At 74.3% G+C, this 57,671-nt stretch carries 26 protein-coding genes (1 of these 26 running past the window's edge); 8 read left to right on the top strand and 18 right to left on the bottom strand.

What is annotated here, in order from left to right; translation table 11 throughout:
- Window positions 1–34 precede the first annotated feature (34 nt).
- The 8 genes from ACFWAR_RS11315 to ACFWAR_RS11280 all read right to left on the bottom strand — a co-directional run bounded on the left by ACFWAR_RS11315 (window position 35) and on the right by ACFWAR_RS11280 (window position 41,305).
- Window positions 35–1,168, bottom strand: coding sequence for an OzmP (locus tag ACFWAR_RS11315; protein ID WP_385775535.1), 1,134 nt, complete (start codon window positions 1,166–1,168; stop codon window positions 35–37).
- Window positions 1,169–1,224: 56 nt separating this feature from the next.
- Window positions 1,225–4,710, bottom strand: a complete 3,486-nt coding sequence (locus ACFWAR_RS11310) for an amino acid adenylation domain-containing protein (protein ID WP_385775533.1) — start codon at window positions 4,708–4,710, stop codon at window positions 1,225–1,227.
- Window positions 4,707–19,736 carry an SDR family NAD(P)-dependent oxidoreductase gene (locus tag ACFWAR_RS11305; protein WP_385775530.1) on the bottom strand — a complete coding sequence of 5,010 codons (15,030 nt, stop codon included), beginning with the start codon at window positions 19,734–19,736 and terminating at the stop codon, window positions 4,707–4,709. The genes ACFWAR_RS11310 and ACFWAR_RS11305 overlap by 4 nt, the downstream gene beginning before the upstream one ends.
- Before the next feature lie 572 nt (window positions 19,737–20,308).
- Window positions 20,309–29,545 carry an amino acid adenylation domain-containing protein gene (locus ACFWAR_RS11300; protein ID WP_385775528.1) on the bottom strand — a complete coding sequence of 3,079 codons (9,237 nt, stop codon included), beginning with the start codon at window positions 29,543–29,545 and terminating at the stop codon, window positions 20,309–20,311.
- Window positions 29,546–29,560: 15 nt separating this feature from the next.
- Window positions 29,561–38,488, bottom strand: a complete 8,928-nt coding sequence (locus ACFWAR_RS11295) for an SDR family NAD(P)-dependent oxidoreductase (RefSeq protein WP_385775526.1) — start codon at window positions 38,486–38,488, stop codon at window positions 29,561–29,563.
- Between the two features lie 362 nt (window positions 38,489–38,850).
- Window positions 38,851–39,603, bottom strand: a complete 753-nt coding sequence (locus ACFWAR_RS11290) for a 4'-phosphopantetheinyl transferase (RefSeq protein WP_385775524.1) — start codon at window positions 39,601–39,603, stop codon at window positions 38,851–38,853.
- A 52-nt stretch (window positions 39,604–39,655) separates the two neighbouring features.
- Window positions 39,656–39,847 (bottom strand): hypothetical protein, encoded by a 192-nt coding sequence (locus ACFWAR_RS11285; RefSeq protein WP_385775521.1) that lies wholly within the window; start codon window positions 39,845–39,847, stop codon window positions 39,656–39,658.
- 462 nt (window positions 39,848–40,309) lie between these two features.
- Complete coding sequence (locus ACFWAR_RS11280; protein WP_385775519.1) at window positions 40,310–41,305, bottom strand: LuxR C-terminal-related transcriptional regulator; 996 nt, start codon at window positions 41,303–41,305, stop codon at window positions 40,310–40,312.
- 155 nt (window positions 41,306–41,460) lie between these two features.
- On the opposite strand from ACFWAR_RS11280, the gene ACFWAR_RS11275 reads away from it, so the two are divergent.
- The 3 genes from ACFWAR_RS11275 to ACFWAR_RS11265 all read left to right on the top strand — a co-directional run bounded on the left by ACFWAR_RS11275 (window position 41,461) and on the right by ACFWAR_RS11265 (window position 44,261).
- Complete coding sequence (locus tag ACFWAR_RS11275) at window positions 41,461–42,075, top strand: helix-turn-helix domain-containing protein (protein ID WP_385775517.1); 615 nt, start codon at window positions 41,461–41,463, stop codon at window positions 42,073–42,075.
- A 54-nt stretch (window positions 42,076–42,129) separates the two neighbouring features.
- Window positions 42,130–42,981 (top strand): aminoglycoside N(3)-acetyltransferase, encoded by an 852-nt coding sequence (locus ACFWAR_RS11270; protein WP_385775515.1) that lies wholly within the window; start codon window positions 42,130–42,132, stop codon window positions 42,979–42,981.
- Window positions 42,982–43,427: 446 nt separating this feature from the next.
- Window positions 43,428–44,261, top strand: coding sequence for an alpha/beta fold hydrolase (locus ACFWAR_RS11265; protein WP_385775513.1), 834 nt, complete (start codon window positions 43,428–43,430; stop codon window positions 44,259–44,261).
- A 25-nt stretch (window positions 44,262–44,286) separates the two neighbouring features.
- Here the strand turns inward: ACFWAR_RS11265 and ACFWAR_RS11260 are convergent, their stop codons facing one another.
- Window positions 44,287–44,904: a TetR/AcrR family transcriptional regulator gene (locus ACFWAR_RS11260; protein ID WP_385775511.1), complete on the bottom strand. Its 618-nt coding sequence runs from the start codon at window positions 44,902–44,904 to the stop codon at window positions 44,287–44,289.
- A gap of 193 nt (window positions 44,905–45,097) precedes the next feature.
- Between ACFWAR_RS11260 and ACFWAR_RS11255 the strand changes: the two genes are divergently transcribed.
- The 3 genes from ACFWAR_RS11255 to ACFWAR_RS11245 all read left to right on the top strand — a co-directional run bounded on the left by ACFWAR_RS11255 (window position 45,098) and on the right by ACFWAR_RS11245 (window position 47,383).
- On the top strand, window positions 45,098–46,561 hold the full coding sequence (locus ACFWAR_RS11255) for an MFS transporter (protein ID WP_385775509.1): 1,464 nt from the start codon (window positions 45,098–45,100) through the stop codon (window positions 46,559–46,561).
- Between the two features lie 92 nt (window positions 46,562–46,653).
- Window positions 46,654–46,938 (top strand): pyrimidine/purine nucleoside phosphorylase, encoded by a 285-nt coding sequence (locus ACFWAR_RS11250; RefSeq protein ID WP_385775507.1) that lies wholly within the window; start codon window positions 46,654–46,656, stop codon window positions 46,936–46,938.
- 178 nt (window positions 46,939–47,116) lie between these two features.
- The gene (locus tag ACFWAR_RS11245) at window positions 47,117–47,383 is read left to right on the top strand and encodes a protealysin inhibitor emfourin (protein WP_385775505.1); all 267 of its coding nucleotides are present in this window, start codon (window positions 47,117–47,119) and stop codon (window positions 47,381–47,383) included.
- 84 nt (window positions 47,384–47,467) lie between these two features.
- Here the strand turns inward: ACFWAR_RS11245 and ACFWAR_RS11240 are convergent, their stop codons facing one another.
- Window positions 47,468–48,580 (bottom strand): NlpC/P60 family protein, encoded by a 1,113-nt coding sequence (locus ACFWAR_RS11240; protein ID WP_385775503.1) that lies wholly within the window; start codon window positions 48,578–48,580, stop codon window positions 47,468–47,470.
- An 83-nt stretch (window positions 48,581–48,663) separates the two neighbouring features.
- Window positions 48,664–49,020 (bottom strand): rhodanese-like domain-containing protein, encoded by a 357-nt coding sequence (locus ACFWAR_RS11235; RefSeq protein ID WP_385775501.1) that lies wholly within the window; start codon window positions 49,018–49,020, stop codon window positions 48,664–48,666.
- A 98-nt stretch (window positions 49,021–49,118) separates the two neighbouring features.
- Between ACFWAR_RS11235 and ACFWAR_RS11230 the strand changes: the two genes are divergently transcribed.
- Complete coding sequence (locus ACFWAR_RS11230; protein ID WP_385775499.1) at window positions 49,119–49,733, top strand: TetR/AcrR family transcriptional regulator; 615 nt, start codon at window positions 49,119–49,121, stop codon at window positions 49,731–49,733.
- A gap of 415 nt (window positions 49,734–50,148) precedes the next feature.
- Here the strand turns inward: ACFWAR_RS11230 and ACFWAR_RS11225 are convergent, their stop codons facing one another.
- The 5 genes from ACFWAR_RS11225 to ACFWAR_RS11205 form a co-directional block, all read right to left on the bottom strand.
- On the bottom strand, window positions 50,149–51,318 hold the full coding sequence (locus tag ACFWAR_RS11225) for an XRE family transcriptional regulator (protein WP_385775497.1): 1,170 nt from the start codon (window positions 51,316–51,318) through the stop codon (window positions 50,149–50,151).
- Window positions 51,319–51,397: 79 nt separating this feature from the next.
- Entirely contained in the window at window positions 51,398–51,619 is a 222-nt protein-coding gene (locus tag ACFWAR_RS11220; RefSeq protein ID WP_385775495.1) for a hypothetical protein, read from the bottom strand.
- A gap of 108 nt (window positions 51,620–51,727) precedes the next feature.
- Complete coding sequence (locus ACFWAR_RS11215) at window positions 51,728–52,096, bottom strand: zinc ribbon domain-containing protein YjdM (protein ID WP_385775493.1); 369 nt, start codon at window positions 52,094–52,096, stop codon at window positions 51,728–51,730.
- Window positions 52,097–52,206: 110 nt separating this feature from the next.
- Window positions 52,207–53,163, bottom strand: coding sequence for an arylamine N-acetyltransferase (locus tag ACFWAR_RS11210; protein WP_385775491.1), 957 nt, complete (start codon window positions 53,161–53,163; stop codon window positions 52,207–52,209).
- A gap of 33 nt (window positions 53,164–53,196) precedes the next feature.
- Entirely contained in the window at window positions 53,197–53,448 is a 252-nt protein-coding gene (locus ACFWAR_RS11205; protein WP_385775489.1) for a hypothetical protein, read from the bottom strand.
- Window positions 53,449–53,653: 205 nt separating this feature from the next.
- Here ACFWAR_RS11205 and ACFWAR_RS11200 point away from each other — a divergent pair, with 205 nt between their 5' ends.
- A complete protein-coding gene (locus ACFWAR_RS11200) occupies window positions 53,654–54,643 on the top strand; it encodes an SDR family NAD(P)-dependent oxidoreductase (RefSeq protein ID WP_385775487.1) in 990 nt (329 codons plus the stop codon).
- Between the two features lie 148 nt (window positions 54,644–54,791).
- Here ACFWAR_RS11200 and ACFWAR_RS11195 read toward each other — a convergent pair whose 3' ends face one another.
- Window positions 54,792–56,738 carry a protease pro-enzyme activation domain-containing protein gene (locus tag ACFWAR_RS11195; RefSeq protein WP_385775485.1) on the bottom strand — a complete coding sequence of 649 codons (1,947 nt, stop codon included), beginning with the start codon at window positions 56,736–56,738 and terminating at the stop codon, window positions 54,792–54,794.
- Between the two features lie 284 nt (window positions 56,739–57,022).
- Window positions 57,023–57,671, bottom strand: the 3' end of a protein-coding gene (locus ACFWAR_RS11190; protein ID WP_385775483.1) for an IPT/TIG domain-containing protein. Its footprint extends 1,040 nt past the window's final position; 649 of the gene's 1,689 nt are visible here — the last part of the coding sequence; its start codon lies beyond the right edge, outside the window; it ends in the stop codon at window positions 57,023–57,025.

Here is a 57,671-nt window from a genome sequence, read left to right as displayed (position 1 = left end):
GGAGCTGGGTGGGGGTCGGTCGGGGCCGCGGGCGTCAGCCCAGCGGGATGCCGAGATCGGCGGCGACCGCGCGCATGTCCAGGAAGCTGGCCGCCACGAAGCGGGCGGCGTCCTCGGTGGCGTCCATGCGCTGGAACAGGTCCACCAGCTCCGCTTCGTGGTCCTCGCGGGTGCCTTCGCCGGCGGCGAGCGCGAGGACCACCTTGCCGAGCCGTTCCTCCACCACGGGCAGGTCGAGGGAGCGGGGGAACTTGATGCTGAAGGTGTTGCGGTCGTAGTCGGCGTTGCGCTGCACCGACCGCACGTGACTGGCCGCGTTCAACTTGTAGAACATGCAGTCGAAATTCTTGAACGAGTAGTAGTTCAGCAGCGGGAAGAGCGTGCAGTGGGTCTCCAGCGGCGAGGACTGGTAGAGGCCCTTCGCGCGGAGCTCCTCGACGATCCGGTCGGGGTCGTACTCGTGCCGGGTCGCGATGAACGGGAAGACGATCTTCGGGAGGTTCTCGTCCTCGTCGAACAGGAGCGCCTCCAGCTCCCCGCCGAACAGGGTGTCGGCCAGCCGCTCGCCGAAGGTCTTGTAGAAGCCGCGGACGACCTCGCGGACGTTGGACTCCATGGTCAGGATCTGCTGCGGGTCGGCGCACAGCGCGATGTACGGGATCTTCTGCCGGTAGGCCATCAGGATGGCCCGCAGCACGAAGAAGGTGCGGCAGGAGACGCAGGGCAGCTTCTCGTCGAGGTACTTGCCGGGCTTCTTGGGCGCCTTGCGGGTGAACACCTCGCGCATCATCAGCTTGATGTTGTCGTCGTCGGCGTCGAGCACGAAGGTCGCCGGGATCTTCTCCTTCGCCAGCGCGATGTTCTGCGCCGCGTGCACGCTCTCGAACGGCACGTCGAAGGTGAAGGCCAGGACCCGCTTGCCGTACTCGTTGACGAACTTGTCCAGCATGTACGTGCTGTCCTTGCCGCCGCTGTACATGAAGAGGCAGTCGTACTCCCCGGTGGCCGGCGGGGCCTGCTGGAACTCGGTGAACACCTTGCTGGTGTAGCGGTAGTTCTCCAGCAGGTCCTCGGCGAAGTCCATCGTGCACAGGTTGCAGACCCCCTTGTCGTCGAGGACGACTCCGGGATGGTCGGCCTTGAGCGAGCAGACGGTGCACACGGACATGGATCCCCCTGGGGTACCTGACTGGATGGTGGATGCGTGATGGGCGGAGCTACCGGTCATGCCCGGCCTCCGCGTCGGTTGCGGCGCCCGGCGAGGGCGGCGGTGTCGCGCCCGCGCCGCGCCGTCGGGGCGGGCCCCGTCGCGGCGTCGGCGGCGACGAGGTGGGCGGCCATCGCCCGGACGGTCGGGTGCCCGAACATGTCCAGGCGCGAGACCGGTCGGTCCAGGGCCTCGCGGAGCAGGGCCACCACGCGGGTGAGGCCCAGCGAATCGCCGCCCAGATCGAAGAAGTTGTCCTCGGCGCCGACCCGGTCCAGGCGCAGCACCGCGCACCAGACCTCGGCGATCCGTCCCTCCGTGCCGCTGCGGACGGCCGCGCCGCCGCCGGCGATCCGGCCGGGGCTCGTCGGGGCGGGCAGCGCCTTGCGGTCGATCTTGCCGTTCGGGGTGAGCGGGAGGGCGTCCAGCACCACGACCGCGGCCGGGACCATGTAGGCGGGCAGGGCGCCGTCCCGCAGGGCCGCGCGCAGCGCGTCCGGCCCGGGCAGGCCGCGGCCGGTGGCGTAGCCCACGATCCGGCGCTCCCCCGGCCGGTCCTCGCGGACCAGTGCCACGGCCGCGGTGACCCCGTCGATCCGGCGCAGGGCCGACTCGACCTCGCCGAGCTCGATCCGGTAGCCGTTGAGCTTGATCTGCCCGTCGATGCGCTCCAGGTACTCCAGCCGCCCGTCGGGCAGGTGGCGCACCAGGTCGCCGGTGCGGTAGGCGCGGCCCTCGCCGAAGGGGGCGGCCACGAAGCGCTCGGCGGTCAGTTCGGGGCGCCCCAGGTACCCGTCGGCGACGCCGTCGCCGGACAGGTACAGCTCCCCGGGGATGCCGGGCGGTACGGGGACGCCCCGCTCGTCGAGCACGTGGCAGCGCGTGTTGCCGATGGGGCGGCCGATGGTGACGGCGCCGCCCGCCGGTACCCGGTCGACGGTGGACCAGATGGTGGTCTCGGTGGGGCCGTACATGTTGTACAGGGCGCCCACGCGGCCGACGAGTACGGCGGCCAGCTCGCCCGGCAGCGGTTCGCCGCCGCACAGCGCCCGCAGGTCCGGGTCGCCGGGCCAACCGGCGGCGAGGAGCATCTGCCATGTGGTGGGCGTGGCCTGGAGCACGGTGGGCGCGGCGGCCTCGATCCGCTCGCGCAGCGCGAAGCCGTCGGCGGCGACCTCGGCGGGCAGCACCTCCACGGTGCCGCCGCGCACGAGGGGCAGGTACAGCTCCAGGGCGGCGATGTCGAAGCAGACCGTGGTGAGCGCGAGCAGCGAGTCGGCGGAGCCGAAGCCGGGCCGCCGGGCCATCGTCCAGAGGAAGTTGACCAGTGCCCGGTGGCCCACCTGGACGCCCTTGGGCAGCCCGGTGGATCCGGAGGTGTAGATGACGTAGGCGGGCGCGTCCGGGTCCGAGCGGTCCAGCGGCGCGGCGGCGGGCGCCGCCGGGTCCGGCCGGGTGTCCTGCTCGGTGACCAGGACCGGGGTGACCGGGAAGCCGGACAGGGTGTCGGCGAGGGCGTCGTCGGTCAGGACCAGCCGGGCCCCGCAGTCGCCGAGCATGTGGCCGATCCGGGCCGGGGGGTAGATCGGGTCGATGGGTACGTACGCCGCGCCGGTCTTGAGCACGGCCAGCAGGCAGACCAGCAGCCGCTCGCCGCGCTCCAGGTAGACGCCCACCCGGTCGCCCGGTCCCGCGCCCAGCTCGGCCAGGCGTCGGGCCAGCCCGTCGGTGGCGGCCTCCAGCTCGCCGTAGCCGAGCTCCCGGCCCCGGTCCCGTACGGCGGGCGCGTCCGGCGCGGCGCATGCGATGTCGGTGACGAGCCGGGTGAGGGTGCGCTCGCGCGGGTACTCCTCGGCGGTGTCGTTCCACCGGTCGAGGACGAGGTCGCGCTCCTCGGGGCCGAGCAGCGTCAGGGCGGCCAGCGGGAGCCGCGGGCTCTCGGCCGCGGCGGCCAGGAAGAGCGCGAAGTGCTCGGCGAGCCAGCCCTCGTGCCCCTCGGTGAGCCCGGCGCCGCGGTGGAAGGAGACCGCGCCGTCGGCCTCGATGCGTACGGTCAGCGCGCGCTCGGCGGGCGCCGGAGCGTCCGGGGCCGCGCCCGGGAGCAGGACCGCGACGGGTAAGCCGCCGTGGGACGCGGCCGTGGCCGGGTGGCGCAGCGGCAGGTCGCGCCGGTACGGGGAACGGGCGGCCAGCGCGGCCGCCTCGGCGCCCACGAGCTCGGCGAGTTCGGGCAGCGTCCGCTCCAGCAGCCCCTCGGGGGCGCGCAGCGGGACCTCGGCCACCAGCAGCGCGGCGGGGGCCGCCACGGGCAGGGCCACGTCGCGCTCGCCGCCGCGGGCCAGCCGGGCGAGGAAGCCCAGCACCGCGGCGAGGGCGAGCCGCTCCGGGGCCGGGGCGGCGCCGGTGACCAGGGCCGGGGGCAGGGCGACGGGCCCCGCGGACCGGGGGCGCTCGGGCAGCGGGCCGAACCGCGGCGCGAGCAGCGGTTCGAGCGCGGCCAGGGTGCGCAGCCAGCGGCCCTCCTGGCGGTGCGCGGCGCGCAGGGCCGTCGCCAGTTCGGCGGTCCGCTCCCCGGTCAGGAGCGGCAGCCTGCTCCCGTGGTCGCGGGCCGCCGCGTCGGCGAGCGCCGCGGGGTCCACGGGCTCCCCGTCGAGCGTGGTCAGGGCGGTCAGGCGCACGTCGTGGTCGGCGGTGGCCACGGTGAGCCCGTCGGGGCCGCAGTCGACGACGGTGCCGGGTGCGGCGGTGGAGGGGCGCCCGGTGGGCTCCAGGGTGCGGACGGCGGCGAAGGCGTCGTCGCCCAGCGCCAGCAGCGCGGTGCCGAAGCCGTTGGGGCGGCGGCCGAAGTCGGTGGCGCGCACCAGTGCGTCGAGCTCGGCGGCGGGGCGCCGCCAGTCGAGGACACCGGCGCCCGGGGGGCCGTCGTACTTGCCGTGGTAGGTGCGCAGGGCGAGGTCCTGCGGCGTGCGGGTGGCGGTGCCCGCGGCGAGCTCGTCGACCAGCTCGGTGAAGGACTCGATGCCGGCGTCGTAGCAGGCCACGTCGAGGTCGTGCGCGGTCGCCCGCGAACCGACCTTGACGGCGCGCGCCTTGAGCAGGTCGCCGGTGTCGGCCTCGCGGGTCATCACGTGCCAGGCGACGCCGTGGTCGGTGTCCCCCTCCAGGACGGCCCAGCTGGTGGCGAAGAGACCGGCGTGCCGGGGCAGCGGCCCGTCGTGGAAGTTGACGGGCAGTCGGGCGGGCAGCTCCAGTACCTCGTCCGGCAGCATCCGCAGGTTGGCGATGCTGAACAGGTAGTCGAAGCGGAGCGGTGCGAGGCGCTCGACGAGGTCCGGGCCGAACGGCACGGCGGTCAGGTCGGCGCCCTCGGCCCAGGCGCGCAGCGGCTGCGACGGGCTGACCACGGCCACCACCGTGTGGCCGCGGGCGAGCAGCACCTTGGTGCACTCGACGAGGAGCGCCTCCTCGCCGACCACCACACAGCTGAAGGGCACGGCGGTCATCGGTTTCCTCCTTCGGAGCCGCCGTCGCGGCCCAGCAGTTCGGCCAGCAGTTCTTCGACGGCCGTGTCGGACAGGCCCGCGACGAGCGTCTCGGCGCCGTCGGCCGGGCCCTGCGGGGCGGGGGTGGGAGCGGGTGCGGGTGCGGCGGCCGGGGTCGCCCGTACCGGCCCGGGCTCGGGGTCGGCCGCGGGCGCGGCGTCGCGCGAGAAGTGCTCAGCGAGCTGCCGGATGGTGATCCGCTCGAAGAGCAGGGTCGCCGGCTGCGGCCCGTGGACGGCCTCCAGGGCCCGGGTCAGGTCCAGCACCACCAGGGAGTCCACTCCGTAGTTCTCGAAGGTGAGGTCGGGGTCGAGTTGTTCGGGGGCCATCTCCAGCACCCGGGCGAACACCGCCGTGACCGTCTCCATCGCGTCGTCCGGACGGACCGGCGCGGGGGCGGGGGCGGGGGCGTTGGGGTGCACCACGGCCGTGGCGGGGGCCTGCGCGGGCGCCGCCGCGGCCGGGCGGGCGACCGGGCGGGCCGCCGCGACCAGGCCGTCGCTCACCGCCGCGATCACGCTCTGGAAGGCCGTACCCGCACTGGTCGTCGGCGAGCCGGTGCTGATGCCGTGGAATCCACCGGCCCCGAGCACGTCGCGCCACTGCCGCTCGGCGGCCAGCGGCGAGCCGGGCATCCGCTGCTCCGCGTCGGTGAAGAGCCACCAGCCCGAGGTCAGGCCGAAGATCAGCGCCAACTGGTGCTGGGGCCGGGTGCCTTCGACGAGCAGCAGCACGCCGCCGCCGCGCAGCAGCCGCTTGGTCTGCGCGAGGGTGTGGGCGAGGTCGCGGGTGGCGTGGAAGACGTTGGTGCCGAAGACCACGTCGTAGGCGCCGTCCTCGATGCCCGCTCCGGTCGGGCCCGCCCCGGGACCGGCCTCGATGTCCAGCACCTCGAAGCGGGCGAAGGGGTGCGCCGCGCCGAAGCGGCCGCGGCCCTTGCGGACGAAGGCCGGGGAGACGTCGGTGAAGACGTACTCGACCTCGTCGGCGTAGGGGGCCAGCGCGGCCAGCACCGCGGCGCTGGTGCCGCCGGTGCCGGAGCCCACCTCCAGGACCTTGACCGGGGTGCCGGGCGCGGCCGCGCGCCGGGCCTCGACCTGGGCCACGACGAGCCGGGCCACCTCCGCGTTGCACCGGTCGGTGACCGGGTCGCCGCGGTAGACGGCGGCCACCCGCTCCGCTGATCCGTCGGGGAAGAGCACCTCCATCGCGCCGAGCCGGCCGGTGAGCACCTCGGGCAGCGCGCCGAGGCAGTCCCGCAGCAGGGAGGCGACGGGGGCGATGCCGGGGTGCCGGGCGATGAGCGCGTCCAGTTCCCGGACCACGCCGGACTCGAGCTCCACCGGGCGGGTCCCGGGGAGCAGGCCGTCGGCGCCGTCACCGGTGGCGGACAGGAATCCGGTCGCGGCGAGGATGTCGAGCTGGACCCGGAACAGGTCGGCGTGCTCGGGCACCACGCCCAGCAGCTCGGCGAGTTCGGTGCGCCCGTGGGCCCGTACGGGACGGCCCTCCAGGAGCTTGAACAGTCCGGCCCGGTCCAGGGCCGCGGCGAGCAGGCGGTGCGCGAGCTCCTCCGCCTCGGCCACCGCGACCTGGTAGGAGCGCAGTTCACCGTCGCGCGCGGGGTCGGCGGCGAAGCGGACCTCGGGCGCCGCGGCCGGAGCGGGGCCCGCGGGGCGCACGGTCAGCGTGCGGTCCGCGACCACGCCCAGGTTGTCCAGGATGTGCTGGTCGGCGTCGAGGGCGAGCAGCTGGGGCAGTGCGGCGCCCAGGGTCCGCTCGACCACGGCCATGCCGCGCTCCGCGGTGAAGGGCCGGATCCCGGCGGCCTCGAAGCGCCGCAGCACTCGCTCGCGCTCCGCGTCCCCGCCCGCGTTCCAGTAGCCCAGGTTGAGCACCCGGACCGGGAAGGGCAGGGTGCGGGCGGCGTGCAGGGCGTAGGCGTCGGCGAAGGTGCAGCCGGCCGCGTAGCCCGCCTGTCCGTGGTTGCCCTCGAAGGCGACCCCGGAGGAGTAGAAGAGCACGAAGTCCAGGGCCTCCCCGCGGACCGCGTCCAGCAGGCTGACGGTGGTGTCGGTCTTGGAGGTCAGGGCCGCGCGCAGCTCGGCCTCGGGCAGTTCCCGTACGACCTGGTTGACCAGCACCATCGCCGCGTTGACGACGCCGTGCAGGGCGCCGAACTCGCGCTTGGCCAGGGCGACCGCCTCGGTGAGCGCCCCCGGGTCGGTGGCGTCGAGCGGCAGGTAGCGCACCTCGGCCCCGGCCGCTTCCAGGTCGGCGAGGACCTCCTGGCGCGCCGCGTCGAGCGGGGAGCGGCCGACGACGACGAGCTTGGCCCGGTAGGTCGTGGCCAGGTAGCGGCAGGTGTCCCGGCCGACGGCGCCCAGGCCGCCGATGACGAGGTACACGCCGCCGGTGCGGAACCGGCCGGTGGACGCCGGGAGTTCGACCTGCTCCAGCACGCGGACCCGGCGTACGCCGGCCCGCAGGGAGACGGCGGTGGTGCGCGCCGGGAAGGGTTCGGCGGCCACGAGGGCGGCCGCGTCGGCGGCCTCGGCGGCGCGGACGTCGACGAGGGCGACCTTCAGGGCCGGGTACTCCTTGGCGACCACGGTCGCCAGACCGGCCAGTCCGGCCGACCAGGGGGCGGAGTCGTCCCCGGGCTCCAGCGGGTGGACGTCGTGGGTGACGACCTTCAGCCGGAGCTCCGCTTCGAGCAGACCGTGCCGGTCCAATGCGCGGACCAGGCGGTACAGCGAGATCGGTCCGCGCTCGTTGGCGGCGCGCAGCGCGGCGGCGCCGACGGGGGCGCCCGGCGCGGTGTCCGGGCCCGTACCCGTGCCGAGGAAGTAGACGAGGTCGGGTGCGCCCGGGCCGGTCAGGGCCCGGTCCAGCTCCGCCTCCACCAGGCCGCCGGGGCCGATCTCCAGGCGGGTCAGCTCGGCGCCCCGGTGGGCGCGGGCGATCCCGGCCGCCGGTTCGGCGTCGAGGGCGCCGGCGACCAGCAGCACGCGGCGGGCGGGCGCGGCGCCCTCCTCGGCCGCGCGGGGGATCCAGACGGGTCGGTGGGCGACGACGGTCGGCGCCTTCGCCTGGCGGTAGGTCAGGCCGGTGAAGCGGACCCGGACCTCGCCCGCCGCGTCCAGGACCCACACGTCGCAGCGGTCGGTGCCGGTTTCCCGCACGTACGACCAGCCGTGGTCCGGCACCGGACCGAAGACGTCGACGCGGTCGGCCGCGAAGGGCAGCATCGGCCGGGCCTGCGCCCCGCGGCGCCGCGCCAGCAGGGCGGCGTAGGTGTGCAGGGCGGCGTCCAGGACGCCCGGGTGCAGCGCGTGGGCGCCGTCGTCGGCGCTGCGGCCGAGCCGTCCGAGGACCTCGTCCCCGCCCGTCCACACCTGCTCCACGCGGCGGTAGAACGGGCCGTAGGGCAGGCCCTGGCCCCGCAGCAGGGCGTAGAACGCCTCCTGGCCGGGGCCGCTCTCCATGCGGGCCCGCAGCTCTTCGGTGTCCAGGGGGGCCGGGGCGGGTGCGGCGTCGGTGAGCCGGCCGCGCGAGCGCGGGGCGTCGTCGCCGCCGAGCACCTGGTAGCCCTCGGCGTCGAAGCGGACGGCGGCCCGCTCCTCGCCGCCGGTCACGGCGAGCGGGGCGATCCAGCGGACGTCCGTGAAGGCCCGTCCGATCACGGCGCCACCGGCGCCGCCCGCGGCCTCGGCGACCAGGTCGAGGTGGCCGACGCCCGGCAGGACCGGGCGGCCGTCGACGACGTGGTCGCGGAGCACCGGTGCGTCCGGCGTCAGGGTCCGGCGCCACAGCGGCCCGGCGGCCGCCGGAGCGGCGGCGGAGGCGGTCGGGGCGGTGATCGCGGCGGCCGCGGTGGCGGAGCCGGTGAGGTCGATCCAGTGGCGCACCCGCTCGAAGGGGTACGTGGGCAGGGACACCGTGCGCCGGGTCGCGGGCCGGATCCGGTGGACCAGGTTCCAGTCCACGGTGATGCCGGACACCCACAGTCGGGCGATCATGTCGTCCTGGCCCGCGCGGACCTGGGCGGACAGGAAGTCCTCGCCGCCGGTCCGGGCCGCCAGCAGGTGCTCCAGCATCGGGTGCGGGCGGACCTGCCCCCGGTGCAACCACTGGCCCTGTTCGCCGCGTCCGACGGCGGTGAGCCGCGCGGCCGCGTCGGCGAGGTCGGCGGCGACGAACGCCAGGCGCTCGGCCATCGGTTCGCGGCCGACCCGCAGGGTGTAGGCGACGTCGGCGAGCCGGACGGGGGCGCCGTCGGTGCGGGCGGCCCGCGCGGTCAGGGCGCGGCCCAGCTCGGCCGCGTAGGCGGTCAGGCGCCCCGCGTCGCGGGCGGACAGGACGATCAGTTCGGGCGTCTCGGCGGCCTGCGGGGCGGGCTCGGGCGCCAGGTACTCCTCGACGATGACGTGGGCGTTGGTGCCGCCCGCGCCGAAGGAGCTGACGGCGGCCCGTCGGGGCAGCGGGCTGCCGTCCTCGGCCAGCGGCTGCGGCCAGGGGGCGCGCTCGCGCTGGACGGTGAAGGGGGAGCCGGTGAAGTCGATGACCGGGTTGGTCTCCTCGGCGTGCAGCGTGGGCAACAGGGTGGCGTTGCGCAGCTGGAGGACCGCCTTGGTGAGACCGGCGATGCCCGCCGCGCCCTCCAGGTGGCCGATGGACGACTTCACCGAGCCCAGCGCGCAGAACCCGGTGTCGGCGGTGTGCTTGCCGTAGGCCTGGGCCAGCGCGGTGTGCTCGATCGGGTCGCCGAGCGCGGTGCCGGTGCCGTGCGCCTCCAGCACGCCGATGGTGCGGGCGTCGACGTCGGCCGCGGCGAGCGCCTGCTCGACGAGGGCCTGCTGGGCGTGCGGGTTGGGGACGGTGTAGCCGCTGGTGCGGCCGCCGTGGTTGACGGCGGTCGAGCGGATCACGGCGTGGACCGTGTCGCCGTCGCGGACCGCGTCGGACAGCCGCTTGAGCACGACCGCTCCGACGCCCTCGCCCGGCACGTATCCGCTGCCCCCGGCGCCGAAGGCGCGGCAGCGGCCGTCGGCGGCGAGCATCGTCTTGCGGCTGAGGTGGACGTACTTGTCCGGGTGGACGGCGACGTTGACGCCGCCCGCGACGGCGTAGCCGCACTCGCCCCGGCGGATGCTCTCGCACGCCTGGTGCACGGCGACCAGGGAGGCCGAGCAGGCGGTGTCCACGACCACGCTCGGGCCCCGGAAGTCCCCGAAGTAGGAGACCTGGTTGGCGATCGAGGAGCGGTTGGCCAGCACCACCTGGTGGTTGCCGCGCGCCGACTCGGCGGCCGCGAGGACCGCGTAGTCGTTCCACATCACGCCGACGAACACGCCGACGTCGTGGCCCTGGCCGCCGAAGCGGGGGGCGGGCAGGCGCGCGGGCGGGTAGCCCGCGTCCTCCAGCGCCGACCAGGCGGTCTCCAGGAAGAGCCGCTCCTGCGGGTCCATGGAGCGGGCCTGCATCGGCGAGATCTGGAAGAACAGCGAGTCGAAGGAGGCGACGTCGGACAGGAAGCCGCCCCACCGGCTGTAACTGCGGCCCGGGGCGGCCGGGTCCGCGTCGAAGAGGGCGTCGGCGTCCCAGCGGTCGGCGGGGACCTCGCCCACGCAGTCCCGGCCGTCGGCCAGGTTCTGCCAGAACTCGTCCAGGTCGCGGGCCTGCGGGTAGCGCCCGCTGATGCCGATGACGGCGATGGGCTCGTCCCCTGCCGGGGCCGGGGCCGCAGCCGCGGCGGAGCGCACGGGGGCGGGGGCCGGAGCGGGCGCGGTGACGGGGGCGGGGGCCTGCGCCGGGGCGGAGACGGGTGCGGCGGCGGGTGCGGGGGCGGGGAACAGGCGTGCCACCGCGTCCGCGTGCTCGGCAAGGACGTGCGCCGCCAGCTCCTCGACCGTGCGGCACTCGAAGAACACCGTGCCGCGCAGGCCCGGGAAGTCCTTGCCGAGCAGCCTGTTCGACTCCATCACCAGGACCGAGTCCAGCCCGTAGTCGTCCAGCGGGACGCGGCTGTCGAGCCGCCCCGCGCGCAGCCCCAACACCTCGGACAGGACCTCGCCCAGGTGCTCCACGAGCCGGGCGCGCACGTCGGCGGCCGCGGCGACGGGCGGCTGGGCGGTGTGCGGTGCGGTGTCCGGTGCGGGCCGGTGGGCGGTACCGGTCGCGCCGTCCGGTTCCACCAGCGCCGCGTCCAGGGCCGCGGGCTCGCCCCAGGCCGGGACCAGCCACGGCGCCGGGACGGCGAAGGAGCCGGTGAACGCCGCCAGGCCCTGCTCGGCCGTGAGCGCCCGCATCCCGCTGCGCCGCGTGTACGCGGTCAGTTCGGCCGGGTTGACCAGATCGTCGACCCCGCCGACCGACCACAGCGGCCAGCCCAGGGACAGGCTCCGGCCGTGGCGCGCGCCCCGGGCGGCCCAGGAGTCGCGGAGCACGGTGTACAGGTCGGCGAAACGATTCGCGGTGGCGTAGCTGGCCGCGCCGAAGTCGCCGACCAGGGAGGAGACGGAGGAGAAGACCACGAACAGGTCGAGGGCGTCGTCCCGGGTCAGCCGGTCCAGGTGGACCAGGCCGCGGGTCTTGGCGGCCAGCACCCGGGCGAAGCGCTCGCGGTCGCCGTCGGTGGCCCGGCCGTCGTCCGCGACGCCCGCGAGGTGGAACACCCCGTGCGGGGCGCCGAAGCGCTCCCGGGCCGTCGCGAGGGCGGCGGCGAGGGCGGCGGCGTCGGCCACGTCGGCGCTCAGCGCCAGGACCTCGGCGCCGAGGTCGGTGAGGGCGCGCTGCCAGGCGAGGGCGTCGGCGTCGGGCTCGGAGCGGCCGACGAGCACGAGCTTCGCCCGGTGGGTACGGGCGAGGTGCTCGGCCAGCAGCCGGCCGATCGCGCCGTTGCCGCCGGTGATCACGTAGACGCCGTGTTCGCGCAGGGGCGTCCCGGTGCTCTGCCCGGTGGCGGTCGCGGCGGCGGCCTGCCGCAGGGCGCGCACCTCGCGCCCGCCGGTGGTGGTGCGGCGCGCCTCCAGACCGGCGGCGCGCGGGGCGGCGCGCAGCTCGACGGCGACGGCGGCGGCCCGACCGGCCGCGTCCAGGTCGTGCGGCAGGCCCAGGGTGAGCAGTTCGAAGCGGGCGGTGATCGGGCCGGTGGACCGGGCGAAGCCGGCCAGTGCGGCCTGCTCGGGGCGGTCCGCCCCGGCGTCCTGCGGGTGGACCAGCAGGCACCGGACGCGGCCGGGCAGCGTGCCCTCGGCGGTCGCGGTCAGCAGGCCGAGCACCTCGAAGCAGAGCGCTTCCAGCTCTTCGGGGCCCGCGCCCGGGCCGTCCTCGGCGTCCGGGGCGGACGCGGGGCGCAGGGCCGGGTCCCGCACCAGGGCGAGGTCGAGGCCGTGCTCGTCGGCGAGGTCGGCGAGCCGGTCCGTGCGGGCCTGCCCGAGCTCGGGTACCGCGACCACCCGGCGCCAGGCACCGGTCGCGGCCAGGGCGTCCACCAGGGCCGCGTCCTCGCCCAGCACGGCGAGGGTGCCGGGCAGCGCGGCGGCGTCCGCCGCCGCGGGTGCGGCGGCGGGGCGCCAGTACGGCTCGTAGAACCGGGCCTCGCCCGTGGCGGTGGCGTCGTCGGCGGCGGGAGCCGCCGCCACCGCCGCGGTGGCGGCCGAGGTGGCCGCCGCCGTCGGGGTGCGGCCCGCGAAGTCCCGTACGCGGGCCAGTACGCGGCCCTGCTCGTCGTGGACGTCGACCTCGAAGCGGCGGATGCCGGCGCTCTCGCCGATCAGGCGGGCGTGGGCGAAGCACACGGCGGGCAGCGGGGCGTGGGCCTCCAGCGCGCCGAGGCTGAAGGGGACCTCCAGTGCGCCGGGGCGCGGGGACTCGGTGCGACCGGCCCAGTGGCAGGCCCGCAGGGCTCCGTCGAGCAGGGCCGGGGGCAGGTCGGTGCCGAGCGCGGCGGGGTCGGTGCTCAGCCGGAGCAGTGCCTCCCCCGGTCCGGTGCGGATCTCGTCGATCACCTGGAAGGACGGGCCGTAGTGGAATCCCGCGGCCGTGTAGTCGGCGTAGGCGGCCTGCCGGTCGCGCACCGGGGCCAGTCGGCCGCGCAGGGCGTCGAGGTCGGCGGCGCCGGGCTCGACGGGGGCCGCGGGGACGGCGATGCCCTGGACGTGGGTGGTGCGGGCGTCCCCGGTGCGGGAGAAGACCTCGAAGGCCAGCCGGTCCCCGTCGGCCCGGAAGGCGGCGTACAGCGCCAGTTCGGCGGCGTCCGCGGGCAGTTCGACGGCCCGGCCCCACACGACCTCGCGCAGGGCGTGCCGCACGCCCGGTTCGGCGAGCGCGGCGGCGGTCCGTACGAACTCCAGCGTCGCGGCGCCCGCGAGGAGCGGGCGTCCCTCGATCACGTGGTCGCGCAGCAGGGCGTCGTCGGCGCGCAGGGTCTTGCGGAACCTGGCCTCGGCCACGGTGGACTCGTTGGCGTCGACCAGCGGGTGCAGAACGGTCGCGCCCGTCTCCGGGTGCGGGTCAAGGTCGAGCGGGATCCAGTAGCGCTCGTCGGCGAAGGGGTAGAGCGGGGCGCCGGTGCGGCGCGGGGCCGCGCCGGGGCGTCCCGCGTGCTCGGCGGCCCAGTCCACCTCGGCGCCGGTGAGCCAGCGCAGGGCCGCCGCGGCGAGCGGACCGTCCTGCTCGGACCCGGTGGCGCCGGTGGTCCCGGGCAACGGGCCGCCCTCGGCGTAGCGGCGCAGGGCGGCGACGATGTCGGCGCCGTCGGTGGCGAGCACCGCGAGCCGGACCGCCATGGCCTCGCGGCCGACCTGGGTGGTGAAGCAGAGGTCGGCGAGCGGGACCCGCTCGGCTTCGAGGAACCGCGCGGCGGTGTCGGCGTAGGCGCGCAGCCGCTCCTCGTCGCGGGCGGAGAGCAGGAAGAGCACGGGCTCCTCGACGCTCTGCTCGGCCGCGGGCGCGGCGGCGACCGGGGCGGGCTCGGGGGCCTCGCGCAGCACGAGGTGCGCGTTGGCGCCGCCCGCGCCGAAGGAGCTGAGGCCGGCCAGGCGGGGGCGGTCCCCGGCGGGCCAGGCTTCGGCGGTGCGCTGGACCCGGAACGGGGAGCGGTCGAAGTCGATGTTCGGGTTGAGTTCGGCGGCGTGCAGCGAGGGGACCCGCGTGCCGTGGGCGAACTGGAGCAGCACCTTGGTGAGTCCGGCCATGCCGGCGGCGGACTCCAGGTGGCCGACGTTGGTCTTGACCGAGCCGATCGGCCAGTGGCCGGGGGCGGTTTCGGACCCGTCGGCCGCGCGGTAGGCGGCGGTGAGGCCGGTCAGCTCGATGGGGTCGCCGAGGGCGGTTCCGGTGCCGTGGGCCTCGACGTAGCCGATCTCCCGCGGGTCCACCCCGGCCTGGGTCAGGGCGGCGGTGACGACGCGCTGCTGGGCGCGGGGGTTGGGCACGGTGTAGCCGTTGGTCCTGCCGCCGTGGTTGACGGCGCTGCCGAGGATGACGCCGTGGATGCGGTCGCCGTCGGCCAGGGCCCGGCGGTAGGGCTTGAGCAGGACGGCGCCGACGCCCTCGCCGGGCACGTAGCCGTCGCCGCCCGCCCCGAAGGCGCGGCAGCGGCCGTCGGAGGAGGGGAACCGGCCCTGGCTGAGGAAGGCGTACTTGTAGGGGTGGACCGAGACGTTGACGCCACCGGCGATCGCCAGCTCGCTCTCGCCGCGGCGCAGGCTCTCGCAGGCCAGGTGGATGGCGGTGAGCGAGGAGGAGCACATGGTGTCGAGCGCCAGGCTCGGGCCGGAGAGCCCGAGGGCGTAGCTGACCCGGTTGGCGATGGTCGCGAAGGAGGAACCGGTGAGCGGGCGGCCGCCGCGCAGCACGTCCACGGCGCCGTGGAACTGGTACTCGCCGTACATCACGCCGACGTAGACGCCGACGGGGGCGCCGGAGAGGTCGGCGCGGCGGTAGCCGGCGTCCTCCAGGACGTGCCAGGAGTTCTGGAGGAAGAGCCGCTCCTGGGGGTCCATCAGCTCCGCCTGGCGAGGGGAGATGCCGAAGAACAGCGGGTCGAAGCGGTCCACGTCGCGCAGGAACCCACCCCAACGGGTGTGCGCGGTACCGGGGTTGGCCGGGTCCGGGTGGTACCAGCGGTCGCGGTCCCAGCGGTCCTCGGGGATCTCGGTGATGCAGTCCCGGCCGTCGAGCAGGTTGGTCCAGAACTCGTCCAGGCCGTCCGCCATCGGGTAGCGGCCGGCCAGGCCGATGACGGCGATGGCCTCGTCGTCCCCGTCGACCGCGTCGGCCGCCGCGGCGGCGGGGGTCGCGGCCGCGCGGGCGGTGCGGGAGGTGCGGCCCGGGCGGGTGCGGGCGGGCGCGGCGGTGGCGGCCGGGCGGGGGGCGGGGGCCGCCGCGGAGGCCGACCGACCGGCGTGCGCGGCGAGCAGTTCGGCGGCGTGGTGCTCGGCGAAGTGGTCGGCGAGCTCGCCGAGGGTGGCGTACTCGAAGAACAGGGTCTTGGACAGTCCCTGGATGCGGCGGTCCAGTTCGCGGTTGAGCTTGGTGATCATCAGGGAGTCGATGCCGTAGCGGTCGAACGGGGCGTCCTCGGCGACCTCGGTCGCCACCAGCCCGGTCTCGGCCGCGATCAGCTCGCGCAGCATTGCCAGGGCGGCCTCGCGCGGGGCGGGGCCCTCGCCGCGCTCGGCGCCGTCGGCCGCCGCGTCCGCGGCCGCGGGGGCGGGAGCGGCGACCGGAGCGCCGAGCACGGTGGTGATCCGCGCGGTGTCCCCGTAACCGGCGACCACCGCGCCCGTGGTGGCGAGGGCCCGCCGCAGCAGGTCCAGGCCCGCCTCGGTGGGCAGGACCGCGAAGCCGGTGGTGGTGGCGATGTCGGCCGCCGCCTCGGCGCTCTGGCGCATGCCGCCCTCGGCCCACATGGGCCAGGCGACCGCGGTCGTGCGGCCGTCGCGCTCGGCGTGGGCCTCCATGTAGGCGTTGGCGTAGGCGTAGTCGCTCTGTCCGGCGGAGCCGATGTGCGCGGCGATCGAGGAGAAGGCGACGAAGAAGTCGAGCGGGTCCTCGGCCGTGGCGGCCTCCAGGGCGCGCAGCCCGGCCACCTTGGGGGCCAGTACCGCTTCCAGGTCCTCGGCGGACTTGGTGAGGGCGAAGCCGTCGCGCAGGACTCCGGCGGCGTGCACGACGCCGTGGAAGGGGCCGTGGAGCGTACGGGCCCGCGCCAGCGCGGCGGTGAGTTCCTCGGGGTCGGACACGTCGGCGCGGAGGTAGCTCACGCGCTCGTCGGCGGGTGCGGCGGCGGGCTCCTCGCTGCGGCCCAGGAGGACCACGCGGCAGTCGGCGTCGGCGGTCAGCCAGTCGGCGACGATCCGGCCGAGGCCGCCCGCGCCGCCGGTGACCAGGTAGTGGCCGCCGTCGCGGACGGGGACCGGCTCGGTGGCCGGGGCGGGTCGGTACGCGGGGAGGCGGCGGGCAGCGGCGGTGTGCAGCACCTCGGCGTCGCGGCCGGGGCCGGCGAGTTCGGCGGTGAGCGCCGCGGGTTCGTCCGCGTCCGCGGTCAGGCCCACGGCCTGCACGGCGAGCAGCGGGTTCTCGGCCCGCACGGTGCGGGCGAAGGCGGCCAGCGCGGCGCGCTCGGGGCGGGCCCCGGCCGCCTCGTGGCGGTGCACCAGCAGGATCCGCACCGGGGTCGCGGGGCGGCTGCGGAGCAGCTCGCGGACCAGGTCGAGGGCCTGACCGGCGGTGGGCTCGTCCACGACGACGGTGTCCGGGGCGGTGTCCGGGGCGCCGTCGGTGGTGACGTGTTCGGCGCCCAGGGAGCGCAGCAGGGCGTCCAGTTCGGTGCGGCGGGCCTCGTCCTCGGCCACGACGAGGGCCGTGCGGGGACGGTGGCCGGTCGGCTCGGCGGGGGCGTCGACCCAGTGGCGCACCAGCAGCTCCGCGGTGGGCCCGGTCGGCTGCGCGTCGTCCTTCAGGACGCGGACGGTGAGCCCGGCCAGGCGGGCCAGCACCCGGCCGTCGGAGTCGAGCAGGCTCAGGTCGGCGACGGCGGAGCGCTCGCCGGTGCGGCCCGCCTCGACGTGGGCCCAGCAGGCTCCGTCGACCGGCGCGTGGACGGTCAGTTCGTCGAGGGCGAGCGGCAGGAAGCCGTCGGCGGCGTCGCCGTAGGCACGGGAGAGCAGCACCACGAGGGCGTGCAGGGCGCCGTCCAGGAGGGCCGGGTTCAAGAGGGCGCCGTCGAGGGCCGCGCCCTCGGGCAGTTCGAGCATGGCGAGGACCTCGCCGTCGCCGAGGGCCACCTCGGCCAGGGCCCGCATCCGGGGACCGTAGTCGAGGCCGCGCTCGCGCAGCAGGGCGTAGCAGTCCTGGTGGGCGACGGCCTCGGGGCAGCGGTCGGCCGCGGCGGCGAGGTCGTACGGGGCGGCCGGGGCGGGCGCTCCGGGCAGGAGGGTTCCCGCGGCGTGGACGCGGTCGTCCTCGGCGATCTCGAAGCGGACCGGGTCGACCGGGTCCGTCAGGTCGTGCGCCGTCGCGTCCTGCTCCTGCTCCTGCTCCTGCCACAGCGAGACCAGGGCGGTCCGCGGGCCCTCGGCGTAGGAGAGCAGCTGCTCGAAGGAGACGTCGCGCAGCCGCACCGGGCCGTCGAAGGCCAGTTCGCCCGCGGCGCGCGCCAGTTCCAGGTGGCCCACGGCCGGCATGACGGGGGCGCCCGCGACGCGGTGGTCCGCGAGGTAGAACTCCTCGCCGGAGCGGGAGCTGCGCCAGGCCAGGGTGTCCAGGGTGGAGACGTTCTCGTCCAGCAGCGGGTGCGGTCCGCGGCCTTCGTGGTCGGGGGCGGCTTCGGCGGCGGGCGCGGGAGCGGTCATCCAGCAGCGCCGACCCTCGAAGGGGTAGGTGGGCAGCGGCACGCGGCCGCGCTCCTCGCCGTCGAACCAGGCCGTCCAGTCGATGTCGGCGCCGGCCTGCCAGGCGCGGGCGACGCCCTGCCAGGGGCCGTCGGAGACGCCGAGGACCAGGCCGCGGACCTCTTCCTGGGCGCTGCGCAGCGGGATGCCGGAGCCGCGCGCCGCCTTGGGGGCGGGGGCCTGCGGGGCGACGCCGTCGGCCAGGTCGAGGGCGCCGGTCACGCAGGCGGCCACGCGGGCCGCGAGGCCGTCGCCGTGGACGGCGACGGGACGCACGCCCCAGTCGAGCCAGAGTCGGCCGAGCGCGTACTGGAGGGCGAAGGCCAGCCCCCGCTCCCCCTGCTCGGCGGCGCCCGCGGCCAGGGCGGCGGCGTGGTGCGCGGCGAAGGCGGGTTCGGCGGCGGCCCATTCGGCCGCGAGCGCCTCGGCGCCCGGGACGTGCTCGGTGAAGGCGAAGGAGATCTCGGTGGCGCCGTGGCCGGTCGGGACGGTGGCGGCGCGCAGGGCCTCGGCCAGGGCGGCGCGGTCGGCGCCGTGGACGGCGAGGCGGAACTCGTGGGCGCGGCGGCCCACGGCCAGGGTGTAGGCGGTGTCGGCGAGCAGGGCCGCGGCGGCGTGCTCCTCGCCGGGGCCGTCCGTGCCGGTGTCGCCGGCGCCGTCGTCCAGGTGCCGCGCGAGCCGGTCGGCGGCGGTGCGCAGCGCGGTGGCGGTGCGGGCGGAGAGGACCAGGACCTGGCCGGGGCGCGAGGGGGCGCCGGTGGTGACGGAGGGGGCCTCCTGCAGCACGGCGTGCGCGTTGGTGCCGCCGATGCCGAAGGAGCTGACCCCGGCGCGCAGCGGGCCGTCTCCGGTCCAGGGCCGGGTCTCGGTGGTGACCGTGAAGGGGCCGGAGGCGAAGTCGATGGCGGGGTTGGGCGTGCGGTAGTTCAGCGTGGGCACCAGGGTCCGGTGGCGCATCATCAGCGCGGTCTTGATCACCCCGGCGACACCGGCGGCCGCGTCGAGGTGGCCGAGGTTGGACTTGACCGAGCCGATGGCGCAGAAGCCGGTGTCGGTGGTGCCGGCGCGGAACGCCCGGGTCAGGGCGGAGACCTCGACCGGGTCGCCGAGCCGGGTGCCGGTGCCGTGCGCTTCCACGTGGCTGATGGACCGGGGGTCGACGCCGGAGACGGCGTGCGCCTCGCGGATGACGGCGCTCTGTCCGGCGGCGCCGGGGGCGGCGTAACTGACCTTGCCGGAGCCGTCGTTGTTGGTGGCGGTGCCCTTGATGACGGCGTGGATGGTGTCGCGGTCGGCGATGGCGTCGCTGAGCAGCTTGAGGACGAGGACGCCGACGCCGTTGCCGAGGACGGTGCCGCTGGCGTCGGCGTCGAAGGTGCGCACGTGCCCGTCCTGGGAGAGGATCGCGCCCTCTTCGTAGAGGTATCCCTTCTCCTGGGGGAGCTTGATGGTGACGCCGCCCGCCAGCGCCATGTCGCATTCGCCGTTGATGAGGCCCTGGCAGGCCAGGTGGATGGCGACGAGGGAGGTGGAGCAGGCCGTCTGGACGGTGTAGGCGGGGCCCTTGAGGTCGAGCTTGTACGCCAGCCGGGTGGCGAGGAAGTCCTTGTCGTTGCCGACCATCACGGCGAAGTGGTTCGAGGTGGTGCTCTGGTCGACGTGGGGCAGGACCTGCTGTTGCAGGTACGTGTTGATGGCCGCGCCCGCGTAGACGCTGATCAGCCCGTCGTGGCGGGCGGGGTCGTAGCCCGCGTGCTCCAGCGCGGCGTGTCCGGCGGTCAGCAGGATCCGGTGCTGGGGGTCGGTGAACTCGGCTTCGGCCGGGGTGAATTCGAAGTAGCCGGTGTCGAAGAGGTCGACGTCGGGCAGTACGCCGTGGGCCGGGACGTAGTCCGGGTCGTCGAGCAGGCGGCGGGGCACTCCGGCGGCGGCGAGCTCCTCGCGGCTGAAACGGGTGACTCCCTCGCGGCCCTCGCTCAGCAGCCGCCAGAAGGAATCGAGATCGTCGGCGCCGGGGAAACGCCCGGCCATGCCGATGATCGCGACATCCGTGTCGTTCACCATCGGACCTTCGGGGCTGCTCACTGACCCAACTCTCCCTTTCGCTGGCCTGACCGGATGGGGACAGGCGAATCGCTGATGAATTCCGGCACGACCCCATGATCCCCACACATTTCATGCGGGTCCGACAATGGGCGTTGAATTCTGCCGGTGCCCGGCACGGGCGAAACCGGCGAAATGGACAGGAGGAAACTCCTGGTTGACAAAAGGCATGACCATAGAGCACCTACCGGCTGCTGCCGATGGCGTCACATAGAGGAAAGTCCCTGGCGGCTACGCCACTGGAGAGAAATCGGGGCCTGTCCCCGTCGAAATACCGCACAGCTTCACTGTGATCCCCCGAAAAGCCCGTCGGCATGAATGCCGATTCCGTCACCCCGTAGCTCCGGGTCCCAGTCGGTGAACCCGCTACCGAGTCAACTCGGACTCGGCTAGTTGGAGCCTAGAGGAGTGATCGTCGGGGTGCAACGAAAAACGATCAGAGAATGATCTTCCTCTGACCGCTTTGTCCGGAGCGAATCCCTCCGGCTTTCACCCAACGACTTTCGGCCACCCCCGCATCGGGGGTGGCCGAAAATCTACTCACGTGCCGGGAGTCAGGACCGGGCGGCGGCCTCCCTCAGCCGCACCAGGGCGGCGTCCGGGGACGCCGCGATCGCGCCCAGCAGCCGCTCGTACCCCCGGGCCAACCGCTCCGCGGTCCCCCGGGCGAACAGGTCCGTGCTGTATTCCAGGTAGCCCTCCAGGGCGCCGCCGGCGTCCTGGAGCACCAGGTTGAGGTCGAACTTCGTGGTGCCCGGCCGGGCCGGCAGGTACCGGACGGCGAGCCCGCCGGGCTCCGTTCCCGACCCGTCCTGGGCCGCCGCGGGCTCCCCGGCGGGGGCGGGCAGCAGGTTGAACATCACCTGGAACAGCGGGGAGTGCGCCGGGTCCGGCTCGGCGATCAGGGAGCGCACGAGATCGGAAAAGGGCAGGTCAAGGTGGGTGTGAGCGTCGGCCGTGGCCTCCCCGGCGTCGGCGAGCAGCTCGGTGAAGGAGCGCTGCGGGTCCACGTCCAGCCGCATCACCAAGGTGTTGGTGAAGTAGCCGACGACCTGCTCCAGTTCGGGCGCGGGTCGGTTGGCGACCGCCGTTCCGACGGCCAGTTCGCGCTCGTCGGTGCACCCGCCCAGCAGGACGGCGTACGCCGACAGCAGGCTCATGTAGAGCGTGGCGCCGCGCTCGCGGCCCAGCCTGCGCAACCCGTCGGCGGTCCCCGCAGGGACGCGGACCGGGACCGAGGATCCCTGGTAGGTCTTCACCGGGCCGCGCGGGTAGTCGGTGCGCAGGGCGGTCGCGGCGGGCAGCCCGGCCAGGCGGCCGCGCCAGTACTCCCGCTGCCGTTCCAACTCCGCAGCGTCAACGGCCGATTGCTGCCAGTGAGCGAAATCGGCGTACGACAGCGCCGGGGCGGCCCGTCGCGGTTCCCGGCCGCCGATGAATTGCCGGTAGGAATCCATCAACTCGGCCAGGACCAGATTTACCGACCAACCGTCGAAGATTCCCCACGGCCGGGTGAGTACGGCGACGTGCGCGTTTTCCGACAGGGCGATCAGGTGCGCCCGCAGGGCGGCCGGGGCGTCGGGCGCGAACGGGCGCAGTCGTTCCGCCGCGGCCCAGGTCTCGGCCTCCTCCTCGTCCCCGGCCGCCAGCACCGGCACGGTGAACCCGGCCGCCGCATGGACCCGCTGGGTCCAGACCCCCTCGTGTTCCGTGTAGCCGGTGCGCAGGATCGGGTGCCGTTCGACCAGGGACCGGACGGCGCTCGTGAAGGCACCGCGGTCGAGCGGGCCGTCGATCCGGAAGGCGAGCTGCACGTTGTCGTGCGCCTCGGCGAGGTGGCCGGGGCGGTTCAGGAACCACAGGTCCCGCTGTTGCAGGGCCAGCGGGGCCCGCGCGCCGACCGCCGTGGCGCCGTCCACCGGGACGAGCGGGGGCGCGGTCCGCGCCGGGGCGCTCCCGCCCTCGCCCGCCGCGCTCCGGTCGGTCGCGGACCGCTCGAGCGCGGCGGCCAGTTGCTCCAGCGTGGCACCGGTGAAGACCAGCTTGAGCGGGAGTTCGGCGCCCGTCTCCTGCTTCACGCGCAGGGTGAGCCGGGTGGCCAGCAGGGAGTGCCCGCCCAGGTCGAAGAAGCTGTCCCGCAGGCCCACGCGGCCGACCCCGAGGAGTTCGCCGACGATCCGGCACAGGGTCCGTTCGGCGTCGGTGCGCGGCTCGACGTACTCGCCCTTGGCCACGTCGTCTTCGCCGGGCGCGGGCAGCGCCCGCTTGTCCACCTTGCCGTTGGAGGTCAGGGGCAGCTCTTCGAGGATCACGAAGGCGCTGGGGACCATGTACTCGGGCAGCGAGCCGGCGAGGTGCTCCTTCAGCATCCGTGCCATGGCGGGGCCGAGCAGGCCGAGCTGCGGGGAACTCGCCTGCTGGGCGGCGCGGTAGGGGGAACGCGCCCGCACCCGGGGCAGTTCGCCCCGGCCGAACACCAGGTCCAGGCCCTCCGGCCGGTCCTGGGACCAGGTGGCGGCCACCCGGTGGCCCAGGGATTCGGCGTACCTCAGGACGTCTTCGAGCTCCCGCACCCCTTCGGCGGCCCGCGCGGACAGGCCCGCGCCGTGCGGCGGCGGGGGGACCTCGCGGGTGGCGGGCCAGCGGGCCAGGTCCTCGTGGAGGCGGACGTCGTCGGCGACCCGGGGGTTGGTCAGGCCGCTGACCCCGAACCGCTCGGGCAGCGCGCTCGCGCCGCCGTCGAGCAGCGCGCGCAGCGCGGCCGGGCCGTCGGCCTCCAGCCAGGGGTGGCCGGGGTCCGGGGCGGTGGCGGTGGCGCCCTTGGTGAGCAGCGCGTCGTAGTGGTGGGCCGGCTCCTCGCCGTCGCCGTCGCCGCGCCGCAGCAGCAGGTCGACGGCGCCGAGCTCGGGGAACCGCTCGGTGAGGGAGGCGAACCAGCTGGGGCTCAGCAGGAGTTCGGACTCCGCCCGGCGGCGGTCCTGCACCCGGGCCCGCAGGGCCCCGGCGGTGGTGCCCGCGGTGGCGTCGGCCAGCTCCGCGGCGCACAGCCGCGCCGGGAACAGGTCGAGGTTGCGGACGCCGCCGATCAGGATGCGCCCGCCCTCCTCCAGCAGCGGCAGCAGGCGGGCGAGCGTCTCCTCCAGGTAGGGGCGATTGGGGAAGTACCGCACGACCGAGTCGAGGACGATCGTGTCGAACCGGGCCCCGGCGAGCGGGCCGTTCGAGGGATCGGTGACGCTCAGAGCGTCACCGTGGACCAGGGACACGTGGGTCCAGCCGCGGCGCTCCGCGAGTCGGCGCACCGCGTCGAGGGCCGGTGCGCTGACGTCGACGACGTGCACCGCCTCGCACTCCTCGGCGTAGTGCCGCAGCAGGTCACCGGCGCCGCAGCCGATCTCCAGCAGGCGCTTGGGCCGCAGGTCCCCGACGGCGCGGGCGAGCGCGCCCCGCGCCCCGTCGGCCGCGGGCGGCGCCGGGTCGGCGGTCGCGGAGGCGGCGTACCGCTCGTCGAAGGTCCGCCGCCACCGCTCGAGGTGGGCGGCGTCCTGTTCCCGGGCCGCCTCGTCGAGCCACCGGGGGGTGGGGCGGGCGTAGGCGACCAGGGTGGTGGTCTCCCCCGAGGCCCGGGGGACGACGACGGCGCTGTGCACGGCGGGGTGCGCGTGCAGGGCGTTCACGATCTCGCCGGGTTCGATCCGGAAGCCGCGCACCTTGACCTGGTCGTCGGCGCGGCCGAGGTACTCCAGGGTGCCGTCCGGCATCCGGCGGGCCAGGTCTCCGGTGCGGTACATGCGCTCGCCCGGGGCCCCGAAGGGGTCCTCGACGAAGCGCTCCGCGGTGAGGTCGGGCCGACCCAGGTAGCCCAGGGCCAGGCAGGTCCCCGCGAGGTAGAGCTCCGCGGCCACGCCCACCGGGACCGGGCGGCGCCGGTCGTCCAGGACGTGGGCGCGGGTGTTGGCGACGGGGTGGCCCAGCGGCGCCGCGGCGGGCCATGCGCCGACGTCCTCGGGCAGGGTCGCGGCGGTGGCCACGTGGGTCTCGGAGGGGCCGTACTGGTTGTGCAGCCGCAGCCACGGCCGGTCGGCGTGGAACTGCCGTACCTGCGCGGTGAGCTGGAGGGCCTCGCCGGCCTGGAGGACGTGGCGCAGGGCGGTGAGTTCCAGGCCCTGCGCGGTGGCGGCCTCGTAGACGGCGGCGATCACCACGTTGGGGGCGAAGAACTCCGTGATCCGCTCGTGGTCCAGCCAGCGCGCGAGCTCGGCGGGGTCCACCCGGACGTCCGCGGCGGGCACGCACAGGGTCTTGCCGTGCAGCAGGGCGTTGAGCAGCTCGTACTCGGACATGTCGAAGCTGACCGCGGCGAACTGCGCCACCCGCGAGCCCGGTTCGGCCGGGAAGACGGACCGGGACCAGGCGAGCAGGTTGGTCAGCACCCGGGCCGGCAGGACCACGCCCTTGGGCCGTCCGGTGGAGCCGGAGGTGTAGACGACGTAGGCGGGCGTCTCGGGGGTCAGCGGGCCGGTGCGCTCCTGCGGCCGGGGGTCGTCGGCCGCGGCGTCGGCGAGCAGGGCCAGGGTGGCCGGGTCGTCCAGGACCAGGAGCGGGGCGCCCGGCAGCGCGGGGGCCGTGGCCCGGTCGGTGAGGACCACGGCGGGCCGGGTGTCGCCGAGGATGAAGTCGATCCGGTCCTGCGGGTACTCGGGGTCGATGGGCAGGTAGGCCGCGCCGGACTTGAGGACGGCGAGGAAGGCGACGATCGCCAGGCTGCCGCGGGGCAGGGACACCCCCGCGTAGGTGTCGGGTCCGACGCCGCGGGCGATGAGGACCCTGGCCAGCCGGTTCGCCCGCTCGTTGAGCTGCGCGTACGTCAACTCGTCGCCGCCGGGCGCGCTGACGGCGAGGGCGGCGGGGGTGCGGGCCGCCTGGCGCTGGACCAGCTCCCCCAGCGGGACGTCGGTGACGGGCGCCGTCGGCCCGCCCCCTTCGGTGAGCAGCCGGTGGAGTTCGGCCGCGGGCAGGACCGGTACGTCCAGCGCGGCGGTCCGGGCGCCGTCGCCGTCGGCGAGGGCGGCGGTGATCCCGGCCAGTGCGCTCTCCAGGTAGTCGGCGACGGCCTCGCACGCCACCTGCTCGTCGGCCTGGACGTCCAGCGAGAGCTCGGTGCCGAAGTCGTCCAGGGAGACCACGAGGGGGTAGTTGATGCCGTCGGCGGCGGAGAGGAAGCGCACGCCCCGGCCGTCGGTGAGGGCCTCGGCGGCCTCGCCGTGCCCGGCCTCGAAGTGCCGGAAGTTCGCGACGGCGCTGAAGAGCGGTGCGTCGCCCGCCAGTGCGCTGCAGCGCTGCGCCAGCCCGAGCGGGGTCTGCTCGTGGTCGATCAGGTCCTTCAGGCCGGTGTCGACGTCGGCGATCAGCTCGCGCACGGTGCGCTCGGCCAGCCGGGTCCGCAGGGGCAGGGTGTTGATGAAGTTGCCGAGCATCCGCTCCACCCCGGGCACGCCCTGGAGCCGACCGGACAGGATGGTGCCGAAGACGACGTCGTCGCGCCCGCTGGTGGCGGCCACGACCCGGGCCCAGGCCGCGTGGAAGAGGCTGGCGGGAGCGATCCGCAGCCGCTGGGCCTGGGTCCGGATCTCCCGGGTGAGGGCGTCGGGCAGGGCGCGGCGCAGTCGGCGGACCCGGCTGGTGTCGCCGTGCACGTCGGTCAGTCCGAAGGGGGTGGTCGGTTCGGTGACGTCGCCGAGCATGGCGCGGAAGTGGCCCTCCGCGTCGGCGTCGTCCTGCCGGTTGCGGGTGTGGGCGACGAAGTCGCGGTACGGGGCGGGCGGGGCCAGGAGGTCGGCGCGGTCCGCCATGTGCAGGGCGAGTTCGTTCAGGGTGAGCCGGAGCGAGGTGGCGTCCTCGATCAGGTGGTGGGCGCTCAGCAGCAGGTAGCGGCGGCCGGAGCCGGGGTCCTCGGCGACGGTCAGGCGCAGCAGCGGGGCGCGGTCGATCTCCAGGTTGTCGGGCCGCTCCAGCAGGGCGAGGGCCTGCTGCTCGGCGTCCCGCTCCGGGTCGAGGAGCAGGCGCCGTACGGGCAGGGTGGCGCGGCGGTGGACGACCTGGACGGGCGCGGGCAGGCCGTCGGTGACGACGGCGGTGCGCATGACGTCGTGCCGGTCGACGACGGCTTGCAGGGCGCGGGTGAAGGCGGCGCAGGCGGCCTCGTCCTCGGCGACGTAGAGGGTCGAGACCAGGTAGGGGTCGTTGTCCGGGTCCAGCAGGCGGTGGAAGAGGATGCCCTCCTGGGTGGCGACCAGGGGGTAGACGTCCTGGACGTCGGCCGCGCCGCCGGGGACGGTGGCGACGACCGCGTCGATCTGCTCCTGGGTGAGCTCGACCAGCGGCAGCAGTTCCGGGGTGATCCGCTCGCAGCCGGTCGGGATCCGGTTCGGCGGGACCTCGTACGCCTCGGCGGGTCCGGCCGCGTCCAGTGCGGTGGCGAGCTCGGCGAGGGTCGTGGCGCCGAAGACGGCGCGCACGGAGGCGCGCAGGCCGTGCTCGGCGAGGCGGGCCACCAGCACGGTGATGAGGAGCGAGTGGCCGCCGAGGGCGAAGAAGTTGTCGCCGGAGCCGATCCGGTCGCCGTCGAAGCCGAGGAGTTCGGCCCACAGACCGGCGAGCAGCCGCTCGGTGGGAGTGGCCGGGGCGGTGTACTCCCGCTGCGCGAAGGCCTCGATGTCGGGGACGGGCAGGGCCCGGCGGTCGAGCTTGCCGTGGGCGGTGACGGGCAGCTCGTCGAGGACGACGAAGGCGCCGGGCACCATGTACTCCGGCAGGGTCGCCTCCAGGTGCCGGACGAGCTCGGCGCGCAGGGCGGCCTCGTCCGCCGCCGGGGCGAGGGCGTCGTCGAGGACGGGGTAGGCCACCAGCCGGGGGCTGCCGGGCTGGTCCTCGCGGACGATGACGGCGCAGGCGCGGACCGCGGGGTGCTCGGTCAGCCGGTGTTCGATCTCGCCCAGCTCGATCCGGAAGCCGCGGAGCTTGACCTGGTCGTCGGCGCGGCCGAGGTACTCCAGCGTCCCGTCGGGCAACCAGCGGGCCAGGTCGCCGGTGAGGTACATGCGGGCGTCGGGGTCCGTCGCGAACGGGTCCGGTACGAAGCGCTCGCGGGTCAGCTCCGGCTGGTGCAGGTAGCCGCGGGCCAGGCCCGTACCGGCGATGTACAGCTGGCCGACGCAGCCGACGCCCTGGGGGCGCAGGGCCTCGTTCAGGACGTACAGGCGGATGTTCTGGATCGGGCGGCCGATGGGGACCAGGCGCGGGGCCGGACCGGCGGGCACGGTCCAGTGGCTGACGTCGACGGCGGCCTCGGTGGGCCCGTACAGGTTGTGCAGCGGGGCCGGGTGGCGGTCGTAGTGGCGGGCGCACAGCTCCGGGGGCAGGGCCTCGCCGCTGCAGAACACCTGGCGCACGGAGGTGCAGGCGGACCAGTCGGGCTCCGCCACGACGGAGCGCAGCATGGAAGGCACGAAGTGCAGGGTGGTGACCCCGAACTCGCGCACCGCGGAGACCAGGTAGGCGGGGTCCTTGTGGCCGCCGGGCGCGGCGACGGCGAGCCGGGCGCCGAAGAGCAGCGGCCAGAAGAACTCCCACACCGACACGTCGAAGCTGTAGGGGGTCTTCTGCAGGACGACGTCGTCCTGGTCGAGCCGGTACTCGTTCTGCATCCACTCGATGCGGTTGACGGCCGCCCGGTGCTCGATCATCACGCCCTTGGGGCGGCCGGTGGAGCCGGAGGTGTGGATGACGTACGCCAGGTTGCCGGGGCCGAGGCCGAGCGCGGCGGCGGGCAGGTCCTGCTCGGACAGGTCCTCGGCCGCGCGGCCGGACCGGTCGCGGACCGCGCCGTCGCGGTCGAGGGTGAACAGGTCGGCGGCGCCGTGCAGCGGGGCCGGGTCCAGGTGGGGCTGGGTGAGGACCACGCGGACGCCGGAGCTCTCGACGAGGTCCTCGATGCGGGCCGCCGGGTAGGACGGTTCGATCGGCATGTAGGCGCCGCCCGCCTTGAGGATGCCGTAGATCCCGGCCACCATCTCGGCGGACCGCTCCGCGCTGAGGCCGACCAGGGTGTCCGGGCCCACTCCGCTGCGGCGCAGCGCGTCGGCGACGCGGTTGGCCCAGGCGTTCAGCTCGGCGTAGGTCCAGGTGCGGTCGGCGTCGACGAGCGCGGTCCGGCCGGGGTGGCGGGCCGCGCGGGCCTCGAAGAGCTCGTGCAGGCAGCGGTCGGCGGAGAAGGGGCGGTCGGTGTCGTTCCATCCCCGGACGACCTGCTCCCGCTCGGCCTCGTCGAGCAGCGACAGGCCCGAGAGCCGGGCCCCGGGGTCGGCGGTGAGGGAGCCGAGCAGCTCGCCGAAGTGGCCGGTGAACCGGCGGATGGTGTCCGGGTCGAAGAGGTCGGTGTTGTACTCGACGGTCCCGGCGAGTCCGTCCGGGGTCTCGCGCAGGTCGAGGGTGAGGTCGAACTTGGTGACGCCGAGGTCGAACTCGATGGCCGACACGAGGAGTTCACCGAGCCGCGCCGTGCGCTCGGTCTGCGCCTCCTGGAGCACCAGCATGGTCTGGAAGACCGGCGAGTGGCTGAGGCTGCGCTCCAGCTGGAGCGCGTCGGCCACCGCCTCGAAGGGCACGTCCTGGTGGTCGTAGGCGGCCAGCGCGGTCCGCTTGACCTGGGCGAGCAGCTCGGGGAAGGCCGGGTCGTCCGACAGGTCGGCGCGCATGACGAGCGTGTTGGCGAAGAACCCGATGAGCCCCTCCACCTCGATGCGGTTGCGGCCCGCGACCACGGTGCCGACGGCGATGTCGCTCTGGCCGGTGTAGCGGTTCAGGACGACGGAGTAGGCCGCCAGCAGCGTCATGTAGAGGGTGGCCTCGTGCCGCGCGGCGACCTCGCGCAGCCGCGCCAGCAGGTCGGGCGGGAGCAGGAAGCCCGCCCGGGCCCCCCGGTACGTCTTGACCGCGGGGCGTTCGCGGTCGGCGGGCAGGGTCAGCCGCGGGTCGACCCCGGCGAGCTGCTCCTTCCAGTAGGCGGTCTGCCGGGTCTGCTCCGCGCCCTGCAACCACTGGCGCTGCCAGAGCGCGTAGTCGGCGTACTGGACGGGCAGCGGGGCGAGCGGCGAGGGCAGTCCGGCGGCGAACGCCTCGTAGAGGGCGCTCAGGTCGCGGATGAGGACGCCGACCGACCAGCCGTCGGAGACGGCGTGGTGCATGGTGATCAGCAGTACGTGCTCCCGCTCGGCCTCGCACAGCAGCCGGACCCGGATCAGCCGGTCGTGCTCCAGGTCGAAGGGGGTGGCCGCCTCCGCCGCGCAGATCCGGGCCAGTTCGGCCGGATCGGCGAGGTCCGCCTCGGCGACGGCGAAGTCGCCGCCGTCGCCGATCAGCTGGTGCGGGACGCCGTCGCGGTCGGCGAAGCGGGTGCGCAGCGCCTCGTGGCGGCGCACCAGCTCGGCCAGGGCCCGCCGCAGGGCGGGGCGGTCCAGCGGACCGCTCAGCCGGGTCGCGACGGGGATGTTGTAGGCGGCGCTGCTGCCGTCCAGCTGGGCGAGGAACCACAGCCGCTGCTGCGCGAAGGAGAGCTGCGCGGGCCCGTCGTCCTCCCGGGGCAGCAGCGGGACGTCGTCGATCCGGCCGAGGGCGGTGAGGTCGACGCCCTGTTCGCGCAGGAGCGCGATCAGGGCCCGGCGGCGCTTGGCGGGCAGCGAGTTGATGGTCCGGAGCAGGTCCGGTCCGGTGGAGTGCGTGGTGGTGCTCATCGTGGTCCCCTCGCCCTAGTTACCGACGCCCAGGGCGTCCAGCTCGTCGTCCGTCATGTTCTCGATGCGGCTGAGGCTCTCGAGGATCGTGTGCACGTCCGCGGCGCCGATGGCGGCGGCCGCGGGCCGGTCGGCCGGCAGGCGGCGGCGGAGCTCGGCGGCCATCACGGTCAGCTTCGGCGCGTCGAAGACGGCCTGTACGGGCAGTTCGACGCCGGTGCGCTGCTTGATCAGGTTGATCAGGCGGGTCGCCATCAGCGAATTGCCGCCGAGGGAGAAGAAGTTGCTCGCGCCGCCGAGCCGGGAGGGCTCGATCTGGAGCACCTCGGCCCACGCGGAGGCCATCAGGGACTCGGCGTCGGCCCCACCCTGGTCCGCGGCCGGTACCGGACCGGCTGCGGGGGCGGACGCGGGTACCGGGCCCGGTGCCGGTGCTCCGGCGGGCGTGCGGCCGACCCAGTAGCGGCCCGTCTCGAAGGCGGTCGCGGGCAGCGGCACCAGTCGGCGGGGGCCGCCGTGCAGCGCGGGCCACGCGACGGTGGCGCCGTGCACCCACAGCTGGGCGAGGCTCTCCAGGTCCCCGTCGGCGGCCAACCCGGCGAGGAGGGCCTCGCCCCGGGAGCCGGAGATCACCGCGGCGAAGGGGCCGCCGTCCTCGTCCGCGTTGCCGCGGTGGACGGTGGCGAGGTCGGCGGAGGCGGCGTGAGCGTCCGCGGCATCGTCGGCGGCCAGGTGGTGGGCGAGGGCGTCACGGAGCTCCTGCGCGGAGCCCGCGACCACGGCGAGCCGTTCGGGCAGCGCCTCCCGGCCGACCTGGGTGGTCCAGGCGAGGTCGGCGAGGTCCACGGGGCCGGCCTCGAGGTGGTCGTGCAGCCGCCGGGCGGCGGTGCGCAGCCCCTCGGGGTGACGGGCGGAGACCACCACGAGCTGCGGTCCGGCCTCCCGTGCGTCCCCCGCGTCGCCGGTGTCGGACGCGCGCGGCGGCGCCTCCTCGATGACGAGGCTCACGTGGCTGCCGCCCGCGGCGACCGAGTTGACCAGGGCGAGCAGGGGCGCGGGGCGGCCGGGGGCCGTACCGGGCGCACCCGCCGTGCCCCGGGGCTCCCAGGCGGTCAGCGCGTCGCACAGCACGAGCGGACCGGCGGCGAGGTCCAGGTTCGCGTTGGGCTCCCCCGCCTCGACCAACGGCGCGAGCTCCCGGTGGCGCAGCTGCAGGACGACCTTGGTCAGCTGGGCGATGCCGGAAGCGGCCTCCGGGTGCCCGAGGTTGGACTTGACGGTGCCCACGGCGACCGGGGCATCGGCCGCGGCGAACACCTCGCGCAGGGCTCCCACCTCGACCTCGTCGGAGAAGGTGGTGCCGTTGGCGGCGGCCTCCACGTATCCGATGGAGCCGGGGGCGACCCGGGCGCGCTCCAGCGCCCGTCGCATCACCTTCACCATGCTGCGGTGGCTCGGCGTCATGAAGCCGTTGGACCGGCCGCTGTGCAGGGAGGCCGTGCCCCGGATGACGGCGAGGACCGTGTCGCCGTCGCGCCGGGCGGCGGCCAGCGGCTTGAGCAGGACGGCGCCGACGCCCTCGGCGGGCAGGTAGCCGTCCCCGTCGCGGAAGCTGCGGCTGCCCGGGTGGCTGCCGAGGAACTGCATCTCGGACAGGGCCACGTACTTGTCCGGGTGGACCGTGAGGTTCACCCCGCCCGCGACGGCCAGTTCGCTCTCCCCGCGCAGCAGGTCGGCGCAGGCCAGGTGGACGGCCATCGCCGAGGACGTGCACATGCTGTCGACGGCCAGGCTCGGGCCTTCGAGGCCGAAGAAGTGCGAGACCCGGTTGGCGATCATGTTGTAGGAGGAGGAGGCGGTCAGGGCCGCGAGCGCGGGTTCCGTGTCCTCGGCCCGGTACATCTGGTAGGCGGATCCGACGTACACGCCGACCCGGCGTCCGTGCCGCCGCTCGATGACCTCCTGGGTCACTCCGCTCTGCTCGAAGAGGTGCCAGACGGTCTCCAGGAAGAGCCGCTGCTGCGGGTCCATCACCGCGGCCTCGCGGGGCGAGATGCCGAAGTGCAGGGGGTCGAAGCGGTCGATGCCGTCGAGGAAGGCGCCCCACTTGCCGCGGCTGGTGCCGGGGGTGTCGGGGGCTCCGGAGTACCGCTCGTGGTCCCAGCGGTCGGCCGGCACCTCGGTGACGGAGTCCCGGCCCGCGCGCAGGTTGGCCCAGAAGGCCTCCAGGTCGGGGGCGTCCGGGTAGCGCCCGGTGATGCCGATGATCGCGATGGCGTCGCGGTCCCGGTCACCGGCGGGGTCACGGTCGGCTTCCGCGGTACGGACCTCGGTACGGGCGCCATCGGTACGGGCGTCGGGCGTACGGGCCTCGGGCGTACGGGCCTCGGCGGCGTGCGACTGCTCCGGGACCGGCGCCGGGGCGGGCTCGGGTGCGGGGGCGGCCGCCGGGGTCGGGCGCTGCGCGCCGGACCGGGCCGGGGGCTCGCCGATCAGCGCGCGCAGCTCCGCCGGGTGCTCGCCGAGGAGGTGGCGGGCGAAGCCGCGGACCGTCTGCACCTCGAACAGCAGGGTCCGGGGCAGCGGGCCGAAGGTGTCCTCCAGGCCGGAGACGAAGTTCACCGCGAGGACGGAGTCCATCCCGTACCGCTCCAGCGGCGTGTCCACGGCCAGCCGTTCCGGGCGGAGCCCCAGGGCCGTGGCGAGCTGTCGTCGCAGGTGCCCGACCGCCCGCTCCTCCAGGGCGGCGTCCGTCTCGGGAGCCAGGGCGCCCGGCGCAGCGGGCGTGCTCGCGGCGGGAGCCGGGGCGGTCGGAGCGGTGCGGCCGGTGAGTCCGGCCGGCAGCCGCTCACGACGGCCCGAGACCACCAGCAGTCGCCCCGCGTCGAGGCCGTTCTCCCCCGGAGCCTGGGCGACCCGGAGGGCCGCCAGGCCGCGGGGGGTGTCCAGCGGGGTCAGGCCCGTACCGGCCAGGAGGTCGCGCACGGCGGCGTCGGCCCCCATGCCCCCCTCGTCCCAGAGCGGCCAGGCGACGGACACGGTGTGCCCGCGCCGCAGGCCGGACTCGACCAGGCGGTTGCGGTGGGCCGCGTAGGCGTCCATGAACCCGTTGGCGGCGGCGTAGTCGGCCTGGCCGGGGTTGCCGAAGGTACCGCTGATCGACGAGAAGCAGAGGAACGCCTCCAGCGGCTGGTCCCGGGTCGACTCGTCGAGGTGGACGAGCCCGGCGACCTTGGGGGCCAGGACCCGCGCCAGCTCCTCGGGGCTCTTGCGGACCACGAAGTTGTCCGCGACCACTCCGGCGCTGTGCACGATGCCCGTCAGGGGGCCGTGGTTGTCGGCGACGTGGGCGAGCAAGCGGGCCACCGCCTCGCGGTCGGCCACGTCGGCGCGCTGGTAGTCCACCGTCAGCCCGGCCTCGCGCAGGGTCCGCAGGGCCTCCCGTCGGTCCGCGTCCAGCGGGGAACGGCCGGTCAGCACCACGGTGGCGCCGGTGGCGGACGCGGCGATCTCGCGGGCCACGATCAGGCCGAGGCCCCCGGCGCCGCCGGTGATCAGGTACACCCCGTCCGGGCGCCACGGCCGGGCCGCGGGCCGGGGCGCGGTGAGTTCGGCCAGCTCCGCGACGAGCCGGTGGCCGCCGCGGTGGCGCACCTCGGGCTCGGGGTCGGACACGGCCTCGGCGATCAGCCGGGCCGCGACCTCGTCCGGTGCGGCGCCGTCGAGGCACTCCACGAGCTGGGTGCGCAGCCGCGGGTTCTCCAGCCGCGCGGTCCGCAGCATCCCGCCGAGCCCGCCGAAGCAGGCGCGCGGGTCGTGATCGGTGTCCCGTCCGGCGTCGCCGACGAGCACCACCTGGAGCAGTTCGGGCCCCCGCACCCCGCGCTCCAGCAGCTCGCGGACGATCCCGAACAGGCGCCCGGCCAGGCCGGTGTACTGCTGGGCCGCCGAGCCCTCGACCGGCTCCAGGAAGCGACACCCGGTCTCCGTCGGCAGAGCGGCCTCGAGGGCCTCGCGCTCGGCGGCGCCCGGCCGCCCGATCACCACGACGTGGCGCGCCGCGAACTCCGCGGGAACCGGGTTCTCCTGCGGGGTCCCGGACGGCGTGCGGTCGGGGGCGCGGTCGGTCCAGACGGGGCGCAGCAGCAGCACCTCGTCCGCATCGGCCGAATCGGATCGCGGCGTTGCCGCCAGCGACTGCGGCGGCTCCGCGGGCTGTTGCCCGGACTGCCGGTGCGGCTGCTGGTGCAGCGGTACGCCGAGGACCTCCTCGCCCAGTCGGCACAGGTCCCGGGCGAAGGGGTAGCCGGGGAGGCCGATCCGGCGGGCGGGCGGCAGGAAGGCGTGGGCCGCCTCCCAGTCCACGGCCGCCCCGTCGGCCCACAGGCCCAGCAGTCGCTCGTACGCGCCCGAATCGGACCACTGCGCGACGGCCTCGGCCAGGGCCCGGCCGTCGCGGTCGCGGTCGACGCGGACGGTGCCGCGGGTCCAGGGCGCGCCGGGGCGCCGCGGGTCGGCGGCGAAGGACTCCAGCAGGGCGACGGCCTCGGCCCGCGTCGCGGCGGCGAAGGCCAGCCGCTCGTCCAGAGCGGTCCGGCCGCTCTGCAGGGTCCGCGCGGCGTCGCTCAGGTCGGCGTCGGTCAGCTCGCCCAGTCGGGCGCTCAGCCGCCGGGCCTGCTCGACCAGCTGGGCCTCGCTCATGGCCGAGAGCACCAGCAGGCAGGGCCGTCCGTCGGCCGCGGGCCGTACCGGTCGGGGGGTGGTGGGCAGGTGTTCGGCGATCACGACATGGGCGTTGGAACCGCCGCCGCCGAAGCTGGACACGCCGGCGATCCGCGGGAAGGTGACCTGCTCCCCGTCGACCTCCAGGACGGGGCGCCGCCACGGCTCGACCTCCTGCTGCACGTGCAGCGGGGTCCGCTCGAAGTCGATGTGCGGGTTGAGTTCGCGGGAGTGCAGGCTCGGCACGAGTTCCCCGTGCTTGAGCTGGAGCAACACCTTGGTGACCGCGGCGATCCCGGCCGCGCTCTCGCAGTGCCCGATGTTCGACTTCACCGAACCGATGGCGAGGTGCTCGGGGCCGCCACCGGCCTGGCGCAGGGCCTTCTGGAGTCCGGCGATCTCGATCGGGTCGCCGAGGGAGGTGCCCGTGCCGTGCGCCTCCAGGTAGCTGAGGGCCCGGGGGTCCACACCGGAGGCGGCGATCGCCTCGGCGATGACCTCGCCCTGGGCCACCGGGGTGGGTACCGAGTAACCACCGGTGCGGCCGCCGTGGTTGACGGCGGTCCCCTTGATCACGCCGTAGATCTGGTCGCCGTCGGCCACGGCCCGGTCCAGCGGCTTGAGCACGACGGCGCCCACGCCCTCGCCCGGCACGTAGCCGTCGCCGCCCTCGCCGAAGGTGCGGCAGCGGCCGTCGCTGGAGAGGAAGTGGCGCTCGGCGAGCACCATGAACTTGTTGGGGTGGGGGCTGAGGTTCACGCCGCCCGCGATCGCCGCCTCGCACTGGCCCGACCTGATGGCCTCGCAGGCCAGGTGGAGGGAGGTGAGGGAGGACGAGCACATGGTGTCCACGGCCAGGCTGGGGCCGCGGAAGTCGTGGAAGTAGGAGACCCGGTTGGCGATGGTGGAGGCGCTGCCCCACAGGGCGGTCCGCTTGCCGCGCTCCTGCGCCTGCGCGCCGAAGAGCTGGTACTCCTGGTACATCACCCCGACGAAGACCCCGACCCGGCCCGAGTCGGACAGGCCCCGGCCGGTGTAACCGGAGTCCTCCAGGGCGTGGTGGGCGCACTGGAGGAACAGGCGCTCCTGCGGGTCGAGGTAGTCGGCCTCCAGCATCGAGATCTGGAAGAACAGCGGGTCGAACTCGTCGATGCCGTCGAGGAAGCCGCCCCAGGTGCCGGCGGTGCGTCCGGACGCCTCGGTGTAGCGGCGGTGGTCCCAGCGGTCCGCCGGAACCTCGCTGATGCTGTCGCGACCGGCGCGGAGGTTGTCCCAGAACGTGTCGAGGTCGGGAGCCTGCGGGTAGCGGCCGCTGACGCCGACGATCGCGATGTCGGTGACGGCGGGTGCCCCGGCGGCGACCACGGCGGCGGCCGCGACCGGAGCCCCGATCTGCGCGGGCTCGGCGGGTATGCGGCGCGAACTCAGGCCGGACAGGTCCGCGCAGACGCGGCCGTGCTCGTCGTAGAGGGTGACGTCGAGCCGCACGGAGCCGTCGGCCGCCTCGGTCGGGCTGTCCGGCTGGTGGCGCACCCAGGCCCAGGACCGGTCCGGGGTGGCGGCGGGCGTGGCCGCCTGCTGGAGGGCGAACGGCAGCGCGAGCGCGGCCCGCTCCCGGCCGGTGGGGCCGCCGGTCAGCCACAGGCCCATGGTGGCCTGGAGCGCGCCGTCGGCGATCGCCGGGTGCAGCCGGACGCCGTGCAGCGGCTGCGCCGTGGGCGCCAGCCGGAGTTCGGCGAGGAGCTGGGGGCGGCCGGTGGCGTCGGTGCCCTTGGCCAGGGCGACCAGGGTGCGCTGCGAGGGGCCGTACTCCAGGCCCATGGCCGTGAAGTGGCCGTAGACGTCCGCGGCGGAGACCGAGGTGTCCGTGCAGGCGGCGCGCACCTCGGCGAGGGAGGGCAGGGTCCGGCCCGTGCCGGACTCGCGCAGGCTCGCCCGGCCCGTGCTGCACAGGGTGGGTTCGCCGTCGCCGCCGAGGGCGTGGATCTCGTAGGCATGGACGGCGCCGCCGGGCAGGGCCCGTACGGTCACGCTCAGGTCGAGCCCGTCCGTTCCGTCGGCGGCGGCGGCGGGGGACAGCCACACGACGTCCTCCAGGTGCACCCGGTCGGCGTGCTCCTCGCCCAGGGTGCGGGCGACGGCCGCGCGGGCCATCTCCAGGTGGGCCACGCCGGGCAGGACGCGGACGCCGCGCACCCGGTGGTCCTTCAGGTACGGCTCCTCGCCCGTGAAGTGCGTCGTGTACGAGGCGCCGCGGGCGGCGCCCTCCCCGGCGGCGTCCGGGACGGACCGGTGCAGCATCGGGTGCTCGGCCACGGGGACGGCGGAGTCGAGGTGGGCCGCCACGGCCCGTACCGTCCGGTGCCGCGAGAACACGGTGGGCTCGACGGTACGGCCGTACCGCGTCGTCAGCCTGCCCGCGAGCTGGGCCAGGCCGGTCCAGTCGAGCCCGAACTCCGCGAGTTCGGCGTCGGGGTCGACCTCGACGGCGGTCACGCTCAGCAGCGCGGCCACTTCCTCGGTGACGACGGCCAGCGGGCCGGCGGCGACCTCGACCGGGCCCCGCGCCTCGACGACCGCGGGGGCCGCGACGGTCGCGCGCGCCTCGACGACGACGGGGGCCTCGACGGCCGCGGGGGGCTCGACGGCCGCGGGGGCCGCGGGTGCGGGCGCCCGGTCGGGGTGTTCCATCTCCAGCCAGGCCGCCAGCTCGGTGATCGTCCGGTACTCGAACATCACCGTCGGCGACAGCGAGACACCCAGCCGATCCTCCAACTGCGCGACCAACGCCAACAGATCGGCCGAGGCCAGACCCAAGTCGTAGTACCCGAGATCCACTTCCACCTCGGCCGCCGCACGCTTCAACGGCACCGCCACCAGCTCCCGCAGCACCGACACGAAATCACCACCGCCACCCACGCGGGCGGCGTCCGCATCGGCGACGGGGGCAGGGGCGGGCGCCGCGGCGGGCGCGGCGGCGGCAACAGGCGCGGACACGGGCTCGGGCGCAGGCGCGGGCGCAGGCACGGGCTCGGGCTCGGGCGGGAGCGCCCGGTCGGGGTGCTCCTCCTCCAGCCAGTCCGCCAGCTCGGTGATCGTCCGGTACTCGAACATCACCGTCGGGGACAGCGAGACACCCAGCCGATCCTCCAAGTCCGAGACCAACGCCAACAGATCGGCCGAGGCCAGACCCAGCTCGTAGTAGCCGAGGTCCACTTCCACATCGGCCGCCGCGCGCCCCAACCGCACCGCCACCAGCTCCCGCAGCACCGACACGAAATCACCACCGCCACCCACACGGGCGGCAGCGGCGACAGGGGCGGGGGCGGGCACGGCGGCGGCGACCGGCGCGGACACGGGCGCAGGGGTCTCGCGGACGTCGAGGGAGGACTGGGCGCGGACCCGCTTGGCCACGAACCGGCCGACCTCGGCGACCTTGTGCCCGTTCTCGTCGTAGAACTCGACCACCAGCCGGATGAGCTCCTCGTCCCGACGCACCGACTCGGCCGGGACCCGGACGAAGACGCGCTTGCCCAGCGGGCCCGCCGCCCGGAACTCCTCGAACATCAGCGGCAGGTACAGCCCCGGGCCGTCGTCGTCGCCGTGCAGCATGCCGATGGCGATGCCGCCGCCGAGCAGCCCGGCTTCGAACAGCGCGGGGTGGAAGAGGAACGCCTCGGTGGTGCCGTGGTACTCGGGGGCCAGCTCCAGTTCGGCGATCCAGTCGCCGGACCGGTGGTGCACCTGACCGCTGATCTTCATCAGACCGGAGTGCTGGAGCTCGTGCTCACGGCACCAGCGGTAGATGTCGGTCACCGGGGTCGCACCGGTCACCCCGTCCAGCGGGAGCGCCAACCGCTCGGTGAAGGCGGCCCGTTCCCGTCGGTGCGCGGCCACGACGGCGTGCAGGACGTCGGCCGAGTCCTGTTCGCGGCGGCTGCGGACCTCGATGCGCCAGCCGCCGCGCGGGGAGGGGCGGCCCTCGATGGTGGTCCGTACGCGTTCGCCCGGTGCGGCGACGAGGGGCGCGAGGATCGTGAGGTTGCGCAGCTCGACGTCCGGCATGGCGTGGCCGTGCCGGGCGAGGACCTGGAGGACCAGGTCCACGTAGCCGACTCCCGGCAGCAGCGGCCGCCCGTAGACGACATGGCCGTGCAGCAGCGGGTTGTCGGACGTGACCGTGAAGGTCTCGGTGAACACGGGCGATTCGGATACGGCCATCGGTTTCCATCCCAGACGAGCGACGATCCGGCGGAGGGGCCCGGTCCAGGCCCAGCCGGAAGAATTCATTCCGGAGTACGTGTAGAGAACTCCGTCATTCTGATCGCCAGGATCTCCGCGCAAAGAAGCGGAACATGATCAATCAACCCGTCCAGGGCATGCCTCATTGACGCCGGAAGCGACGGCTGTCGACGGCGTCGATGAAGGTGAGGCGCCCTGCGGACACCTGGCGGATACGGGCGTCAGCCCGGTTGACCAGCACTCCTGTAAGCGGAGGTGGCCCCGTTACAGTCCGCAGACTCTCAAATACGTTCCCCCCGCGCGCTCGTCCGGTACGTGGCCGGATCCGACCCCCATAACGCCTAGTTCCAGCCAAGGGAACTCCCCGTCAATTCACCTGACGAGACGGCCAGTTGGAGCCTAGGCGAGTGATCATCGGGGCGCAACGAAATCCCTGGCAGATTGATCATTCCCAAAGCGATTCCGGTCAGCAGCAGCCCGTCCCGATGCAGCCAGCGCCCCGAAAGGTGCGAGACCCGGTGACCCGCGGCGACCGGTCCCTCGACCGTGAACCGCGCGGAAAAGCAGCCACCTGGGTCGATTTCGACCTCCGCGCCGTCGAACTCCAGCATGCTCCCGGCGAGCGGGTACCAGATTTTGTAGACGGACTCCTTACAGCTGAAGAGCAATCGGTCCCACGGAACTTCCGGGTGTTGTTCGTCAAGTCGGGCGAGCATCGCGCGCTCCGACGGCAGCCCGATCATCTGCAATACCCCGCTCGGCAGCGGCTCACTGACCTCGGCGTCGATGCCGACGGCGTGCACCCTGCTGGACCGGGCCACCGCGGCGGCGCGGTAGCCGGGGCAGTGCGTCATGCTCCCGACCACTCCGGTCGGCCAGACCGGGGCCCGACCGGCGCCCGGCACGAGGGGCACCGGCGGGATGCCGAGCTGCCCCAGCGCCGTCCGGGCGGACTTGCGCACCATCGCGAACTCCCGACGGCGCTCGGGAACCGCTCCGCCGATCGCCGCGCGCTCCGCGGCGAAGAGATCGGCCAGATCTTCGTCGACCGCGTCGATGGCGGCCACCTCAGCGGGAAGTATCTCCTCGATCACGAGCCTCCCCTTTCTTCACTTGTCGTCGTCGCACGGCCGGTGAGGCGGGGGTTCAGTCCCAGATCATGGAGTTCGTCCCGGCGGCGGGGGCGGTGGTGGTGACCGTGGTGGGGGCGGCGGCGGGGGTGACCGGATCCGCGGAGGCGCTCTGGGCCAGGAGGACCGGGGCGAGCAGCGCGGTGGCGAGGACCAGGACCGTCTTGGCGGCGGCGGACTGGGCGGCGGCGGTCGTGTGGCGGGACATGGAAGCTCCTTCGAGTAACGGGTGACAGCGACCCCGACGGCCATGCATGCCTGGCTTGTCGGGCTCTTGCTGTGCGGTTCTCTCGGGCGTCCCCGGCGATGTCTCCACTCTCGCCGGGCCGGAAGCGGCCCGGAAGGGCTACCGGGTTGCCGGAAGCGGCAGCTGCCGTTTCCGTCCTGGCCTGCGTGTCGGGGCGAAACCGCGCGGTCCGTGACCGCAAACGCCGACGGGCCGACCCCCGCAAAGGGGTCGGCCCGTCGGTGCGTGCACAGGGGCGGTTCCGCGTCGTCGCTCGTGGTTCCGCGTCGTTCCGTGTCGTTTCGCGGTCCACGGCGTCGGTGCCGCCCGGTGGTTCTTCCTGCCCTTCTCCTCCCTTTCCTCTAGCTTTCCTCTAGCTTTCCGCCATGACGACAAGCGATTTCGGTCAATGGCCCTGTCCGGACGCGCCTTCGTGGTGAGCGCTCAGCGCGCTCGCACCGTCGGCAGCCAGCCCTGCTGCACGGCCAGGGCCCCGGCCTGGAACCGACTGCGCGCGCCGAGCCGTTCCATCATGTCGTTGGCCACGCGACGCGCCGTGCGCGGCGATACACCCAGCCGTTTGGCGATGGCGTCGTCGGTCATCCCCCGGTACAGGAAGACCAGGACCTCGCGCTCCTGCGCGCTGAGCCCCGACTCGTCCCGCTTGTTCTCCTCGCCCAGGTCCTGGGCCGACGCCCACACGGTGTCGAACAGCGCGCACAGGGCGGTCAACGTGCCCTGCCCCGTGAGCACCACAGCGGCGTGCCGCGCGTCTTCGGCGTTGACGGGAATGAGCGCGGTCTCCCGGTCCACGATGACCATGCGCACCGGCAAGGACGGCGTCGTGCGCACGGCGCCGCCCCGCTCCGCCAGCCATTCGGCGTAGGCCACGGTGGGCGGACTGTTGCGGACGCTGTCCAGGTAGACCGTCCGCATCCGCACCCCGCGGTCCAGCAGCTCGGCGTCCAACGGCCTTGCGGTCTCCAGGCTTTCCTGCGTGTGCCCACCGTTGGGGGCGAAGGTCATCACCTCGGTCCGCACCCGGCGGGTGAGCAGCGCGAGCCGGTCGCGGATCTGGTCGATGTCATCGAGGAGCTCGACGCCCGGTTGCCGTGACGTCGAGCGCAGTTCGGAGAACTGGGCGATCAACTGGGCCGCCGCGGCGCGGGATTCCTCCACCCGTTGCCGCTGCGCCGCGAGGTCCGCCTGCTGTTTGGCCAACAGCGCCTCCATGCCCAGTTCGGGCTCGACCGCGCGCAGCCCGTTCTCCGCGGAAGGACGCACCAATGATAATTCGTGCAATCTGTCCAGTGCGGTCCGGACCGCGTGCTCCGGTCTCCCCAGGTGGTCGGCTAACGCGCCGACCCCTTTACCGGGATGGAGCAGCATCGCCCGGTAGACCTCCTCGGTCAGCGAATCTAATCCCAACAACCCCAGCATGACGTCCCCCTCATCAGATTCAGATTGATCATGGCAGATTGATCTCAGCATGTCAGGGCCAGAACGGGTAATTGCCGGAACCGGCCAACTTCATCTCCTTGTTACGGCCGGACGAACAGACGATCTTCGTTGTTATGCATCTCGTTCACTTACGCATGGCCCCCTTGGACGGCCGTCGGCAACTGCCCCGGGACACCGCGGCCCAGCTCATGGCGCGCGCGGACGCGGACGACGCGCTGGAGCACGTCGCCGTCGCGATGCCCGACCCGCACGGGCTTCCCGTCATCGGCCTGTTCTTCTCCTGCGGCGCCCTCGCGGACGCGGAGACGGCGGCCCTGCGCCTGGCGCTGCGTGCCCTGCGCTCACCCGCCTTCGCCGGTTTCGCCGTCGTGGAGTGCGGGGCGGCCCTGATGGAGCCCCCGTCCGGCTCCGCGGTCGACGCGGCCGACCGGTACCGGCAGGAACCGCGGCCGGAGCAGCCGCGGCAGCCCGAACCGCCCCGGGTGGAACCGGACCCGGCGCAGCAGCCGAAGCCCGACCCCACGGACCTCCACCTGCCCGACAGGAAGCACATGTTGGGACCGGTTCGGGCCCAACACTCCCTGGAACTGAAGAAGGCCTACCTCAACGGCGCGTCGATCCGCGAGCTGAGCGAGCTGACCGGCCGCTCGTACGGCTGGGTGCACCGGATGCTGGCCGAGGCCGGGGTGGCCTTCCGCCGCCGCGGCGGCCCGTCCGGTCCCGCCGAAGGTCCGACGGCCGAGGACTGACCGCTTCCGCCCCGCACGGCCCACAGAGCGACGCACGCAGAGACGAGGGACACCATGCCGATACCCGACGCCCGCCCGGACACCGTCCTCCTCGACGAAGAGTTCCTGAACCAAGAATTCCGCTCCCTGGGCCTGCCCGAGGGAGCCGTCGTGATGGTGCACGCGTCGCTCTCCGCCTTCGGCCCGGTACGGCACGGGGCCCACGCGCTGGTACGGGCGCTGCGCAGGTGCGTCGGCCCGACCGGCACCGTCGTCGCGCCCACCTTCACGCCCCAGGTCCGCGACCCGCATCCGCACACACCGCCCCTGGAGAACGCACGGGCGGACGAGGACCGGCGCCACGTGCCGTACTTCCACGACGGGCTCCCCACCTCGATGGGAGCGGTGTCCACTGCGGTGCTGGCGCTGCCCGAGCGCCAACGCGGTCACCATCCGCAGGTCTCGGTCGCGGCGGTCGGCCCGCTGGCCACCGCGATCACCGCGGAGCAGCCGCTCCAGCACGCCTTCGGCCCGGACTCCCCCTTCGAGCGGATGTACGAGCTGGGGGCGCACATCCTGCTGCTCGGTGTCGGCCACAACCGCAATTCCTTCCTGCACCACGCCGAGTCGCGCGTGCCCTGGCACCGGACCCAGGTGCGCCGGTTCCCGTACGAGATCCAGCACGGGCGGGCGTGGGTGGAGACCCCCGACGTCGCCGAGGACAACGGCCGCTTCTTCTCCCTGCTGGGCGCCGAGGCCGAGGCGGCCGGCCTGGTCCGCAGCCGCACCATCGGCTCCGCGCGCTGCCTGCTGATGGAGTCCCGCCGCTACACCGACTTCGCCGCGGACCGGCTGGCCGAACTGCTCGCCGAGGACGCCTGGGGGGCGGCCGCCGAGCAGCAGGCGGCCCTGGCCCGCGCCGCCTGACACCCGCAGCCGTCCGGGGCACCGCCCCCGGTCCCGGTTCATGTGGCGAGCCGCGGTGCGCCGGAAAGGAGAACGCGGGCGGCGGGGACGGCCGGAGCCACGAGCCGACCGACGGGGAGGGGCGCGAGGATGTCGGTTCCTTTCCGATTCCAAAAGCTTTGCGCCGAGACCATACGCAGCGCGTGCGGGGGCCGACCACTCGCCAATGGCCCAATACGTCAGGTCGATCGGCTCGGCCGCTTACACGTATCGCGCATTGCGTCGGCACCCTCGCGGCGCGAAATGCGGCCTTTCGGGGCGAATGCAGAATTTCGCAGGGCGTGAATTCCCTCGCCGAATATGTCAAGTCGGCCGGAAAGAGATGGAGTTCCGGGATATCGAGCGGAACCGATGGCGGTCGCGACCGAGCACGCGCACGACGCGATCATGGAGTTAGGGTGCCCGGTATGAACGCCACGACCCTGCGCGGTACCACGCTCCACCACGACGACTTCGGCCCGGCGGCGGGCCTGCCGGTGCTCCTGGTGCACGGCCACCCCTTCGACCGCACCCTGTGGGCGCCCCAGGCCGAGGCGCTGGGCGCGGCCGGCTACCGGGTCATCACCCCCGACCTGCGCGGCTACGGGCTCAGCGCGGTCACCCCGGGCAAGGTGTTCCTCTCCGACTTCGCGGACGACCTCGCCGCGCTGCTCGACCACCTGGGCATCGAGCGCGCGGTGGTCGGCGGCGTCTCGATGGGCGGTCAGATCGCCATGGAGTTCCACCACCGCCACCCGGGGCGGGTGCACGCCCTCGTCCTGTCCGACACCTCCGCCCCGGCCGAGACCGAGGACGGCAAGGAGTTCCGCAACCGCCTGGCCGACCGGCTCCTCGACGAGGGCATGGGCGGATACGCGGACGAGGTGATCGGCAAGATGCTCGCCGCGTACAACGTCGACGCGATGCCGGACGTCGCCGCGCGCGTGCTGGCCATGATGCGGGGCACCGATCCCCGCGGCGCCGCGGCGGCACTGCGCGGCCGGGCCGAACGCCGGGACTTCCGCGACACGTTGCCCGACGTCCGGGAGCCGGTGCTGATCGTCGTCGGGGCGGACGACGCGTACACCCCCGTCGCGGACGCCGAGGCGATCCGACGCCTGGTCCCCCACGCCCGCCTGGCCGTCATCGAGCGGGCGGGCCACCTGCCCGGCGCCGAACAGCCCGCGCGCTTCAACGCCGTCCTGCTCGACTTCCTCACCCCCCTGCTGCCGGGCCCTCGCACGCAGGCGTCGCCGTCGTAGCCGAGCGGACGCGAGCGGGCCGCACTCAGGGGTGCGGCCTGCGCAGGAGCGGAGGGGCCGGGTGCGAGAGGGGGCTGGCCGCCGTGGGGTTCAGGCCGTCCAGGAGCAGGGTCACGTAGCGGCGCCAGCCGTCTTCCGTCGGATCCATCGTCCACAACACGCTGACCAGCATGCTCATGATCCGCTTGACGTCGTCGGGGACGAGGTCCGCGCGGATCACCCCGGCCTCCTGGCCCCGCACGACCAGCGGGTCGAGCGCGTCGAAGAACCGCGCGCCCGTCTCCGCGGAGAAGACGCCCGCGTTCCGGGCGGCCGTCAGCACGTGGTACTCGTCGGCGGCCGACGTGAGGGCCGCCTCGATGACGGCGCCGAGGCCGCGCCGGGGGTCCTCGTCGGCGAGGGCCCGGTCGATGGCGGGGCGCACGTCGTGCGTGAACTGCTGGTCGAGCACGGCCCTCAGCAGGGCGGCCTTGTCCGGGAAGCGGCGGAAGAGCGTCGCGATCCCCACACCGGCCCGGCGCGCGATCTCGTCGAGCGGGGCGTCGGGGCCCAGCTCGGCGTACACGTCGCGGGCCGCCCGCACGATCTTCTCGACGTTGCGCACGGCGTCGGCGCGCAGTGGTCTGGGGGTCTCGGTCGACACGCCTTCGACCATACAACCGATAGTCGGCCATCAGATCTGGTTGACACGTCATGCGTCACGAACTGATAGTTGACTACTGATTGTGGTGTGCGCCGACCCCGCAGCCACGCGCCGCCGGGCAGTGCCCTCCGTATCTCGCGGGTCCCGTGCCGTCCGGCCGGCCGGTCCTGCGCACACGCCCCGAGGACCCTCCATGCCACAACCGCCCACGGCTGCCCCGAACACCGGCAGGGTGATCGCCACGCTCGCGCTCGCGGGCGTCGCCGCGGCCGTCATGCAGACGCTGGTCACCCCGCTGCTGACCGACCTGCCGACCCTCCTCCACACCTCCCACTCCAACGCCGCCTGGGTCGTCACGGCCACCCTCCTGGTCGCCGGCGTGTGCGTCCCCATCAGCGGACGCCTGGGCGACATGGTCGGCAAGCGCCGCATGCTGCTGGCCTGTTGCCTGCCCCTGATCGCCGGCTCGGTGGTGTGCGCCCTGGCGGGCAGCGTCGTACCGATGATCGTCGGACGCGGGCTGCAGGGCATCGGCATGGGCATGATCCCGCTCGGCATCGCCCTGCTGCGCGACGTCCTTCCCGCCGAGAAGCTCAGCTCCTCCATCGCCCTGGTGAGCGCCTCCATGGGCATCGGCGGCGGGATAGGCCTCCCGGTCTCCGCCGCGATCGCCCAGTACGCGAACTGGCGCTTCCTCTTCTGGGGCGCGGCCGCGCTCGCGGTGGTCGTGGCCGTCATGATCGTGGCCTTCGTGCCGGAGGTGCCCGCCGCCGCCAAGGGCCAGCGCTTCGACGTCGTCGGCGCCCTGGGTCTGGCCGCGGGCCTGGTGTGCCTGCTGCTCGCGGTGTCCAAGGGGGCCGACTGGGGCTGGGGTTCGGCCACCACGCTGGGCCTGGTCACGGCGGCCGTCGTGATCCTGGCCTCCTGGGGCTGGTTCGAGTGGCGCACCGGCGATCCGCTGGTGGACCTGCGCACCACCGTCCGCCCGCGCGTCCTGCTGACGAACCTCGCCTCCGTCCTCATCGGCTTCGGCATGTACGCCAGCATGCTCGTCGTGCCGCAGCTGCTGCAGTTCCCCGCGGCCACCGGATACGGCCTGGGCCAGTCCATGCTGGCCGCCGGTCTGTGGATGCTCCCCGGCGGGCTCATGATGATGGCCGTCTCCCCCCTCGGGGGCAGGCTCACCAACGCCCGCGGCCCGAAGGTCACCTTGGTCGGCGGGGCGCTCGTACTGGCGGCGGGGTACGCCGTGGCGCTGCTGCTCGCCTCGACGGCGCCGGGCCTGATGGTCGCCGTGATGATCATGAACAGTGGTGTGGCCCTGGCCTACGGCGCCATGCCCGCCCTGATCATGAGCGCGGTGCCGCTCGCCGAGACCGGCGCCGCGAACGGCTTCAACGCCCTGATGCGGTCCCTGGGCACCTCCGTCGGCGCCGCCGTCGTCGGCGTCGTACTGGCCCGGCTCACCACCACCACCGCGGGCGCCACCCTCACCTCCGAGACCGGCTTCCGAACGGGCCTCGTCCTCGGCGGCGGCTTCGCCCTGCTGTCCGGCGCCGTCGCCGCCCTCATCCCCGCCCCGCGACCGGAACGCCCCGATCCGCGCGACGCGTCGGACCCCGCGCCCGAGTCCGCCCCCACCACCACGCGCAGGTGACCCGCCCCTACTGTTTCCGGCCACCGCAGTAGACTCGCGCGACCAGCCCGAGGAGCTGGTCACGCACACCGCCCGGCTTCCAGGAGACACCCGTGTTCAAGGTCAACGAGTACTTCGACGGGACGGTCACGTCCATCGCCTTCCAGGGCGCGGACGGGCCGGCGACCGTCGGCGTCATGGCTCCGGGAGCATACGAATTCGGCACCGCCCAGCGGGAGATCATGCACGTCGTCAGCGGCGCCCTGACGGTCCGGCTGCCCGGCTCCGAGGCATGGGAGACCTTCGCGTCCGGCTCGCGCTTCGACGTTCCCGCCGACAGCACCTTCCACCTCCGGGTCGAGAGCGACACGGCCTACCTCTGCGAGTACCGCGACTGACCCGTCGCGGTGATCACAGGACCGCCTCTTTTCGGACGTCTTGCGCTCGGTCGAGCGCCGATGGGCGCCTGAACGGGTTTTGCGGGCAGGCGCGGTGCTGGCGCGGCCCCGCTCGGTCTCCGGGTCCCTCCCGGCCGCACGACCGACCGGGCCGCGCCCCACTCAAGGAGGTCCCACCATGCTGATCACCGTCACTCGCACCGGCGGGTTCGCGGGCGGGGAGCGCACCGCTTCCCTCGAAACGACGTGCCGCGCCGACGGACCCGCCCTGGAACGGCTGGCCGAGCTCGCGTCGGACGACGACGGCGCCGCGGGGCGGACGCCCGTGCCCGACGGCTTCCGTTACCTCGTACGGCTCGACGACAAGCTGGTGCGGTTGCAGGATCCCTACCTCACCGAAGACCAGCGGCAGTTGATCGACACCGTGCTGACCGCCGCCGCTTGAGCGGCCCGGCCGTCACTCGGCCGCCCGGTCGGTCCTCGACCGGGCGGCGGCCCGGCCGCCGGTGCGCGGCCGGGTCCCCCGGCGTCAGCCGATGAAACGCGTGGCGCCCACGAACGGGCGGTTCGCGAGGGGCTCTTCGCGCACCTTCTCCCCGGTCCTGGGCGAGTTGATCATCATCGGCTCGCCCTGGGCGTTCCTTCCGACGTAGATGCCGATGTGGGTGACGCTGGACGTGCTGCTGCCGAAGCCCACCAGGTCGCCGGGGCGGAGGTCGTCCGTCGACGTGATCCACTCGCCCGCGGCCGAACCGGGCGGCACCGCGCCGCCGCCCGCGTCGAACTGCGGCTGGCTGTCGCGGGGGATCGTGATGCCGAGCGCGGAGTACACCTGGCTCGTCAGGCCCGAACAGTCGTAGCCGAAACCGGCCGTGCCCGACCACAGGTAGTCCAGGCCGAGGAACTTGCGCGCTTCGGCGACCACGTCCTCGCCCGTCACCCCCGATGTCGGGACCTTCGCGAAGGCGGCCCGGTCGAAGTAGATCGGGCTGCCGTCGTTCGCCCGGGCCCGCACCACGGAGGGAGCGCCCGGGACCGGCTGCACGGCGAACTCCGTGTTGAAGGAGTACTCGACGCCCCCCTTGGGCCTCGCTCCCGTCGCCAGTGCCTCCCGAGAGCCGTAGCCCCAGGCCGTCGCACGGGTGACGCGCTCCGCGGTCGAGCCGGTCGGCGCCTTCTTCCGGACCTTCGTCAGCTGCCGGTCCGGCACCCAACCGGGATAGCCGACCGCGTCCCGGGGAGTGGGCTGGCCGTGGACGACCACCTTGTCCCAGAGCACGCCGTCCTTGGTCATCGTGTCCACCACGGTGACCCGGCCCCCGTACAGGGCCTGCGTCTCCCCCGGGACGTCGCGGCGCAGGTTGATGTCGGGGGCCATCGCGGCGAACCAGCCCCGGATGTCGACCGGGTTGGTGAGCGCCTTCGCGTCCACCGCCCGGACCTTCTCGGGGCTCTCCCAGATCTGGGCGACGGACACGTCGACGTAGCAGGTCCTGGCGCCCTTGCAGGCGGTCGGAGCCGCCGAGGACGACGCCGCGGACGTCGAGGACGGGGCGCCGGTCGCGGAACCCTGGGGTGCCAGGGGGACGAGGGCCATAACGGCGCCGACGGCTACGGGCAGCACGACTTTCGAGAGGGACATACGACGATTGTCCTGCGCGGGCCGTGGCGGACCAGGGACCGATCAGCCGCCCGTGCGGCTGATTCAGGCCACCGGGGTCGGGATCAGAGGGTCGTGGCGGGGGCTGCGGCGGGGGCTGCGGCCTCGGTGGGCAGACCGGCCTCCACCCAGTCCTGGATGCCCTCGCGGTACTTGCGCACGTCGGTGTAGCCCAGGGCGGTCAGCCGGTCGGCGACCTGCCCGCTGTTCGGGCACGCCGGGTTGGAGCAGTAGGTGACGATCGGGGCGTCCAGGTCGGGGAGGAGGGTCGGCGCCAGGGCGTCGACGTCCGCCCGGAGGAGCTCCACGGCGCCGGGCAGGTGCTGCTGGGCGTAGTACGCGCCGCCCAGGGTGTCGAGGACGGTCACGGCGCCGTCGTCGATCGCGGAGGCCAGCTCTTCGCGGGTGATGAGGAGGGTCATGCCACTGCCTTCCAGAGAAACGGACTATAGTCCTCTTACAGGTCGTGACATTACCGGACCGCAGTCCGCTTCTGCAATGCCAGGGAGAAGGCCGAGAGATGGAAGGACCGAACGTGACCGGAGCGATGGACCCGCCGCAGGTCTTGGAGATCCTGCGGACACCGCCGCCCAAGGAGCGCGCCGACGCGGCGCGCAACCGGGCCGCCGTACTGGACGCGGCCGCCGGCCTGTTCGCCGAGCACGGCGTCGAGGCGGTGTCCATGGACCAGGTGGCCGCGGCCGCCGGCGTCGGCAAGGGCACCCTCTTCCGCCGCTTCGGAGACAAGGCGGGACTGGCCGCCGCGCTGCTCGATTCCCGCGAGCGGGTGCTCCAGGAGGCCGTGCTGCACGGGCCGCCCCCGCTCGGACCGGGCGCCCCGGCCCCCGAACGCCTGGCGGCGTTCCTCGACGCCTACGTCGACTACCTGCTGGAACACCTGCCCCTGGTGCGGATGTCGGAGACCGCCACGCCCGGCGCGCGCTACCGGATCGGCGCGTACCGCTTCTGGCACCGGCACGTGGCGATCCAGCTCGCCGGGGCGCCCGACCCCGATCACGCCGCACACGCGCTGCTCGCGGCCCTGGCCGCCGACCACGTCGCCGCGCTGCTCCCCGAACTCGGCGAGGAACGGCTGCGCGCGGGTCTGCTCCGCCTCGCCCGCGCGGCCGCGTGACGGTGGCCCGCCCGGACGGCCGAGCCCCCTCGGAGCCGCCCCCGGCGGAACGAGGGGGCGGCTCCGAGGGCGCCGGTCCGCTACGGGCCCGCTACGGGCGCCCCGTATGCGGAACGGGCCGTCACATCATGCCGAGCAGGATCACCACCCCTCGGGCGATGACGGAAAAGGCGTCGATGATCCACTGGTCCATGCGATGGCTCCCGCTGTTCTCGGAACTCCGGCTCCCCGTCGCTCATCGCGGGGAGGGTGGCCGCCAAGCGCGACCACTCCCTTAGATGATCTTGAGGTGGAGCGGCGCCCACAATTCCCCGAGGGTCGATTCGCCCGCGCGATGATGCGACAGCCGACGGGCCGTCCGACGCGCCTCATGGCCCGCCCGCCGCGCCGTTCGGAGAGTCCCGAAGTCGCGCGGCTACGGCAGCAGGGTCTCCCGGTGCCGCCAGGCCAGGCGGAGCAGGGCGGCGCCGGCGGGTTGCATGTGTTCGCGCTCCGTCAGGCGCTCCACGTGGTCGGCGCGGAACGGGACGCCGACCGAGCGCCCCGTGTCGTCCTCGACGTCCACCACGCGGTGGCCCTCGTCGTTCGTGGCCACCAGCTCGGGGAACAGCGCGTCGAAGGCGGCGGCATCGAGGACGACGACCGTGAGCAGGTCGCAGACGAAGGTCAACGCGTCGATGCCCAGGCCGAGCCAGAACACCCGCGCCGTGCCCGCACGGCGCGCTTCCCGCAGCGCGGCGTAGAACGGCCACTCGTCGTAGGCGATCGCGCGGGTCGCGCTGCCGTGGTCCTCCGACGACCCGAGCAGCTCCTCGCTCATCTCCCGGGCGATGGAGCGCCACAGGTCGAAGTCGTTCGCCTCGTTCCAGGGGGCGTCCGCCGACGGCTGGAACATCCCGACCGGCATCACCTGGTAGAGGCCGCCACCGGTGGCCACCTTCGCCGGGTCCCGCCAGTGCAGTACGAAGCTCGCCGTACCGGCCCCGGCGTCGTGCCGGATCGTGAGGGTGCTGATCCCCGGCACCACCGACCGGCGCGCGAGGTCCGTCGGGTCCGCGATCTCCGCCCGGAACGGCGTGGCGGCCACCGGGACCGCGCCGCCGGGACCGGCCTGCGCGGCCGCGACCGCGAACTCGTGCGCCGACGCCTCGCAGACGTCGATGACGTCGAAGTAGCTGCCCCGGCCGAAGCGCAGCCGCGGGAGACCGGCCGGATCGTGGTCGACGTCCAGCAGGCGGTAGCACTGCCGGTTCTCGTACAGCCGGGGACGGGCCAGCGCCTCCACGGCGTCCGCGTACCGCTCGAACGCCGCCCCGCCCCCCGACCTCGGCAACGACGCCCGTACGGAGGCCTCCCGCCCCGTGATCGGCGCCGGGGCGGCCCCCTCGACCCACTCCAGGCGGACGTCGTCCAGGAGCACCGGCCGATCCGGTATCCACTCGGGCCGGGCCAACAGGGGCGTACCGGCGACGCGCAGGGCCTCGGGTACGTCGGCCACGGCGCGCCTCGCCAGCTCGAACCGGGAGCGGTTCAGCAGCTCGCGCTCCGTGCGCCAGGTCTCTGGACTCTTCGCGTGCGGGGTCATCGGGCCGGAGCGGGTCAGCGTCTTCTCCTTCGTGCGCGTCGGCGGCGGGGCCGCCGCGCCGAGGGCGCGCTCCTGGAGGCTACGCCTTGTGCGGGTCGGCGCCGGGGCGTTTGACGAGCCGGTCGCCGACCGCGAGCGTCTTCCAGAGCCGACGGCCGATCCGGACCTTCACCGTTTCGCCGTCCGCGAGGCGGACCTCGACGAAGTGGTACATGTTCGCGCCGTCGAGCATGCCGCGGGAGGTGCGGGTGACCACTCCCTCCCAGGAGTCGTCCCGTCCGGTCTCATGTGTTTTCGCCATGCCTCCGAGGCTACGGAAGGCGGCCGTCGGCCCGACAGGGCCGCGCATCCCGTCCTCGACGGTACAAATGTCCCGCGCGACCCCGGTGCACGGGCAACGGTCGGACGGTCAGGCCTTCTTGACCACGCTCGACTTCAGCTGCATCGCGCCGAAGCCCTCGATCCGGCAGTCGATGTCGTGGCCGTCGACGCCGTCGATCAGCCGGATGTTGCGGACCTTGGTGCCCGCCTTGATGCCCGAGGCGCTGCCCTTGACCTTGAGGGCCTTGACGACCGTCACGCTGTCGCCGTCGCCCAGTACGTTGCCGACGGCGTCCTTGACGACCCGTTCCCCGGCGGCGCCAGCCGCGCCGTCAGCGCCTTCGGCCCCCTCGGCGGGCACCCATTCGTGGCCGCACTCCGGGCACACCATCAGAGCGTTCATCTCGTAGGTGTACTCGCTGGAGCACTTCGGACACGAAGGCAGCTTGTCGCTCATTCGCACACGTTTCTGTAGTCGAGGACCGGACACCCCGGCGGACCGCCGGTAGACCGGCGGCCCGCTGGGAAATAACCCGACAAAGGTATCAAATTGCAAACCTTTGCAGCTCAGGCCCCGGGCGGCGCGGCAGCCGTTCGGCGGGCGGCGATCTCGCCGAGCTCCTCCTCCGTGAGGGCGATCCCGAAGACCTCCCGCAGGGTCGCGTCCAGGGCCTCGGGGGCGATCGCACCGGTGGTGCTCGTCCCGTCGGGGCGGGTGGTGACGAGCGTCAGGTCGTCCAGGCTGTGGTGGGCGGCCGGGGTCATGCGCTGTGCGAACAGCCGACGGACGAACGGCGAGCGCGCGTGCGTGCCCACGAAGTGGCTGCCGACGACGTAGTCGATCGGGTACTGGGCGGTGAGGGTGAAGGTGTGCCGGTCGATCCAGGGGGTCGGGGCCCGCTCGGGGTCCTTGTCCGGGCCGGACGCGCCGGGAGCGCTCTGGTAGAGCCACCACTGGTCGATGCCGTGCGCGCCGGGCCGGCGCTCCAACCGGTGCCGCCAGCCGTCGTGGGCGACGTGGGCCCCGTCCGCGAGCTCGATCGGTCCGAGCGGGCCGGCCCCGAAGCCGACGTCGCACAGCCACGTGCGGTCGTCGTCGCGCGTGGTCACGGCGAGCAGGCCGTGGGTGGCGGGGAGGACCTTGGGGGCGCCGAGGCTGACCCGCCCGATCATGCCGGTGACGTGGAAACCGAGGCGTTCCACGGCGGCGGCGAAGAGGAGCACGTGCTCGAAGCAGTAGCCGCCGCGACGGTCCCGGACGAGGCGCGCCTCGACGGCGGGGAGGTCGAGCGGCAGGTCCCGGCCGAGGACGGCGTGGACGTTCTCGAAGGGGATGCCGGTGGTGTGGGCGCGCTGGAGGTCGTGCAGGACCGCGAGGGTGGGCTCGCGGGGACCGTCGTAACCGATCCGGGCCAGGTAGGCGTCGAGGTCGAGCAGTTCACCGGACCAACGGTCGGGTCGGTGGTCGGTCGGGCTGACGGCGGCGGTCGCGGTGGCCCCGGGGTCGGTTGGCTGGATGCTCATGATCCAATCCTCCTACCTCGGCCCGGTCCGAGGTCAAGCCGGGGTGCGCCACACCGTTCCGGGATGCGCGTGCGGCCCCTCCGTGCACAGGCGCGGGCCGAGTCGGGACCGCAGGGCCCGGGCGGTGGCCCGTACCTCGTCGTCCATGGGGCCGTCCGCGACGACGTCGAGGACGGCGAGTGCGAGGTCGGCCTCCGCCCGGGTGAGGAGGGGCAAGCGTTCGGGTTCGGCCGAGGAGTCGATCTCCTCGGACACGATGCTGGTGTACAGGTCGTCTAGCGTCACGTGGGAGAAACGAGTCGGCCGGAGCCAGGTCACGGACGGGCGCGCCGCCCCTCCCCCGGCGCCGCGTCGGCGGGATGTCGGTGGGGCGGCGGGCAGGGCGGCGGTCCGTCGGCGATGTGTCGGTGGCGGCCGGGAACGTGGGTCCCGAGCGGCCGCCGCAGACGTCCGGGGCCGCCGACGTCCACAGCACGGGAGAACCGCAGCCATGTCGTCCGCATCGCCCACCTCCGCCGCCCCGTCCCCGTCCACGTCGACGGCCACCGTCCCGTCCTGGGACGTGCGGCGGCCGCCCGCGGCCCCGGGGCGCGTCTTCCTGGTCACCGGTGGCAACGCCGGCATCGGCTACTTCGTCGCGGAGCAGTTGTCGGCGACCGGAGCCACCGTCGTGCTCGGCAGCCGCGACCCCGCCAGGGCCGAGCTCGCCATGGCCTCGATCCGCGCCCGGGTCCCCGGTGCGCGGCTGCGGGCCGTCCGGATGGACCTCGCCGACCTCTCCTCGCTCCCGACGGCGGTGGAATCGCTGACGCGGGCGGTCGAGCGCCTCGACGCGGTGGTCCACAACGCCGGTGTCGCACGTGACGAACGGACCCGCGCGGAGACCGGGGACGGCCACGAGCTCATGTTCGGCACGAACCACCTCGGCCACTTCGCCCTCACCCGGTGGCTCATGCCCCTGCTGTCGGCCGCGCCGACGGCCCGCGTCGTGACCGTGGGCAGCTTCGCGGCGAAGTCCGAGCGGCTCGACCTGGGCGACCTCCAGTCCAGGCAGGACTATCGGCCCGGGACCGCCTACGGCCGGTCCAAGTTGGCCCAGATGTACTTCGGCATGGAACTCGACCGCCGCCTGCGCGCCGCCGGGAGCACGGTGGCGAGCGTGGTGGTCCATCCCGGCGGAGCCTTGGACTCCCTCACCCCGTCGCGGCCACCGCTCCACGTGCGGACCACCGGCGCGGCGCTCCGGGCGGCGCCCGCGGCCCTCATGGTCCAGGGCAAGGAGGCCGGTGCGTGGTCCGCGGTCCGCGCGGTGCTCGATCCGGACGTGCGGGGCGGCGGGCTGTGGGGGCCACGCGTCTTCGGCCTGCGCGGCGAGCCCCGGCCCGAGCGGGTGTGGAAGCACCTCGCCGACGCGTCCGTCGCGGCGCGGCTGTGGGAGGCGAGCCGCGAGCTGACCGGCACCGATCCCGTGGCGCGGTGAACGGACCGGGCGGCGGCGGGAGCGCGCGCACGTGCGTCGGCCCGCGCGCGCCCGGCGCCCGGGCCGACGCGGAGGGCCTCCGTACGGCGTCCGCCGCCCGGGCCGGACGGGCCCCGGGCGACGGACGTCGGCGCACGGCGAGGAAGGACTACCTGCGGTACGAGGAGACGTAGCCGGCGCCCGGCGAGCCGACCCCCGTCACCACGTCGTACCCGCTCACCGCGGCCAGCGAGCTGTCCTTGCCCAGACTGCGGGCCGAGGTCACCAGCCCGGCCGAGGCGTCGACGCTGTTGGCGAAGTCGACCCGGGCGACGGCGAGATCACGGTTCTTGCCCAGCGGGTGATCCGTGACGTCGTGGTAGAGCGGGGTGCCGTACCGGGAGTAGATCGCGGGGTTCGCGAACCCGATCGGGCGGTGGCGGGCCTGCTGCGCGAGCGCCTGCACCGCGGCGATCACCGGCGCGGCGAGCGAGGTGCCGCCGATGCGGTACTCGTCGTACGAGACCGAGCCGTCGGGCCAGGACTGCGTCTGCCCGACGAGGAAGCCGGTGTTGGGGTCCGCGATGGCCGCGATGTCCGGGACGGTGCGCATGCGGGTGGCGCCGTTCGCCTTGGCGAGCGCATCGGGTACGACGCCGCGCTGGTAGCCGGGTTGGGCGACGGTCGCGCTCGTGCCACCACCGGCGCCGCTCGTGTAGCCGCCCGGGAAGCCCGTCCAACTGGCGCCGTCGGCGCTCAGCGGGGCCTTGAGGGTGCCCCAACCCGTCTCGAACTGGTAGGTGTTGCCCTTGCCCACGGCCAGGGAGGTGCCGCCCACGGCGGTCACCCAGGCCGAGTTGGCCGGGGTGTCGACCTGCTTCTTGCCCGTGTTGGCGACCTCGTCCCCGTTGTCACCGGAGGAGAAGTAGAAGCCGATGCCCTCGATGGCACCGAACTTGAAGGTCTGGTCGTAGGCCGCCGCGATGTCCGGGGTCTCGTTGGCTTCCACGTCGCCCCACGAGTTGGAGACGATGTCGGCCAGCCGACTGTCGACGACCTTGTTCAGCGCGTCGAGGAGGTCGGGGTCGTTGCACGAGGCACCGGCGACGTACACGAGGTTCGCGTCCGGGGCGACGGCGTGCACGGCCTCGACGTCGAGGGTCTCCTCGCCGTACCAGCCGGACGCGTCGCACTCCTCGGTCGCGGTGTACTCGGCGGGCACGACCTGGCGCAGCTGCCGGGCCTTGTAGGGCTTGTCACCGTTGCGCCCGGCGTACTTCTGCGCGTCCTGGGCGATGGTCGGCGAGGCGTAGGCGTCCGTGATGGCGACGGTCACGCCCTGGCCGGTGTACCCGCCCGCGCCGTAGGCCGCCCGCAGCTGCTGGCCCGTGTACCCCTTGACCGCGTACGGGATCTTCGTGCCGTAGGCGTCGGGCAGGGTCTTGGCCACGTTCGACCCGAAGTAGGTCGACGAGGGACCGGCGTTGCGGAAACCGGCGCCGGGGCCGGGCAGCGTGTCCTGGTGCGTGGAGGTGTGCGGGGCGTTGTCCAGGCCCGTCACGGTCAGGACCGCGGCGGCGAGGTCCCCGGGGGCCGAGGCGGCCTTCGAGGGGGCCCGGTAGGTCTTGCCGCCCTTGCGGTAGTCGTGCAGTTGGGTGGCGAACGCCTTCTCCGCCGCCGACGCGTCGCCGGAGACCGATATGTAGTGCTGGTTGGAACCGGTGACGGAGAGCCCCGCCTGCTGGAGCCAACGGGTGACGGCCCCGATCTGGTCGGCGGTCGCGCCGAAGCGCTGTTGCGCCTGCGCGGGGCTCAGGAAGTTGCCGTAGGTGGCGGAGTGCGGGTCCGAAACGGCCGCGGCGTAGGCGCTGAGCCCCTTCGCGTCCCGCCCCGCCAGGTACACCCGGGCGTTCACCTTCGCGGAGGACGCCGCCGCCCCCTGGTCGGCGGCGGCGGTGGCCCAGGCGGGCTGGGTGCCCTCCAGGGCCACCCTGCCTCCCGGGACGGGACCGGCGGCCTGCGCGGACGGAACCGCCAGGGCGAACGCGCCGGTGAGCAGCGGTAGTGTCGCTGCGATGGCGCCCAGGGTGCGGCGCCGCGTGCGGGTGCTTCTCATGACATCCCTTGGGGTGAGATGGAGGTGGTCGCGGGCCGTACACCGACGGGCCGGTGTACGCCGCGCACTACCGCGCAACTCTTGTCAGGAACGGTTCATGCCGGGGACACGGAGCGATCAAGAAAGCTCAAAGAGCTTTCCAGCAAATGGAATTGACGCGGCGCCGGATGCGGCGCCCGGCAGCGCTGCGGACGTGACGATGCCGACCGCGGGTGTGCGGCCGGCATCGTCACGAACATCGGGGATCGGGCGTTGCTACGGGGCGGAGCCCCACCCCGGGTGGATCAGGGGCAGGTCACCAGGATGATGGAGAGGGCGGTGCAGGTGACGCTCGCGGTGTCGTTCGCGTGGTTGGGGTCGGTGGGCGCGGAGGCGGTGCGCGCTCCGGTGACCTTGACCGGGCCGAGGGTCAACAGGTGCAGCGGGACGCGGAAGGTCTTGCTCGCGCTCGCGTTGTTGGCGATGGTCCCGTAGGTGCAGGTGACCGTGGCACCGGCGCTCGTGCATCCGGCGGAGAGGTTCGTGGCCGAGGCTCCGGCCGGGAGGGTGGCGGTCAGGGTCGCGGAGGTGACGGTGCCCGGGCCGGTGTTGCGCGCGGTGAGGGTGTAGGTCAGGTAGGGCAGCAGCAGGCCCAGTTGGGGCTGCGTGGTGAGGTCGACGTCGATGTCCGCGGGCGGCGCGAGGTAGGTGTACCGGGTGGCCGGGCTCACGGCGCTGGTGCCGCCGGGGGTGGTGACCCGTACGTCGACGCCTTCGGCCGCGTGGGCGGGAGCGGTGACGGTGCAGGTGGTCGCGGTGCAGCTGACCCCGGTGGCGGGGGTGGAGCCGAAGGTGACGGCGGTGGCGCCGGCCAGGTTGACGCCGGTGACCGTGACGGCGGCGCCGCCCGTCGTCGGGCCGGAGGAGGGGCTGATGCCGGTCACGGCGGGCACC

The organism is Streptomyces sp. NPDC059917, from assembly GCF_042730635.1.
Classification (GTDB): domain Bacteria; phylum Actinomycetota; class Actinomycetes; order Streptomycetales; family Streptomycetaceae; genus Streptomyces.
Note: the sequence above shows the minus strand (reverse complement) of the source record. Positions and strands in the feature narration are given on the sequence as shown.

Bases quoted from the DNA above. Each gene is read 5' to 3' on its own strand.
- ACFWAR_RS11315 (WP_385775535.1), bottom strand. From the start codon at position 1,168: ATGTCCGTGTGCACCGTCTGCTCGCTCAAGGCCGACCATCCCGGAGTC.
- ACFWAR_RS11310 (WP_385775533.1), bottom strand. From the start codon at position 4,710: ATGACCGCCGTGCCCTTCAGCTGTGTGGTGGTCGGCGAGGAGGCGCTC.
- ACFWAR_RS11300 (WP_385775528.1), bottom strand. From the start codon at position 29,545: ATGAGCACCACCACGCACTCCACCGGACCGGACCTGCTCCGGACCATC.
- ACFWAR_RS11295 (WP_385775526.1), bottom strand. From the start codon at position 38,488: ATGGCCGTATCCGAATCGCCCGTGTTCACCGAGACCTTCACGGTCACG.
- ACFWAR_RS11285 (WP_385775521.1), bottom strand. From the start codon at position 39,847: ATGTCCCGCCACACGACCGCCGCCGCCCAGTCCGCCGCCGCCAAGACG.
- ACFWAR_RS11280 (WP_385775519.1), bottom strand. From the start codon at position 41,305: ATGCTGGGGTTGTTGGGATTAGATTCGCTGACCGAGGAGGTCTACCGG.
- ACFWAR_RS11275 (WP_385775517.1), top strand. From the start codon at position 41,461: ATGGCCCCCTTGGACGGCCGTCGGCAACTGCCCCGGGACACCGCGGCC.
- ACFWAR_RS11270 (WP_385775515.1), top strand. From the start codon at position 42,130: ATGCCGATACCCGACGCCCGCCCGGACACCGTCCTCCTCGACGAAGAG.
- ACFWAR_RS11265 (WP_385775513.1), top strand. From the start codon at position 43,428: ATGAACGCCACGACCCTGCGCGGTACCACGCTCCACCACGACGACTTC.
- ACFWAR_RS11255 (WP_385775509.1), top strand. From the start codon at position 45,098: ATGCCACAACCGCCCACGGCTGCCCCGAACACCGGCAGGGTGATCGCC.
- ACFWAR_RS11245 (WP_385775505.1), top strand. From the start codon at position 47,117: ATGCTGATCACCGTCACTCGCACCGGCGGGTTCGCGGGCGGGGAGCGC.
- ACFWAR_RS11240 (WP_385775503.1), bottom strand. From the start codon at position 48,580: ATGTCCCTCTCGAAAGTCGTGCTGCCCGTAGCCGTCGGCGCCGTTATG.
- ACFWAR_RS11235 (WP_385775501.1), bottom strand. From the start codon at position 49,020: ATGACCCTCCTCATCACCCGCGAAGAGCTGGCCTCCGCGATCGACGAC.
- ACFWAR_RS11230 (WP_385775499.1), top strand. From the start codon at position 49,119: ATGGAAGGACCGAACGTGACCGGAGCGATGGACCCGCCGCAGGTCTTG.
- ACFWAR_RS11225 (WP_385775497.1), bottom strand. From the start codon at position 51,318: ATGACCCCGCACGCGAAGAGTCCAGAGACCTGGCGCACGGAGCGCGAG.
- ACFWAR_RS11220 (WP_385775495.1), bottom strand. From the start codon at position 51,619: ATGGCGAAAACACATGAGACCGGACGGGACGACTCCTGGGAGGGAGTG.
- ACFWAR_RS11215 (WP_385775493.1), bottom strand. From the start codon at position 52,096: ATGAGCGACAAGCTGCCTTCGTGTCCGAAGTGCTCCAGCGAGTACACC.
- ACFWAR_RS11210 (WP_385775491.1), bottom strand. From the start codon at position 53,163: ATGAGCATCCAGCCAACCGACCCCGGGGCCACCGCGACCGCCGCCGTC.
- ACFWAR_RS11200 (WP_385775487.1), top strand. From the start codon at position 53,654: ATGTCGTCCGCATCGCCCACCTCCGCCGCCCCGTCCCCGTCCACGTCG.
- ACFWAR_RS11195 (WP_385775485.1), bottom strand. From the start codon at position 56,738: ATGAGAAGCACCCGCACGCGGCGCCGCACCCTGGGCGCCATCGCAGCG.